General features: G+C 66.1%; 53 protein-coding genes and 4 tRNA genes (2 of these 57 running past the window's edge). 35 read left to right on the top strand and 22 right to left on the bottom strand.

All coding sequences use genetic code 11. The features are described from left to right. From ftsH to pnp, 14 genes are all read left to right on the top strand, one after another. Positions 1–145: the end of an ATP-dependent zinc metalloprotease FtsH gene (gene ftsH / locus BMY12_RS12485; RefSeq protein ID WP_093286644.1), read on the top strand. The gene continues 1,796 nt to the left of window position 1, outside the view; the window shows 145 of its 1,941 coding nt (coding positions 1,797–1,941); the start codon falls outside the window, past its left edge; the stop codon is at positions 143–145. An 85-nt stretch (positions 146–230) separates the two neighbouring features. Next, positions 231–1,076, top strand: coding sequence for a dihydropteroate synthase (gene folP, locus BMY12_RS12480; RefSeq protein ID WP_218140179.1), 846 nt, complete (start codon positions 231–233; stop codon positions 1,074–1,076). A gap of 9 nt (positions 1,077–1,085) precedes the next feature. Further along, positions 1,086–2,426: a phosphoglucosamine mutase gene (gene glmM / locus BMY12_RS12475; RefSeq protein WP_093286642.1), complete on the top strand. Its 1,341-nt coding sequence runs from the start codon at positions 1,086–1,088 to the stop codon at positions 2,424–2,426. A gap of 48 nt (positions 2,427–2,474) precedes the next feature. Beyond that, complete coding sequence (gene tpiA, locus BMY12_RS12470; protein ID WP_093286639.1) at positions 2,475–3,242, top strand: triose-phosphate isomerase; 768 nt, start codon at positions 2,475–2,477, stop codon at positions 3,240–3,242. Between the two features lie 12 nt (positions 3,243–3,254). Beyond that, positions 3,255–3,638 carry a preprotein translocase subunit SecG gene (gene secG, locus BMY12_RS12465; RefSeq protein WP_177188976.1) on the top strand — a complete coding sequence of 128 codons (384 nt, stop codon included), beginning with the start codon at positions 3,255–3,257 and terminating at the stop codon, positions 3,636–3,638. A gap of 61 nt (positions 3,639–3,699) precedes the next feature. Further along, positions 3,700–3,784, top strand: a tRNA-Leu gene (locus BMY12_RS12460). 170 nt (positions 3,785–3,954) lie between these two features. Then, a tRNA-Met gene (locus BMY12_RS12455) sits at positions 3,955–4,031 on the top strand. A gap of 81 nt (positions 4,032–4,112) precedes the next feature. Beyond that, on the top strand, positions 4,113–4,568 hold the full coding sequence (rimP, locus tag BMY12_RS12450; protein WP_093286634.1) for a ribosome maturation factor RimP: 456 nt from the start codon (positions 4,113–4,115) through the stop codon (positions 4,566–4,568). A gap of 6 nt (positions 4,569–4,574) precedes the next feature. Next, positions 4,575–6,065: a transcription termination factor NusA gene (gene nusA / locus BMY12_RS12445; protein WP_093286631.1), complete on the top strand. Its 1,491-nt coding sequence runs from the start codon at positions 4,575–4,577 to the stop codon at positions 6,063–6,065. 43 nt (positions 6,066–6,108) lie between these two features. Then, positions 6,109–8,838: a translation initiation factor IF-2 gene (gene infB / locus BMY12_RS12440; RefSeq protein ID WP_093286630.1), complete on the top strand. Its 2,730-nt coding sequence runs from the start codon at positions 6,109–6,111 to the stop codon at positions 8,836–8,838. A gap of 13 nt (positions 8,839–8,851) precedes the next feature. Then, positions 8,852–9,232, top strand: coding sequence for a 30S ribosome-binding factor RbfA (gene rbfA / locus BMY12_RS12435; RefSeq protein WP_245732481.1), 381 nt, complete (start codon positions 8,852–8,854; stop codon positions 9,230–9,232). 20 nt (positions 9,233–9,252) lie between these two features. Continuing rightward, the gene (gene truB / locus BMY12_RS12430) at positions 9,253–10,179 is read left to right on the top strand and encodes a tRNA pseudouridine(55) synthase TruB (protein ID WP_093286628.1); all 927 of its coding nucleotides are present in this window, start codon (positions 9,253–9,255) and stop codon (positions 10,177–10,179) included. Positions 10,180–10,256: 77 nt separating this feature from the next. Then, positions 10,257–10,526 carry a 30S ribosomal protein S15 gene (gene rpsO / locus BMY12_RS12425; RefSeq protein WP_093286625.1) on the top strand — a complete coding sequence of 90 codons (270 nt, stop codon included), beginning with the start codon at positions 10,257–10,259 and terminating at the stop codon, positions 10,524–10,526. Between the two features lie 45 nt (positions 10,527–10,571). Next, a complete protein-coding gene (gene pnp, locus BMY12_RS12420; RefSeq protein ID WP_177188975.1) occupies positions 10,572–12,677 on the top strand; it encodes a polyribonucleotide nucleotidyltransferase in 2,106 nt (701 codons plus the stop codon). Between the two features lie 447 nt (positions 12,678–13,124). Here the strand turns inward: pnp and phaR are convergent, their stop codons facing one another. Further along, a complete protein-coding gene (gene phaR, locus BMY12_RS12415) occupies positions 13,125–13,652 on the bottom strand; it encodes a polyhydroxyalkanoate synthesis repressor PhaR (RefSeq protein ID WP_093286620.1) in 528 nt (175 codons plus the stop codon). 59 nt (positions 13,653–13,711) lie between these two features. After that, positions 13,712–14,641, bottom strand: coding sequence for a tRNA glutamyl-Q(34) synthetase GluQRS (gene gluQRS / locus BMY12_RS12410; RefSeq protein ID WP_093286617.1), 930 nt, complete (start codon positions 14,639–14,641; stop codon positions 13,712–13,714). A gap of 163 nt (positions 14,642–14,804) precedes the next feature. On the opposite strand from gluQRS, the gene BMY12_RS12405 reads away from it, so the two are divergent. Both BMY12_RS12405 and BMY12_RS12400 read left to right on the top strand, forming a co-directional pair. Beyond that, on the top strand, positions 14,805–15,605 hold the full coding sequence (locus tag BMY12_RS12405) for an HAD-IA family hydrolase (RefSeq protein WP_093286614.1): 801 nt from the start codon (positions 14,805–14,807) through the stop codon (positions 15,603–15,605). Between the two features lie 13 nt (positions 15,606–15,618). Further along, complete coding sequence (locus tag BMY12_RS12400) at positions 15,619–17,262, top strand: FAD-binding oxidoreductase (RefSeq protein ID WP_245732480.1); 1,644 nt, start codon at positions 15,619–15,621, stop codon at positions 17,260–17,262. Positions 17,263–17,290: 28 nt separating this feature from the next. Here the strand turns inward: BMY12_RS12400 and queF are convergent, their stop codons facing one another. Then, positions 17,291–17,716, bottom strand: a complete 426-nt coding sequence (gene queF, locus BMY12_RS12395) for a preQ(1) synthase (protein ID WP_093286612.1) — start codon at positions 17,714–17,716, stop codon at positions 17,291–17,293. A gap of 153 nt (positions 17,717–17,869) precedes the next feature. On the opposite strand from queF, the gene smc reads away from it, so the two are divergent. The 5 genes from smc to BMY12_RS12370 all read left to right on the top strand — a co-directional run bounded on the left by smc (position 17,870) and on the right by BMY12_RS12370 (position 26,388). Further along, the gene (gene smc, locus BMY12_RS12390; protein WP_093286609.1) at positions 17,870–21,379 is read left to right on the top strand and encodes a chromosome segregation protein SMC; all 3,510 of its coding nucleotides are present in this window, start codon (positions 17,870–17,872) and stop codon (positions 21,377–21,379) included. Next, positions 21,376–22,098 carry a cell division protein ZipA C-terminal FtsZ-binding domain-containing protein gene (locus BMY12_RS12385; RefSeq protein WP_093286606.1) on the top strand — a complete coding sequence of 241 codons (723 nt, stop codon included), beginning with the start codon at positions 21,376–21,378 and terminating at the stop codon, positions 22,096–22,098. Before smc ends, BMY12_RS12385 begins: the two co-directional genes overlap by 4 nt. A 6-nt stretch (positions 22,099–22,104) precedes the next feature. Continuing rightward, on the top strand, positions 22,105–24,162 hold the full coding sequence (gene ligA / locus BMY12_RS12380) for an NAD-dependent DNA ligase LigA (protein ID WP_093286604.1): 2,058 nt from the start codon (positions 22,105–22,107) through the stop codon (positions 24,160–24,162). 3 nt (positions 24,163–24,165) lie between these two features. Then, the gene (locus tag BMY12_RS12375; protein WP_093286601.1) at positions 24,166–25,314 is read left to right on the top strand and encodes a mechanosensitive ion channel family protein; all 1,149 of its coding nucleotides are present in this window, start codon (positions 24,166–24,168) and stop codon (positions 25,312–25,314) included. A gap of 162 nt (positions 25,315–25,476) precedes the next feature. Next, positions 25,477–26,388 carry an outer membrane beta-barrel protein gene (locus BMY12_RS12370; RefSeq protein WP_093286598.1) on the top strand — a complete coding sequence of 304 codons (912 nt, stop codon included), beginning with the start codon at positions 25,477–25,479 and terminating at the stop codon, positions 26,386–26,388. Positions 26,389–26,459: 71 nt separating this feature from the next. Here the strand turns inward: BMY12_RS12370 and BMY12_RS12365 are convergent, their stop codons facing one another. Genes BMY12_RS12365 through ispZ form a run of 4 tightly spaced genes read right to left on the bottom strand, consistent with a single transcriptional unit; the run spans position 26,460 to position 28,708 of the window. Next, entirely contained in the window at positions 26,460–27,599 is a 1,140-nt protein-coding gene (locus tag BMY12_RS12365; RefSeq protein ID WP_093286595.1) for a BamA/TamA family outer membrane protein, read from the bottom strand. Then, positions 27,596–27,874 carry a BolA family protein gene (locus BMY12_RS12360; protein WP_093286592.1) on the bottom strand — a complete coding sequence of 93 codons (279 nt, stop codon included), beginning with the start codon at positions 27,872–27,874 and terminating at the stop codon, positions 27,596–27,598. Before BMY12_RS12360 ends, BMY12_RS12365 begins: the two co-directional genes overlap by 4 nt. Further along, positions 27,871–28,173 carry a YciI family protein gene (locus BMY12_RS12355; protein ID WP_093286589.1) on the bottom strand — a complete coding sequence of 101 codons (303 nt, stop codon included), beginning with the start codon at positions 28,171–28,173 and terminating at the stop codon, positions 27,871–27,873. The genes BMY12_RS12360 and BMY12_RS12355 overlap by 4 nt, the downstream gene beginning before the upstream one ends. 4 nt (positions 28,174–28,177) lie before the next feature. Further along, entirely contained in the window at positions 28,178–28,708 is a 531-nt protein-coding gene (gene ispZ, locus BMY12_RS12350; protein ID WP_093286586.1) for a septation protein IspZ, read from the bottom strand. 68 nt (positions 28,709–28,776) lie between these two features. On the opposite strand from ispZ, the gene BMY12_RS12345 reads away from it, so the two are divergent. From BMY12_RS12345 to BMY12_RS12315, 7 genes are all read left to right on the top strand, one after another. Next, a complete protein-coding gene (locus BMY12_RS12345) occupies positions 28,777–29,400 on the top strand; it encodes an L-threonylcarbamoyladenylate synthase (protein WP_093286583.1) in 624 nt (207 codons plus the stop codon). A gap of 42 nt (positions 29,401–29,442) precedes the next feature. After that, positions 29,443–30,126, top strand: a complete 684-nt coding sequence (locus tag BMY12_RS12340; protein ID WP_093286581.1) for a site-2 protease family protein — start codon at positions 29,443–29,445, stop codon at positions 30,124–30,126. A gap of 14 nt (positions 30,127–30,140) precedes the next feature. After that, positions 30,141–31,154, top strand: a complete 1,014-nt coding sequence (trpS, locus tag BMY12_RS12335; protein ID WP_218140178.1) for a tryptophan--tRNA ligase — start codon at positions 30,141–30,143, stop codon at positions 31,152–31,154. 9 nt (positions 31,155–31,163) lie between these two features. Beyond that, entirely contained in the window at positions 31,164–32,045 is an 882-nt protein-coding gene (locus tag BMY12_RS12330; protein ID WP_093286578.1) for a segregation and condensation protein A, read from the top strand. After that, positions 32,042–32,818 (top strand): SMC-Scp complex subunit ScpB, encoded by a 777-nt coding sequence (scpB, locus tag BMY12_RS12325; RefSeq protein ID WP_093286575.1) that lies wholly within the window; start codon positions 32,042–32,044, stop codon positions 32,816–32,818. Before BMY12_RS12330 ends, scpB begins: the two co-directional genes overlap by 4 nt. A 273-nt stretch (positions 32,819–33,091) precedes the next feature. After that, the gene (locus BMY12_RS12320; protein ID WP_093286572.1) at positions 33,092–34,057 is read left to right on the top strand and encodes a pseudouridine synthase; all 966 of its coding nucleotides are present in this window, start codon (positions 33,092–33,094) and stop codon (positions 34,055–34,057) included. A gap of 138 nt (positions 34,058–34,195) precedes the next feature. Beyond that, on the top strand, positions 34,196–34,441 hold the full coding sequence (locus BMY12_RS12315; RefSeq protein WP_093286570.1) for a DUF1272 domain-containing protein: 246 nt from the start codon (positions 34,196–34,198) through the stop codon (positions 34,439–34,441). Positions 34,442–34,446: 5 nt separating this feature from the next. Here BMY12_RS12315 and BMY12_RS12310 read toward each other — a convergent pair whose 3' ends face one another. From BMY12_RS12310 to BMY12_RS12285, 6 genes are all read right to left on the bottom strand, one after another. After that, entirely contained in the window at positions 34,447–34,788 is a 342-nt protein-coding gene (locus BMY12_RS12310; RefSeq protein ID WP_093286567.1) for an ArsR/SmtB family transcription factor, read from the bottom strand. 2 nt (positions 34,789–34,790) lie between these two features. Beyond that, positions 34,791–35,282, bottom strand: a complete 492-nt coding sequence (locus BMY12_RS12305) for an SRPBCC family protein (RefSeq protein ID WP_093286564.1) — start codon at positions 35,280–35,282, stop codon at positions 34,791–34,793. Positions 35,283–35,356: 74 nt separating this feature from the next. Beyond that, positions 35,357–36,103: an SDR family NAD(P)-dependent oxidoreductase gene (locus BMY12_RS12300; protein WP_093286561.1), complete on the bottom strand. Its 747-nt coding sequence runs from the start codon at positions 36,101–36,103 to the stop codon at positions 35,357–35,359. 153 nt (positions 36,104–36,256) lie between these two features. Continuing rightward, complete coding sequence (locus tag BMY12_RS12295) at positions 36,257–36,922, bottom strand: HAD family hydrolase (RefSeq protein ID WP_093286558.1); 666 nt, start codon at positions 36,920–36,922, stop codon at positions 36,257–36,259. Beyond that, on the bottom strand, positions 36,919–37,647 hold the full coding sequence (gene ubiG / locus BMY12_RS12290) for a bifunctional 2-polyprenyl-6-hydroxyphenol methylase/3-demethylubiquinol 3-O-methyltransferase UbiG (protein WP_093286555.1): 729 nt from the start codon (positions 37,645–37,647) through the stop codon (positions 36,919–36,921). The genes BMY12_RS12295 and ubiG overlap by 4 nt, the downstream gene beginning before the upstream one ends. Then, positions 37,644–38,975, bottom strand: a complete 1,332-nt coding sequence (locus BMY12_RS12285) for a TRZ/ATZ family hydrolase (RefSeq protein ID WP_093286552.1) — start codon at positions 38,973–38,975, stop codon at positions 37,644–37,646. The genes ubiG and BMY12_RS12285 overlap by 4 nt, the downstream gene beginning before the upstream one ends. Before the next feature lie 57 nt (positions 38,976–39,032). On the opposite strand from BMY12_RS12285, the gene mtnA reads away from it, so the two are divergent. Together mtnA and bla are read left to right on the top strand one after the other, a co-directional pair. Continuing rightward, positions 39,033–40,040, top strand: a complete 1,008-nt coding sequence (gene mtnA, locus BMY12_RS12280) for an S-methyl-5-thioribose-1-phosphate isomerase (RefSeq protein ID WP_093286549.1) — start codon at positions 39,033–39,035, stop codon at positions 40,038–40,040. Then, positions 40,040–40,891, top strand: a complete 852-nt coding sequence (gene bla, locus BMY12_RS12275) for a class A beta-lactamase (protein WP_093286546.1) — start codon at positions 40,040–40,042, stop codon at positions 40,889–40,891. Before mtnA ends, bla begins: the two co-directional genes overlap by 1 nt. A gap of 138 nt (positions 40,892–41,029) precedes the next feature. Here the strand turns inward: bla and BMY12_RS12270 are convergent, their stop codons facing one another. Next, positions 41,030–42,496, bottom strand: coding sequence for an outer membrane protein assembly factor BamB family protein (locus BMY12_RS12270; protein ID WP_177188974.1), 1,467 nt, complete (start codon positions 42,494–42,496; stop codon positions 41,030–41,032). Between the two features lie 417 nt (positions 42,497–42,913). On the opposite strand from BMY12_RS12270, the gene gyrA reads away from it, so the two are divergent. Next, complete coding sequence (gyrA, locus tag BMY12_RS12265) at positions 42,914–45,601, top strand: DNA gyrase subunit A (protein WP_093286541.1); 2,688 nt, start codon at positions 42,914–42,916, stop codon at positions 45,599–45,601. Positions 45,602–45,659: 58 nt separating this feature from the next. Here the strand turns inward: gyrA and BMY12_RS12260 are convergent, their stop codons facing one another. The 3 genes from BMY12_RS12260 to BMY12_RS12250 all read right to left on the bottom strand — a co-directional run bounded on the left by BMY12_RS12260 (position 45,660) and on the right by BMY12_RS12250 (position 48,361). Beyond that, positions 45,660–46,625: a sterol desaturase family protein gene (locus BMY12_RS12260; RefSeq protein WP_093286538.1), complete on the bottom strand. Its 966-nt coding sequence runs from the start codon at positions 46,623–46,625 to the stop codon at positions 45,660–45,662. A 141-nt stretch (positions 46,626–46,766) separates the two neighbouring features. Next, positions 46,767–47,576 (bottom strand): ABC transporter permease, encoded by an 810-nt coding sequence (locus tag BMY12_RS12255; protein WP_093286535.1) that lies wholly within the window; start codon positions 47,574–47,576, stop codon positions 46,767–46,769. Then, on the bottom strand, positions 47,573–48,361 hold the full coding sequence (locus tag BMY12_RS12250; RefSeq protein ID WP_093286803.1) for an ABC transporter ATP-binding protein: 789 nt from the start codon (positions 48,359–48,361) through the stop codon (positions 47,573–47,575). Before BMY12_RS12250 ends, BMY12_RS12255 begins: the two co-directional genes overlap by 4 nt. Before the next feature lie 85 nt (positions 48,362–48,446). On the opposite strand from BMY12_RS12250, the gene BMY12_RS12245 reads away from it, so the two are divergent. The 4 genes from BMY12_RS12245 (at position 48,447) to BMY12_RS12230 (ending at position 51,949) form a co-directional block, all read left to right on the top strand. Continuing rightward, a tRNA-His gene (locus BMY12_RS12245) sits at positions 48,447–48,523 on the top strand. A gap of 26 nt (positions 48,524–48,549) precedes the next feature. Next, a tRNA-Lys gene (locus BMY12_RS12240) sits at positions 48,550–48,624 on the top strand. Between the two features lie 61 nt (positions 48,625–48,685). Beyond that, positions 48,686–50,614 (top strand): SurA N-terminal domain-containing protein, encoded by a 1,929-nt coding sequence (locus tag BMY12_RS12235; RefSeq protein WP_093286532.1) that lies wholly within the window; start codon positions 48,686–48,688, stop codon positions 50,612–50,614. A gap of 78 nt (positions 50,615–50,692) precedes the next feature. After that, complete coding sequence (locus BMY12_RS12230; protein ID WP_093286530.1) at positions 50,693–51,949, top strand: dicarboxylate/amino acid:cation symporter; 1,257 nt, start codon at positions 50,693–50,695, stop codon at positions 51,947–51,949. 155 nt (positions 51,950–52,104) lie between these two features. Here BMY12_RS12230 and fabV read toward each other — a convergent pair whose 3' ends face one another. The 5 genes from fabV to BMY12_RS12205 all read right to left on the bottom strand — a co-directional run. After that, on the bottom strand, positions 52,105–53,319 hold the full coding sequence (gene fabV / locus BMY12_RS12225; protein WP_093286527.1) for an enoyl-ACP reductase FabV: 1,215 nt from the start codon (positions 53,317–53,319) through the stop codon (positions 52,105–52,107). 111 nt (positions 53,320–53,430) lie between these two features. Further along, positions 53,431–54,396: an AgmX/PglI C-terminal domain-containing protein gene (locus BMY12_RS12220; protein WP_093286524.1), complete on the bottom strand. Its 966-nt coding sequence runs from the start codon at positions 54,394–54,396 to the stop codon at positions 53,431–53,433. Further along, positions 54,393–54,899 (bottom strand): ExbD/TolR family protein, encoded by a 507-nt coding sequence (locus tag BMY12_RS12215; protein ID WP_093286521.1) that lies wholly within the window; start codon positions 54,897–54,899, stop codon positions 54,393–54,395. Before BMY12_RS12215 ends, BMY12_RS12220 begins: the two co-directional genes overlap by 4 nt. Beyond that, positions 54,896–55,417: an ExbD/TolR family protein gene (locus tag BMY12_RS12210; protein WP_245732479.1), complete on the bottom strand. Its 522-nt coding sequence runs from the start codon at positions 55,415–55,417 to the stop codon at positions 54,896–54,898. The genes BMY12_RS12215 and BMY12_RS12210 overlap by 4 nt, the downstream gene beginning before the upstream one ends. A 25-nt stretch (positions 55,418–55,442) precedes the next feature. Next, positions 55,443–55,688: the end of a MotA/TolQ/ExbB proton channel family protein gene (locus tag BMY12_RS12205; protein WP_093286515.1), read on the bottom strand. Its footprint extends 387 nt past the window's final position; only the last 246 of its 633 coding nucleotides appear in the window; its start codon lies beyond the right edge, outside the window; it ends in the stop codon at positions 55,443–55,445.

Raw genomic sequence — 55,688 nt, 5'->3', positions numbered from 1 at the left:
CGGCCAGGATCCGGGGCCGCCGGAAAGCTGGAGCAACAGCAACAGTAACGGCCCGCAGCCCGGTGGCGGTTCGCCGGTGCCCAGCAGCGATACCGGCACGCAGCCTGCGCCGCGTCCGGCGCCGGCCGCCAGTCAGCAAACCTGAGTTCTGCAGTTTTGAGGCATCATCGGGGGCCGGCACGAGCAGTGCCGGCCTTCTTGTTTGTGGCGCTGGAAAGATTGGGCGGACGATGCGGCTGAAACTGCGCGATGGTGTGCTGGCGCTGGATGCGCCGGTGGTGATGGGCATCCTCAATCTCACTCCGGATTCCTTTTCCGATGGCGGGCGTTATCCGGACCTGGGCCTGGCGCTGGCGCGGGCCCGCGAGATGGTGGCGCAGGGCGCCGGCATCATCGACGTGGGCGGCGAGTCGACGCGACCCGGCGCACAGGCGGTGCCGGAGGAAGAGGAGATCCGCCGCGTGGTGCCGCTGATCCGCGCGCTGCGCCAGGAGTGCGCGGTGCCGATTTCCATCGACACCATGAAGCCGGCGGTGATGCGGGCGGCCTGCGAGGCCGGTGCGCAGCTGGTCAATGACGTGATGGCGCTGCGTGCGCCGGGCGCGCTGGCGGTGGTGCGCGAGACCGGCGCGGCGGTGTGCCTGATGCACATGCAGGGCGAGCCGCGCACCATGCAGCAGGCGCCGCAGTATCAGGATGTGCGCCGCGAGGTCTGTGACTTCCTGGCGGCGCGCGTCCAGGCCTGCCGGGATGCCGGCATCGAGGCCGGGCGCATCTGCCTGGATCCGGGCGTCGGTTTCGGTAAGCTGCTGCCGCACAATCTGGCGCTGCTGGCGGACTTGCAGCCGCTGCGCGCACTGGGCCATCCGCTGCTGATTGGCGTGTCGCGCAAGTCGATGTTCGGCGAACTGCTGGGCCGGCCGGCCGAGCAGCGCCTGGCCGGCTCGCTGGCGGCGGCGGCAGTTGCCGTTTGGCAGGGGGCCGCTATAGTGCGCGCCCATGATGTGCGCGAGACCGTCGATACGGTGCGCGTGGTACAGGCGCTGGCACAGGCCAGAGCATCTTTTGAACCCTGAGGAAGCCGCATCTTGAGTCGTCGTTATTTCGGAACCGATGGTGTACGCGGTCGGGTCGGCCGCGCGCCGATGACCCCCGATTTCGCGCTCAAGCTGGGCTGGGCCGCCGGGCGTGTGCTGGCCAATGGCAGCGGCGCCCGCGTGATCATCGGCAAGGACACGCGTCGCTCGGGCTATATGTTCGAATCGGCACTGGAAGCCGGCTTCGCCGCCGCCGGCGTCGAGGTGGATCTGCTCGGGCCCTTGCCGACACCGGGCGTGGCTTATCTCACCCGCGCCCTGCGCGCACGCGCCGGCGTGGTGATTTCCGCCTCGCACAACCCGCATCACGACAACGGTGTGAAGTTCTTCGGTGCCGATGGCGCCAAGCTCAGCGACGAAATCGAGGCGCGCATCGAAGCGCTGCTGGAGGAACCGCTGCAGTGCGTGGAGCCGGCGCAGCTAGGCCGCGCGCGGCGCCTGGAGGATGCGCCGGGCCGCTATATCGAGTTCTGCAAGGGCACTTACGGCGAGCGCAATCTCAATGGTCTGAAGATCGTGGTGGACGCCGCGCATGGCGCCGCCTATCGCGTGGCGCCGGCGGTGTTCGAGGAACTGGGCGCGCAGGTGATTGCCATCGGCGACCGGCCCAACGGCCTGAACATCAATGCCGACTGCGGTTCCACGCATATGGCGGCGGTGCGCGAGGCGGTGCTGCAGACCGGCGCGGACCTCGGTGTGGCACTGGACGGCGATGCCGACCGCTGCCTGCTGGTGGATCGCCTGGGCAATGAGATCGACGGCGACCAGATTCTTTTCATCATCGCCCGCGCGCGGCTGGCCGAGCAGGCTTTGCGGGGACCGGTGGTGGGGACGCTGATGTCCAATCTTGGCCTCGAGCACGCGCTGCGCGATCTGGGGGTGAGCTTCGCGCGCGCCAAGGTCGGTGATCGTTATGTGATGGAGCTGCTGGCCAGCAGCGGCGGTATGCTCGGCGGCGAAGCCTCCGGACACACCATCTGCCTGGACAAGACCACCACCGGCGACGGCCTGGTCAGTGCGCTGCAGGTGCTGACCGCGATGCGCCGGGCGGGCGCCGGGCTGCATGAACTCAGCGCCGGCATGCGGCGCTATCCTCAGCTGCTGATCAATGTCCCGGTGCAAGGTGAGGCGGCAGCGGTGCTCAAGGCGCCGGCCGTTCAGGAGGCCGAGCGCCTGGCCAGCGCCAGTCTCGGCGCGCGCGGCCGGGTGTTGTTGCGCGCCTCCGGCACCGAGCCTTTGATCCGTGTGATGGTGGAATCGGATGATGAGGCGCTGACGCGTACCGAAGCCCAGCGCCTGGCGGCGGCGGTACAGGCGGCGCTGGACTGAGACCAAGCAGATCGCTGTTAAGAAACGTACAGACTAGGGAGTGCGGTGATGGCAAGACGGAAGATGGTGGCCGGCAACTGGAAGATGAATGGTGCACGCGATGCCAACGCGATGCTCCTGCACGACATCGTCTTTGATGCCAAGCGTTATACGGCGGTCGACATGGTGGTCTGTCCGCCGGCCCTGTATCTGGAATCGGTGGGGGCGGCGCTCACCGGCAGCAGCGTGCAGCTCGGTGCGCAGAATCTCTGCGAACAGGAAAAGCCCGGCGCGTTCACCGGCGAGATCCATGGCGGCATGCTCAAGGACGTCGGTTGCGCCTATGTGATCGTCGGTCATTCCGAACGCCGCGCGCTGTACGGCGAGAGTGATGAAGTGGTGGCGCAGAAGTTCCAGACCGCGCTGGCCTGCGGCCTCAAGCCGATTCTCTGCCTGGGGGAGACCCTGGAGGAGCGTGAATCCGAGCAGACCGAGATCGTGCTCGGCCGGCAGCTGGCGGCGGTGCTGGCGCGCGTGGGCGCCAATGGCTTCAAGTCGGCCGTGATTGCCTACGAACCGGTCTGGGCCATCGGCACCGGCCGCACCGCGAGTGCCGAGCAGGCGCAGGCCGCGCATGCCTTCATCCGTGGCGAGCTCGCCAATGCCGATGCTAAAATCGCGGATTCAACCCGTATTCTCTACGGTGGCAGCGTCAAGGCCGACAATGCGCAGGCGCTGTTCTCCTGCCGCGACGTCGATGGTGGCCTGATCGGCGGTGCCTCCTTGAAGGCAACGGAATTCCTGGCGATCTGTGCAGCTGCGCAGACGCTGAGCTGATAGCGAGTGGGCATGTATACGATTCTGGTGATTGTGGAAGTGCTGGTGGCGGTCGGCCTGGTCGGACTGATTCTCCTGCAGCATGGCAAGGGTGCCGATGCCGGCGCCGCTTTTGGCAGCGGCGCCTCGGGCACGGTGTTCGGCGCGCGCGGTTCGGCCAATTTCCTGTCGCGTGCCACTGGCGCGCTGGCCACGGTGTTCTTCATCGTGAGTCTGGCCCTGGCTTATCTGGTGCATGGACAGCGCGATGCCAGTGAAGGCTCGGTGGTGGACCGCCTGCAGCAGGCACCGGCGGCGCAGACTGCGGCTCCCGCACCGGCGGCTGCCACGGCGCCGACGCCGGAGAGCGCACCGGCTGCCGGCGAACAGCCCAAGGCACCGGTCGTTCCCGAGTAGTAGAGACAAAACAGAATCGAGGCGTTAATATTCGCGCCCCGTTTCAAGGCCCCCCGGCATTGCCCACGTGGTGGAATTGGTAGACACACTACCTTGAGGTGGTAGCGGCGAAAGTCATGGGAGTTCGAGTCTCTCCGTGGGCACCAGAAGCGAGGCCGGTTCCAAGCGAACCGGCTTTTTGTTTCCGGGGCAGGGTGGCAATGCGGTGAAGCGCAGCACGGTGTTTTTTCGTTTCGTGTCTGCGCTTTTTGTGTGTGAATGAGGACTTTTGTCTTGCGCTAAGGTCCTTATCTGCCTATACTTATCGTCTGTCTGGTGCGGGGTGGAGCAGTCTGGCAGCTCGTCGGGCTCATAACCCGAAGGTCGTAGGTTCAAATCCTACCCCCGCTACCAATTTGTTGGCTTGGAGAGGGCCCCTTGAGGGCCTTTTTTATTGGCGCGCTGTCGCCATCGGAGCGGATTTTAGTGGCGGTGATGCGGGAGCGACTGGAGCAGATACTGGAGCCGGTGGTGGTCAGCCTCGGCTATGAGTTGGTGTTGCTCGAATACAGTCCGAGCCCGAAGAACGCCATGCTGCGTCTATACATCGACGCCCCGGCCGGGATCACGCTCGAGGATTGCGAGCGCGTCAGCAAAGAAGTCTCCGGCGTGATGGATGTGGAAGATCCCATCCGCAGCGCCTACCGTCTTGAAGTCTCCTCGCCCGGGCTCGACCGTCCCCTGGTCAAGCCGGCGCATTTTGCGCGTTTCACCGGACATCAGGCTCGCATACAGCTGCTGGCGCCCAAGGATGGCCGCCGCCGCTTCGTCGGCTTTATTCGCGGTGCCGACGAGAGCAGGATCAAGCTGGAGACCGCCGAAGGCATGTTCGAACTGCCGCTGAGCGATATCGAGCGTGCGCGCTTGGTACCGGATTACGATCAGGAGTAGCTGCACATGAACAAGAACATCCTGCTGATGGTGGACGTCGTCTCCAACGAGAAGGGCGTCGAGAAGGAACTGATCTTCCAGGCGCTGGAAGCCGCACTGGCTTCGGCTGCCAAAGAGCAGTACGGCGATGAGGCCGAGCTGCGCGTGGCCATCGATCGTGAAACCGGCGAGTACGAAACCTTCCGCCGCTGGACGATTCTGGAAGACGACAGCGAGGAGTTCGAGTTTCCCGAGCGGCAGATCAAGCTCACCTATGCGCAGAAGGAGGATGCCAATGCGCAGGCTGGCGAGGTGATCGAGCACAAGGTGGCTTCGGTGGATTTCGGCCGCATCGGTGCGCAGAAGGCCAAGCAGGTCATCGTGCAGAAGGTGCGCGAAGCCGAGCGTGCGCAGATCGTCGAGGCTTATCGTGATCGCGTCGGCGAGCTGATCTCCGGTCTGGTCAAGCGTCTGGAACGCGGCAGCGTCATCGTCGATCTGGGCGCCAATGCCGAGGCCATCGTGCTGCGCGACCATCTGATTCCGCGCGAGCCGGTGCGCCCCGGTGACCGCATCCGCGGCTATCTCTATGAAGTGAGCCCGCAGGCCCGCGGTCCGCAGCTGTTCCTGTCGCGCACCATGCCGGAATACCTGATGGAGCTGTTCAAGCTCGAGGTGCCGGAAATCGCGCAGGGCCTGATCGAACTCAAGGGTGCGGCGCGTGACCCCGGTCTGCGCGCCAAGATCGCGGTGCAGGCCAAGGACAAGCGTATCGATCCGGTAGGCGCCTGCGTGGGCATGCGTGGTTCGCGCGTGCAGAGCGTCTCCAACGAACTCGCCGGTGAGCGCGTGGATATCGTGCCCTGGGACGACAACGTCGCACAGTTCGTCATCAATGCCATGGCGCCGGCCGAGGTCGAGACCATCATCGTCGATGAAGAGGCGCATGCCATGACCATCGGCGTGGCCGAAGAGAAGCTCGCGCAGGCCATCGGCCGCGGCGGACAGAACGTGCGTCTGGCTTCCGAGCTGACCGGCTGGGTGCTCAATGTCATGACCAGTGCCGAAGCCGAGTCGAAGAAGGAAGAGGAAAACCAGTCGGTGCTGAAGATGTTCATGGAACATCTCGACGTCGACGCCGAAGTGGCGGCGGTGCTGGTGCAGGAAGGCTTCAGCACGCTGGAAGAAATTGCCTACGTGCCGCCGCAGGAACTGATGCAGATCGAAGAGTTCGACGAGCAGATCGTCGACGAGCTGCGCAACCGCGCCCGCGACGTGCTGTTGACCAAGGCCATCGCCAAGGCCGAGCAGCGCGCACACGCGCAGCCCGGTGCCGATCTGCTGGCGGTGGAAGGCATGGACGAGGATACGGCCTATCAGCTCGCCGAGGCGGGTGTTGCCAGCTGCGAGGCGCTGGCTGATCTGGCCACCGATGAGCTGCTGGAAATCCTGCCGGATTTCGCGGCGGACAAGGCCTCGCAATTGATCATGGCGGCACGCGCCAAGGCCTACGCCTGAAGTGGGGCAGGTTCAGCGAGGTCAGAGCTCGGAGAGTTCAAGGATGTCTACGGTAACGGTTCAAGATTTCGCCAAAGAGCTGTCCCGCCCGGTCGAGGAGCTGTTGACGCAGTTTCACGAGGCCGGCGTGCCGGTGAAGGATGCACAGACGGCGATTTCCGCCGAAGACAAGGTTGCGCTGCTCAATTACCTCAAGCAGAAGACCGGACTGGCCAGCAATGAGCCGCGTCGCATCACGCTCAAGCGCAAGGAAACCTCCGAGCTCAAGCTCGGCGGCGGACGCGGCCTGCCGTCCAAGACCATCAGCATCGAGGTGCGCAAGAAGCGCACGCTGATCAAGGAAGAGGAACTGCCGGAAGAGGCTGCCAAGGCAGCGGCGCCGGCGCCAGTGCCGGCACCGGCGGTGGTGGCTGAACCCAGCGAGGCCGATCTGGAGGCGCAGCGCGCTGCCGAGGCTGCCGAAGCCCTGGAAGCGGAGCACCGCGAGGCGCAGGCCCGCGCTGCTGCCGAGGCCGAGGCCAGGCGCCATCAGGAAGAGCTGGAGCAGAAGCTGCAGGCCGAGGAAGAGGCGCGCAAGAAGGCCGATGCCGAAGCCGCCGAGCGTGCGCGCCGCGAGGAACACGAGCGCAAGCTCAAGGAAGATCCGCTGTATCGCGCGCGCTGGGAAGTGGAGCAGTCGCGCAGCCGCGCGGCGGAAAACGTGCGCCGTGCCGCCGAGGCCGCGCGCCAGACGGCCGCTCTGCAGAAGGCGCAGCCTGCGACGCCCGCTGCGCGTCCCGAGTCCCGCACGCCGGCAGCAGCAGCCACGCCGGCGCAGCCGGCGGCGCCTGCGGCCGACCGTGGCCGTGGTGGCCGCGACGACCGCGTGCACCGTCAGGAGCTGCATCTTTCGGAAGGCAAGGGCGGCAAGCGCGACAAGAAGCAGCGCAAGACCGGCGGTGGCCGGATCAAGATCGACAACGTCCACGGTTTTGAAAAGCCGGTGGCGCCGATCGTGCGCGAAGTGGAAGTGCCGGAGGCGATCACCGTCGGCGAGCTGGCCAACCGCATGGCGGTGAAGGCCACCGAGCTGATCAAGGTCATGATGAAGAACGGCGTCATGGCCACGATCAACCAGACGCTGGACCAGGACACGGCTGCGCTGATGGTCGAGGAAATGGGCCACAAGGTCCGCACCACCAAGGCCAGCGATTTCGAAGAGAGCCTGGAACAGGCGGTGACCGGCGAGCAGTCGCACCTCGAGCGCAGCACGCGTCCGCCGGTGGTGACCATCATGGGTCACGTCGACCACGGCAAGACCTCACTGCTCGACTACATCCGCCATACCCGCGTGGCGGCCGGCGAAGCCGGCGGCATCACGCAGCATATCGGCGCGTACCACGTGCGCACCGGCAAGGGCATCATCACCTTCCTCGACACGCCGGGCCACGCAGCCTTCACGCGCATGCGTGCGCGCGGTGCGCAGGTCACGGATATCGTGGTGCTGGTGGTGGCGGGCGACGACGGCGTGATGCCGCAGACCCGCGAAGCCATTCAGCACGCGCGCGCCGCCAAGGCGCCGCTGATCGTCGCCATCACCAAGATGGACAAGCCCGAGGCCAATATGGACCGGGTGAAGAACGAGTTGTTGAAGGAAGAAGTGGTTGCCGAAGACTACGGCGGCGAGACGCAATTCGTGGGCGTGTCGGCGCATTCCGGCCTGGGCATCGATGCCTTGCTCGATGCGATCCTGCTGCAGTCGGAAGTGCTGGAACTCACCGCGCCGGTGGACGCGCCGGCACGCGGCAACATTCTCGAATCCTCGATCGAAAAGGGTCGCGGCCCGGTGGCCACCGTGCTGGTGCGCGCCGGCACGCTGCATCAGGGCGACGTGATTCTCACCGGTCCGCATTTCGGCCGTGTGCGCGCCATGTTCGACGAAGCCGGCAAGCCGGTGAAGGAAGCGGGCCCCTCGATTCCGGTGCAGGTGCTGGGTCTGTCCGGTGCGCCGGATGCCGGCGATGACGTGGTGGTGGTGGCCGACGAGCGCAAGGCGCGCGAACTGGCGCTGCTGCGCGAACAGAAGCTGCGCGAGCAGAAGCTGGCGCAGAACCAAGCCGTGCGCATGGATCAGGTGTTCGCCAACATGGGCCAGGGCGAGCAGAAGTCGCTCAACATCATGGTCAAGGCCGATGTGCAGGGCTCCGCCGAAGCCATCACCGAGGCGCTGCGCAAGATCCCGGCCGAAGAGGTCAAGGTCAATGTGCTGTCCACCGCCGTGGGCGGTATCAACGAGTCCGATGTCGATCTGGCGATGGCGTCCAAGGCCATCATCGTCGGCTTCAACGTGCGTGCCGACGGCACCGCGCGCAAGCGGATCCAGGACACCGGCGTGGACGTGCGTTACTACTCGGTCATCTACGACATCATCGACGATGTCAGCGACGCGGTCTCGGGCCTGCTGGGCACCGAAACCCGCGAGCAGATCGTCGGCATCGCGCAGGTGCGCGATGTGTTCCGCAGCTCCAAGCTCGGCAACATCGCCGGCTGCCTGGTCATCGAAGGCTCGGTGCAGCGCAATCTGCCGATCCGCGTGCTGCGCAACAACACGGTCGTCTACGAAGGCGTGCTGGAGTCGCTGCGTCGCTTCAAGGACGACGTGCAGAAGGTCGAGGCCGGCACCGAGTGCGGCATCGGCGTGAAGGACTACAACGACGTCAAGGTCGGCGACCAGATCGAATGCTTCCAGCGCGTGGAAGTGCGGCGCACGGTGCAGGCGGCGGCGACCGCCTGAAGCTGAAGACGCAGTGTCCACCAAGGAATATCCACGCAAGGTCCGCGTTGCCGCGCAGTTGCAGGCCGAGCTGGCCATGCTGATCCGCAACGAGCTGTCCGATCCGCGCGTGGCGGGCGTGACCGTCACCGAGGTCAACGTCTCGCCCGATCTGCACAACGCGCGGGTTTCGGTCAGCCTGCTGGGCAGTGATGCCCAGCTCAAGGATGCGGTCAAGGGCCTCGCCCACGCCGCCGGCAAGCTGCGCCACGATCTGGGTTCGCGCCTGCGCATGCGCTACGTGCCGCAACTGTACTTCGTGGCCGATCACGCGCTGCGCGAAGGCGACCGCATCGCCGCGATGATCCGCGCCGCCGTGGACAGCGACGCGCAGCATCACGAGCCCAAGTCCTGATCCGCGACGCGGCAGCCGCGATGCAGAGCAAAACCCGCAGGCCGCGCCGCCGGCTCGACGGCATTCTGCTGCTCGACAAACCCCTGGGGCTCAGCTCCAACGAGGCCCTGCAGCGCGTCAAGCGCCTCTATCGCGCAGAGAAGGCGGGACACACCGGCAGTCTCGATCCCCTGGCCACCGGCGTGCTGCCGATCTGCCTGGGTGAGGCCACCAAGCTCAGCGGTGTGCTGCTGGAATCCGACAAACGCTATGTGGCGCGGCTGCGCTTCGGTGAACAGACCCGTACCGGCGATGCCGAGGGTGAGGTGATTGCACGCTCCGATCCCAGCAGGCTGAAGCCGGAAAGTGTGCAGGAGGCCTGTGCGGCGCTGACCGGCGTGCAGCAGCAGGTGCCGCCCATGTACTCGGCGCTCAAGCATCAAGGCCGGCCCTTGTACGAGATCGCCCGCGAGGGCGGTGAGGTGGAGCGGACCGCGCGCAGCATCGAGATCTACGAGCTCAAGCTGCTGGCCTTCGATGGACGGGAAGCGGATGTGGAGGTGCACTGCTCCAAGGGCACCTATATCCGTACCCTGGCCGAGGACCTGGCGGCACGGCTGCAGCAGTACGCGCATCTGAGGGCCCTGCGCCGCACCGAGGTGACGCCGTTCGTCGGCTCGATCCTGCACACCTTGCCGGAGCTGGAGGCGCTGGCCGGGCAGGATGAGGCGACGCTGGATCGGCTGCTGCTCAGTCCCGCCCAGGGCCTGCGACACTGGCCCTCGCAGACGGTCGATGCGCTGCGGGCACAGGCATTTGCGCAGGGCCGGGCGCAGCGGCTGCCGGGAGTGCCGCGTGAAGCGCAGCTGGCGATTCTGGACGAGGCCGGGCGGCTGCTGGGCCTGGCCCGGAGTGACGAAGAGGGATGGGTGCGGCCGCTGCGCTGGCTGCTGCCCGGCGGCTTGTGAGCGGGTGCGCAAAGAAGTTAATATATTGGACTTTGTAAACGACAGACAAATAGGCAGTTTTTCCGGAGTTGAAGGCAATGACGTTGACGGTTGAACGCAAGGGCGATGTGGTGAAAAAGTTTGCCCGCGCGACGAATGACACGGGCTCTCCCGAGGTTCAGGTGGCGCTGCTGACGGAGCGCATCAATGCGCTGGGTCCGCACTTCGAGCAGCACAAGAAGGACAATCACTCGCGCCGTGGCCTGCTGAAGATGGTGAACCAGCGCCGCCAGATGCTGGATTACCTCAAGCAGAAGGACGAGGCTCGCTACAACAAGCTCATCGCTGAGCTGGGTCTGCGCCGCTAAAAAGCGGCGCAGTCGTTTTGACCGTTCGAAAAACAGGATAAAGCCATGGCAGTTCCTGCCACTCCCGCCGTGCCCGTCAAAAAGACGTTCCGCTACGGCAAGCACAATGTCACGTTTGAAACCGCTGCCGTGGCCCGTCAGGCCTCCGCGGCGGTTCTGGTTCATGTCGACGAAACCGTGGTGCTGGTTTCAGTGGTCGGCCGCAAGGAAGCCAAGCCGGATCAGGACTTCTTCCCGCTGACCGTCGATTACATGGAGCGCTTCTACGCCGGCGGCCGCATCCCCGGCGGCTTCTTCAAGCGTGAAGGCCGTCCGACCGAGAAGGAAACCCTGACCTCGCGTCTGATCGACCGTCCGCTGCGTCCGCTGTTCCCGGAAGGCTTCTACAACGAAGTCCAGATCGTGGCCATGGTGGTCTCGCTCAATCCGGAAGTCGATGGCGACCTCCCGGCCATGCTCGGCGCTTCCGCCGCGCTGGCGCTGTCCGGCATTCCCTTCCTGGGCCCCATCGGTGCGGCCAAGGTTGGTTACAAGGACGGTCATTACCTGCTCAACCCCACCGCCACGGAGCTGAAGAGCTCGGATCTGGAGCTGGTGGTTGCCGGTACCAAGGACGCGGTGCTGATGGTGGAGTCCGAGGCCAAGATGCTGTCCGAGCCGGTCATGCTCGGCGCCGTGCTGTTCGGCCACGAGCAGATGCAGGCCGCGATCCAGGCCATCAATGAATTCGCTGCCGAGGCGGGCAAGGCCAAGTGGGATTGGCAGCCGGCCGACCGTACCGCCGTGAAGGCCTTCGTTGCCCAGTTTGAAGACGAAGTCGCCGCCGCTTACGGCATTACCGAGAAGCAGGCCCGCTACGCCAAGCTCGATGAAGTGGCCAAGAAGGCCAAGGCTGCGCGCGCTGCCGATGCGCCGTTCACCGAGAACCAGCTCAAGGCCGAGCTCGAAGAGCTGAAGGCCAAGATCGTGCGCAACCGCATCCTCGATGGCGCACCCCGCATCGACGGCCGCGACCGTTTCACGGTGCGTCCGCTGGCGATGTCGGCCGGCGTGCTGCCGCGTACCCACGGCTCGGCGCTGTTCACGCGCGGCGAGACGCAGGTGATGGCGGTGACCACGCTGGGCACCGGCAAGGATTACCAGATCATCGACGCCATCGAAGGCGAGTGGCATGAGCACTTCATGTTCCACTACAACTTCCCGCCGTACTGCGTCGGCGAAACCGGCCGTCTGAACGCGCCCAAGCGCCGCGAGATCGGCCACGGCCGTCTGGCCAAGCGCGGTGTCGCCGCCGTGATGCCGGATCTGAGCAAGGAATTCCCATACGTGGTGCGCGTGGTCTCGGAAGTCACCGAGTCCAACGGTTCCAGCTCCATGGCTTCGGTCTGCGGCGCCTGCCTGTCGCTGATGGATGCCGGCGTGCCGATCAAGGCGCCGGTGGCCGGCGTGGCCATGGGCCTGATTCTGGAAGAAGGCCGCTGGGCGGTGCTCACCGACATCCTCGGTGACGAAGACCACCTCGGCGACATGGACTTCAAGGTTGCCGGCACCAAGGACGGCGTGACCGCCCTGCAGATGGACATCAAGATCACCGGCATCACCGGCGAGATCATGGCCCAGGCCCTGCAGCAGGCGCAGACTGCGCGTCTGCAGATTCTCGAGCAGATGGTGCAGGTGCTGCCCACGCCGCGCTCGCAGCTGTCGCCGCACGCGCCGCGCATCACCACCATCAAGATCAACCCGGACAAGATCCGCGACGTGATCGGCAAGGGTGGCGCGACCATCCAGTCCATCACCAAGGAAACCGGCACCACCATCGACATCGACGACGACGGCACGATCAAGATCGCCGCGGTCGACGGCAAGGCGGCTGAAGCGGCGATCACGCGCATCAACGCGCTGACCCGCGATGTCGAAGTCGGCACGATCTACGAGGGCAAGGTTGCCAAGATCATGGACTTCGGCGCCTTCGTCACCATCGCCCCCGGCAAGGATGGCCTGGTGCACATCTCCCAGCTCGCCGACAAGCGCGTCGAGAAGGTGGACGATGTGGTCAAGGAAGGTCAGCTGGTGCGCGTCAAGGTGCTGGAGGTCAGCCGTGACGGCAAGATTCGTCTGTCGATGAAGGCCGCTGACGTCGGTACCGCCTGAAAAAAGTACTTGCAAAAAATGGCATAAGCTTTTACAAATGCCGCATTCAGAAATTGTTCAGTCAACGGCGCAGTGAGCGCCGTTGACGGTTCTGGAGGGGAGAGAGTGGTACAGATCGCGATAGCGACTTGAGGCGAATAAAAAGCAGACGCGCAAAGAAAAACCCCTCGTGAGAGACAAGGGGTCAATGCGAGAAAGGCGCAGAGCCTTTCTGGAGGAGAACGGTTCGGACCCGTCAACATCACCCGGTGATGGCGGGTTTTTTTGTTAACGAATCATGTTGCGGTGCAGTATAAATAGGACTGATCAAAGCGTCAATAATTTTCTTCAGCGAAGAAGACGTTCACAGTCCAGGCTGTTGGATGACCGGCCGGAGGATGATTGAGTTCCGCGCCGAGCGGGCGCCGAAGCCGCAGGCTTTCGAAGCGTGATCTGCCCGGTTGCCGCTCAGGGCATGGGATCAGAGGGCGATTTACTACGCTCTTCGTCTTCGATGCCGGCGCGACGCTTGATGGCGCGTGCGCGCTCCTGGATGTTGTGCAGGAATTCCTTGCGTACCGAGCGCCAGATCGGCACCTGGCGGTCGGCCAGTTCCTTGAGTACCGACAACGGCTGCTGCGCCTGGCCGAGCATCTGGCGCAATTGCTCGGTGAAATGCCCCTGTTGCTGCTGGAACAGGCGTGCCGACAGCTCCAGATAGCGACCGATGCTGCTCTGCATCGGATCGCCGTAGTAGCGGATGATGAATTCGAGCAGTTCGGTGGTGAAAATGGGATTGCCGCCTTCCTCCTGCTCGGCAATCACCTGCAGCAAAATGCTGCGCGTGATGTCTTCGTGCGTGCGCTTGTCTTCGACGCGGAACTTGATGTCCTTGATCACCAGCTGGCGAATTTCCTCGACCGTGATGTAGCGGCTGATGTGGGTGTCATACAGCCGGCGGTTGGGGTACTTCTTGATGATCCGGACGTCGCTCATAAGAATCTGATTTTTCAGCTCATGCTGCAATGCGGAAATTAAGCGGCATGATGCCAGAACTAGGCCGGGGTCTCTAGCGTCAGCGCCTGTCTTGCGGTAATCCGCGACAGGCGCCAGTGGGCAACGGCCCAGTTCAGCAATGGGGCAGGTGCGGCACCCCGCAGATCTTCGGGTGGGTTTTGCTGCAGCAGCTGCAGGCAGCGCCAGAGATTGTCGGCAGCCTGCAGGGCCTGGATGGCCGGTGCATGATTCTGCTTGGAGAGCTTGGCCTGCCGCGCATCCTGCAGCACCGGCAGATGCGCGTAGGACGGCGGCCTGATGCCCAAGGTCTGCATCAGCAGCAACTGGCAGAAGCTGGAGCCCAGCAGGTCCGCGCCGCGCACCACGTGGCTGATGCCTTGTTCGGCTTCGTCCACGGCGCAGGCCAGGTGATAGCCGATGATGCCGTCGCGGCGGCGCAGCACGAAGTCGCCAATGTCCGCGCCGATCTCACGTGTCACCCGGCCCTGGATCGCATCCTCGAAGCTCAGCGAGCCCTCCGGTGTGCGCAGACGCAGCGCATGCTGCGCTTCGCGCAGTCCGCGCTCGCGGCATCGGCCGTCGTACACCGGACCATCCAGAGCGATACGCAGGCGACTGGCCTGATCCGAGCGGCTGCAGTCGCAGGCATATACCTCTGCGTTTTCGCGAAGCTGCTTCAGCCTTGCTTCATAGAGCTCGCGGTAACGTGACTGGTATCGAGGCGCCTCGTCCCATTCCAGACCATGTTGCTCCAGCTGCCGCAAGATCGAATCCGCCATCCCCGGCTGACAGCGCTGCACATCGAGATCGTCGATGCGCAGCAGCCAGCGGCCACCGGCGCAGCGTGCGTCCAGATAGCTGGCCAGTGCCGTGTACAGCGAACCCAGATGCAAGAGGCCGCTGGGCGTCGGCGCAAAGCGCCCGCGATAGGGTCTCGGCGCGGGCGTCGTCTCAGCGGTAGCGATCATGGGTGTCGAAGGTCATGCGGCGGGTGCCAGAGCGGTCGCCGGCACAGGGCCTGCGTGCTACATTAATTCGCAAGGATAAGCTCTTGAAAACGATGCAGCGTCAATGGTCAGCGTATGTGGAGGTACAGCGGTCGTGGCGACAAGCCCGGCCGTCTTGGATGTCATGAGTCTGCGCGCGGTTCTCTTCGACGTCGATGGTACTTTGGCCGATACCGAAGCGCTCGGGCATCGGCCTTCCTACAACCGGGCCTTCCGCAGTCTGGGGCTGGCTTTCCGCTGGGGCCCCAAGCTCTATCGCCGCCTGCTGAAGTTGCCGGGCGGACGCGAGCGCCTCAAGTACTTCGTGCAGCACTATCAGCCTGATCTCGGTCCTGAAGCCGAAGAGGCGCAGCGTGACCTCGATGCCTGGGTTGCCAAGGTGCACACGCTCAAATCCCAGTTCTTCAAGCGCTCCATGCGCCGTGGCCGCGTTCCGCTGCGCCCCGGTATCGCGCGCCTGATGCGCGAGGCACGCCAGAAAGGCGTGCGCCTGGCCATCGTCACCAATGCCAGTCTCAAGACGCTCAAGCCGGTGCTGCGCTACAGCATGGGCCCGGAGCTGGCCGCCGAGGTGGAAGTCATCGCCAGCGGCGAAGAAGTGGCCAACAAGAAGCCGGCGCCGGACCTGTATCGTCTGGCCATGCGCCGCCTGAATCTGCAGCCGCACGAATGCGTGGCGCTGGAGGACTCGGAAATGGGTCTTGAAGCCGCCGCCGCCGCTGGTCTCGCTGCTGTCGTCACCGTCAACAGCGATACCCTGGAACAGGATTTCTCCGAGGCCGCGCTGGTGGTGAGCTGCCTGGGTGAGCCCGGGGCGCCCACGCGCGTGCTCAAGGGCCGCCTGGGCGGCCTGCCCTGGGTGACGCTGGAAACGCTGCAGCAGCTGAGCGCCCAGGAACACTTCGCTCAGGCGCGCGCCGCCTGAAGCGCGGCGGGCCGTGGCCACCTTCGCGGTGGCCGTCACCGCTTCGTCTTATGTGCCTGCCTATACTCGCGCGCTTTCGCGCGAGGTGGCGATGCGGCGCTGGAACGGCTGGGGTGATGAGGAAGACCGCGAAGAACTCGGGGCCGAGCTTCTGGCCTTTCTGCGCGAGCACATCGGCCCGGGCCGGCCGCGCGAAGATCTGAGCCTGGCACAGGCGCTTGCCGCCGTACCGCCGCCGCGATTGCCCACCTCCACGCGATTTTCCCAGGATTCCGAACTGCGCCTGCGCCACGCGCGCGGCCAGAGCTTTGCCGACTACCTGGCGCTGCGCAGCGGCGATCCAGGCCCGCTGGCGGAGGCGGTGGCGCTGCCCGGCACGCACGAAGAGACCGCGGAAGCGCTGGCGGAAGCCGGGCGGCTGGGCGCCATCGTGATTGCCTACGGCGGCGGCACCAGTGTCGCCGGCCAGCTGCAGGTGCCGCGTGGCGAACGCCCGGTGCTGAATATTTCCCTGGCGCGCATGAACCGTCTGCTGGGCATCGATGAACGCGCGCAGCTCGCGCGTTTCGGCGCCGGCACGCCGGGGCCGCAGATCGAAGCGCAGCTGCGCGGCTATCGCGCGCTGCTGGGACATTTCCCGCAGTCGTATCGCCATTCCACGCTGGGCGGCTGGGTGATGACGCGCGCCTCGGGGCAGCAGTCGCTCCGCTACGGGTCGATCGGGCAGCTGTTCGAAGGCGGGCGGCTGATCACGCCCGGCGGCGAGCTGAGCTTCGGTGGCACACCGGCCGCTGGCAGCGGACCGGATCTGCGCGAGCTGCTGCTGGGCTCGCAAGGGCGGCTGGGTCTGCTGACGGAAGTCAGCGTGCGCATCCGCGGGCTGCCCGAGCATGAAGACTTTCACGCGGTGTTCTTTCCGGACTGGGAGAACGCCCTGGAGGCGGCGCGCAGCATCGCGCAGGCCGAGCTGCCCTTGTCGATGCTGCGCCTGTCCAATGAACTGGAAACCGAAACCCGGATGCGCCGCTCCGGCCATGCGCAAAGCATCAAATGGCTGCAGCGCTATCTGGGCATGCGCGGCGTCGGCGGCGGGCAGTGCATGATGCTGTTCGGCGCCAGCGGCTCGCTGGCCGGCGTGCGCCGCATGCGCCGTGAAGCCCTGGCCCTGGCCAAGCGCTGGCAGGGCGTGCATGTGGGCAAGCTGATCGGCCAGTCCTGGCGCAAGAACCGCTTCCGCAGCCCGCTGCTGCGCAACGCGCTCTGGGAGCAGGGCTACGCCGCCGACTGTGTGGCAAGCACCGTCAACTGGCCTGCCGCCACCGGTCTGATGCGCGCCGTGGAGCGTGCGGCGCGGGAGGCGCTGGCTGCGATGGGCGAGCGCGTCCATGTCTGCACCCATCTGTCGCAGGTCGGCCGTCAGGGCTGCAGTCTCTGCACCAGCCTGGTCTGGCCGCTGCAGGCCGAGCGCGAGGCGGACCTCGCGTTATGGCAGCGACTCAGGCTCGCCACGGCCGAGGCGACTCATGCCCATGGTGGCAGCCTTTCCCATCAGCAGGCGCCAGCGCCCGGCGGCGACGAATTCGGCCTGCGCCTGCTCCGCGCCGCCGCAGCGGCGCTGGATCCCGGGCAGATGATGAATCCGGGCAAGCTGTTCTGATCCGGCGCCCGGGCGTCGGTCGACGCGGTCAGTGCCCCTGGAAGCCTTCCCAGCGCGCCGGCGGCAGCACCACGGGCGGATCGAACTTCGGCTGCCAGCCCGGCGCGCGGTGCTCGCTGACCACATGGGTGTAGATGCCGCCGCGCACATACCAGTCGGCGGTCAGGCGCATGAAGCGCGGGCTGATCAGGCCGGCCAGATCGCCCAGGATGCGGTTGGTCACCGCCTCGTGGAAGGCGCCTTCGTTGCGGAAGCTCCACAGGTACAGCTTCAGGGACTTGAGCTCCACGCACAGTGCTTCCGGCACGTACTCCAGGTAGAGCGTGGCGAAGTCCGGCTGGCCGGTCTTCGGGCACAGGCAGGTGAACTCCGGCATGCGCATGCGGATCACGTAATCGCGGTCCGGGTTCGGATTGGGGAAGGTTTCCAGGTTCTTGCTGGGCTGCGTGGACATGAGGCGTTCCTAGGGTTTTGCCTATTTTGCCATGCCGTGGGCGTCGCCCGGTCCGGCCATGCCGCGCGCCGGCTGCAATCCAGTACACTTCGCGCTTCACAAATTTGAACAAGCCGGCCTTAGCTCAGCGCCGGAGAGCCACGCACACCGTCCATGCGCCTGTCCGGAATCAAACTCGCCGGCTTCAAGTCCTTTGTGGACCCCAGTCATCTGCCGCTGCCGACCAATCTCACCGGCATCGTCGGCCCCAATGGCTGCGGCAAGTCCAACATCATCGACGCGGTACGCTGGGTGCTGGGCGAAACCAGCATGAAGAACCTGCGTTCGGCCGATATGGAGGACGTGATCTTCAACGGCTCCAAGACCCGCAAGCCGGTGGGTCGCGCTTCCGTGGAGCTGCTGTTCGACAACTCCGACGGCCAGATCACCGGCCCGTTTGCCGCGTACGCGGAAATCTCGGTGCGCCGCGAGCTGACCCGCGACGGCAACTCGCAGTACTACCTCAACAGCCGCAAGTGCCTGAAGCGCGATGTCACGGACTTGTTCCTCGGCACCGGCCTGGGCGGCAAGAACCAGTACGCGATCATCGAGCAGGGCATGGTCTCGCGCATGATCGAGGCCAAGCCCGAGGAGCTGCGCCAGTGGCTGGAAGAGGCCGCCGGCATTTCCAAGTACAAGGACCGTCGCCGCGAGACCGAGTCGCGCATCAAGCAGACCCGCGAGAACCTGTCGCGCCTGAACGATCTGCGTTCGGAGATCCAGCAGCGTCTGGAAGTGCTGGCCAAGCAGGCCGCCAATGCCGAGAAGTACAAGGACTTCAAGGGCCAGGAGCGCCAGCTGCGCGCGGAGATCCTGGCGCTGAAGGTGCGCCAGTTCGAAACCCAGAGCCGCAGCCACGAAAGCAGCATCGTCGAGCTGGAAGCCGAGCTGGAAACGGCGCGGCGCGCGGTGAGCGAAACCGGCAATGCCCGCGTCGCCGCCGAGATCGAGCAGCGCGTGCAGGCGCAGAAGCTCAATGAGGAGCAGGGCAAGGTCTACGAGACCGAGGCCGTGCTGGCGCGTCAGGAGCAAGGCCTGCAGCACGCCCGCGAACTCCGGCAGCTGAAAGTCCGCGAGCTGGATCAGATCGCGCGCCAGCTCGCCGAGCTGCAGGCGCGCGAGCAGCGCGAGCAGCAGCGCCTGATCGAGGCCACACGCCAGCTCGCCGAGCTGGAACAGCAGGTGCAGACCGCCAGCGAGCAGGAAGAAGCCGCGCAGTCGGCGCTGATCGAGGCCGAGGATGATGCCCAGGCCGAGCAGCGGCGCTGGGACGGCTTCGTGCAGGACGCCGAAACGCCGCTGACCCAGACCGAGGCCGAGCGCGTGCGCGTGCAGCAGCTGGAACGCGCGCGCTTCCAGGCCGAGGAGCGCCTCAAGCGTCTGGAAGGCGAGTATGCGGCGCTCAATCTCGCGCCGATCCAGGCCAGCCTGCAGGAAGCCGATCTGGAGCTGGAAGGCCTGACGCTGGAACTGGCCAGCGCCGAAGAGCGCCTGCAGGCCATGGATCAGGAACTCACGCAGCTGCGCGATCAGCGCACCGCCGCCGACACCGCGCTGCACGAGACGCGGCAGTCGCTGCAGTCCGCGCGCGGCCGCATGGCCTCGCTGGAAACCCTGCAGCAGGCGGCGCTGCGTCAGGACGACGCCGAACTCAATCAATGGCTGCGCGAGCAGCAGCTGGCCGAGGCGCCGCGTCTGGCTTCGGCGCTGCAGGTGGAAAGCGGCTGGGAAGCGGCCGTGGAGCAGGTGCTGGAAGGTCTGCTGCAGGCACCGCTGGTCAGCGCCCTGGACGAGCGCGCGGCGCGCATCGGCAACATCCCCAAGGCCGGCATCGCGCTGCTGGACGAGCAGCAGGCGCAGGGCGGCCGCGGCCTGGCCGCCAAGCTCAGCGGTCCGCGCGCGGTGCTGGACTGGCTTTCGGGCATCCACACCGCTGCCGATACCGCCGAGGCCGATCGTCTGGCGGCGAGCCTGAACGAAGGCGAGTCGGTGATCACCGCACAGGGCTACTGGCGCGGCAGGCACTGGCTGCGTTATCCGCGCCAGGGCAGCGATCAGGGCGGCGTGATTGCACGTGGCCAGCTGCTCAAGCAGCTCAAGCTGCAGGTCGAGCAGCAGCAGGCCGAGGTGCTGGAGCGCGAGCGCGTGCTCGGCGAGCTGCGCGGCCGTACCCAGGCCATGGAGCAGGAACGCCGCGAGCTGTCCTCCAAGTTCGATCAGCTGCGCCATCGTCAGGCGCAGAAGCTGGCCTTCCGTCAGGCCCAGGCCGTGCGCCTGGAGCAGACCCAGTCCCGCGCCAACAATCTTGCCCAGGACATCGAATCCCTGCGCATCGCCCGCGAGCAGCAGGCGCAAGAGCTGGAAGAATCGCGCACGCGCCTGCTGTCACTGGAGCAGATCGCCGCCGAGCTGCGTCAGCGCCGCGCCGATATGCAGCAGAGCCTGCAGCGCAAGCGCGATCTGGTCGGCCGCGCACGCCTGGGCCTGCAGCAGGCGCAGCAGGCGCGCAGTCAGCTGCAGGTCAATCACGCCAGCCGCCGCAGCGCGCAGGCGGCCCTGGAGCAGTCGCTGCAGGATCTGGCGGTGAACCGCGAGAACCTGCTGGAACGCCAGAACGCCGAGCAGGAAAAGGCCGCCGAGCTGGACGCGCCGCTGGTGGATCAGGCGCAGAAGGTGGAGGAAGCCCGCGCGCAGGTGACGCTGGCGCGCGAAGGTCTGCGCGCGCTGCGCGAGGCCAGCGAAGCCGTCGAACAGGCGCTGCGGGCCACCATCGATGCCGCGCACGCCGCCGAGCAGCGCAAGGACGCGGCCCTGGAGAAACTGCAGCAGGCGCGTCTGGAATTCGAAAGCCTGCGCGCGCATCGCGAAAGCCTGGACGAGCAGATCGCCGAAACCGGCTTCGAGCGCGAGGCCTTGTTCGCCAATCTCGCCGAGGACGCGGTGCTGGCGGACTGGGAGGAAAAGCTGGCTTCGATCCTGCGCCGCATCGAGCGCCTGGGTGCCATCAATCTGGCTGCCATCCAGGAACTGGAAGAAGCGCAGGTTCGCGAGAAGTACCTGGGCGATCAGCACGCCGACCTGCACGGCGCGCTGGAGACCCTGGAAGAGGCGATCCGCAAGATCGACGCCGAAACCAAGGAGCTGTTCCGCCAGACCTTCGACAAGGTGGACGCGGTGTTCCGCGACCGCTTCCCCAAGCTGTTCGGCGGCGGCGAGGCCTATCTGGAACTCACCGACGAAAACCTGCTGGAGACCGGCGTGCGGGTGATGGCGCGTCCGCCCGGCAAGCGCAATTCCACCATCCACCTGCTCTCGGGCGGTGAGAAGGCGATGACCGCGGCGGCACTGCTGCTGGCCCTGTTCCAGCTCAATCCCGCGCCCTTCTGCCTGATGGACGAGGTGGACGCGCCGCTGGACGATGCCAACGTCGGGCGCTTCTGCGAGGTGGTGCGCGAGATGTCGCAGAACGTACAGTTCATTATCATCACGCACAACAAAATCACCATGGAACTGGCCAGCCAGCTGCACGGCGTGACCATGCAGGAACCGGGCGTGTCGCGGATGGTCAGTGTGGATATTGCACAGGCCGTGGAAATGACGACTCAGGGCGAGAACAAGACATGAGCGCGTTGCAATGGGCGCTGCTGGTGTTGGGCGCGGCGGCGGTGGTGGCCATCTATCTCACCAGCCGCAGCGGTAACCGTCTGCCCAAGGACTGGGCGCCGCCGGGCGCTTCGGGCGGCCGGCCTGCGGTGAAACTGCCGGCCCAGGATCAGGCCGACCTGTTCGAGAGCAAGAGCAAGAGCGAGTTCGATGAGTTCGGCGTCGGCCGTCCGCGCAAGCGCACCGCGCCCGAACTCGGCCAGAGCGAGGCCGCGCAGGCCCCGCAGCGCAGCGAGCCCACGCTTGATGCGCCCAAGAAAGTCATCGAAGAGAAAATTCTCACCCTGCTGATCGCCGAGCGCAGCGGCGCGCCGATTCCCGGCGTGCAGCTGCATGCGGCGCTGGTCGCGCAGGGCCTGCAGTACGGCGAGCGCAAGATCTATCACCGTCTCGATGGCGAGCAGGTGGTGTTCTCGGTGGCCAGCCTGATCAAGCCCGGCACCCTGGACCCGGCCGAGCAGGCCGGTTTCTCCACGCGGGGCCTCTCGGTGTTCGCGCTGCTGCCGACCAGCGTCGCGCCGCGCAAGGTGCTGCAGGACATGGCCGACACCGCGCGCGCGCTGGCGCAGGCGCTCAATGCCGAAGTCTTCGATGCCGGCAAGCAGGTCTTCACCGCCGACGCGCAGCGCGTGCTGGCCGCCGAAGTCGAGGCCTGGGCCAAGCGCAACGGCCTGGGCTGATCGCGCATGAGCGGCGCCACGCCCGGGCAGCGCGAGCGCGCCGCCGAGCTGCGCCGGCAGCTGCAAGAACACAATCATCGTTATTACGTGCTCGATGCGCCGAGCATCAGCGACGCCGAGTACGACGCGCTGCTGCGCGAACTGCAGGCGCTGGAAGCCGCGCATCCCGAGCTGCTGACGGCCGACTCGCCGACGCAGCGTGTCGGCGCGCCGCCGCTGAAGGAATTCGCGCCGCTCAAGCACCGTCTGCCCATGCAGTCGCTGAACAATGCCTTCAGCGAGGACGAGCTGCGCGACTTCGATCGCCGCGCCCGCGAAGCCCTGGGCCGTGATGAGCTGACTTATGTCGCCGAGCCCAAGCTCGATGGCCTGGCGGTGTCGCTGATCTACGAGCACGGCGTGTTCAAGCAGGGCGCCACGCGTGGCGACGGCGAAACCGGCGAGGATATCAGCGACAACCTGCGTACCATCGGCGGCATTCCTCTGCGCCTGCGTGGCAGCGCGCCGCCGCTGATCGAACTGCGTGGCGAGGTGTATCTGCCGCACGCCGGTTTCGCGCGCATGAACGAGCAGGCCGCCGCGCGCGGCGAAAAGCTCTACGTCAACCCGCGCAATGCCGCCGCCGGCAGCCTGCGCCAGCTGGATTCGCGCATCACCGCGCAGCGACCGCTGGCCTTCTATGCCTACGCGGTGGGCTATAGCGAACACTGGCGCGCGCCGGCCACGCACACGAAAGTGCTGGCGCAGCTGCGCGACTGGGGTTTGCCGGTTTCCGATCTGATCGAAACCGTGCGCGGCGTCGAAGGCTGCTGGCAGTACTACCAGGGCATGCAGGCACGCCGCGCGCAGCTGCCCTTCGATATCGACGGTGTGGTCTACAAGCTCGACGATCTCGCCGGTCGCGAAGAGCTGGGCTCGGTGGCGCGCGCGCCGCGCTGGGCCATCGCGCACAAGTTTCCCGCCGAGGAAGCGCAGACCGTGCTGGAAGCGGTGGACTTCCAGGTCGGCCGCACCGGCGCGCTGACGCCCACCGCGCGCCTGCGCACGGTGTTCGTGGGCGGCGCGCATGTCTCCAATGCCACGCTGCACAACATCGACGAGATCGAGCGCAAGGACATCCGCATCGGCGACACCGTGATCGTGCGTCGCGCCGGCGATGTGATTCCCGAGGTCAAGGAAGTGGTGCTGGCGCAGCGGCCTGCGCAGGCGCAGAAAATCGTGCTGCCCGAAAGCTGCCCGGTCTGCGGCGGCCAGGTGCAGCGCGAGGAAGGCGAGGTGGTGGCTCGCTGCAGCAACGGCCTGTCCTGCCGCGCGCAGCTGCATGGCGCGCTGCTGCACTTCGTCTCGCGTCGCGCCATGGACATCGAAGGCCTGGGCGAGAAGCTGCTGGCGCAGCTGATCGATCTGGAGCAGATCAAGAACGTGGCCGATATCTATCGCCTGGAGGAAGCGCGGCTCGCGGCGCTGGAGCGCATGGGCGAGAAGTCGGCGCGCAATGTGGTCGAAGCCATCGAACGCAGCAAGCGCAGCACGCTGGAGCGTTTTCTCTATGCGTTGGGCATCCCCGATGTCGGCGAGGCCACGGCGCGGGATCTGGCCCGGCACTTCGGCAGCCTGGAGGCGCTGATCGCCGCCTGCGAACAGGATGCGCCGACCGCGCATGCCGAGAAGGACAAGGAGCGCTGCCCGCGCCTGCGCGAGGTGCCGGACGTGGGCGCGGTGGTGGCGGCGCATGTCGCGCACTTCTTCACCGAGCCGCGTAACCTGGAGGTGGTGAGCGCGCTGCGCGAGGCCGGTGTGCACTGGCCGCAGATCGAGCGCCGGGAAGCCAGCGGACCCTTGCTGGGCAAGACCTTCGTCATCACCGGTACGCTGCCGGTGAGCCGCGATGCGGCCAGTGCCGAGATCGAAGCCGGCGGCGGCAAGGTTTCCGGCTCGGTGTCGAAGAAAACCGATTATCTGCTCGCCGGCAGCGAGGCCGGCTCCAAGCTCGCCAAGGCCGAAAAGCTGGGCGTGGCCATCATCGATTACACGCAGCTGCAGCAGCTGCTCAAAGGCGGATAAGACATGTTGCGTGCCGACAGTCCGGTGCTGGTCTATCTGGGGCAGCAGCCGCTGCTATGGACGGCGGCCACGGTGGTGCTCACCGCGCTGGCGACCTGGGCGCTGCAGATCCTGCGCCGCACACTCAATGATGGCCGCTACGCCTGGCAGCAGCGCCTGCGTGCTGCCCTGGGCGTGGCTGCCGGCAAGCGCCTGAGCGAGCTGCTGTGGCTGCTGGTGGCTTTCAATTTCCTGCTATGGACCGCCGCGGTTTATCTGGTGCTGCATATCTGGGGTCTGCACGACGAGGGCGAGCGCCTGGGCCGCGCGCTGTTCTCCACCGGCGTGCCGATCGGCGGCGTGCGGCTGGTGCTGGGCAAGCTCCTGATCGGCGTCACCCTGTTCGCCGTGCTGTTCACGCTCACGCGCTGGCTGACGCGGCGCCTGGAACGCGACTGGCTGGTGCGCGCCGGCATCGAGGCCAGCACCCGCGATGCGGTGGCCACGCTGTTCGGTTACGTCACCTTCGTGATGGCGGTGGTGGTGGGCTTGTCCACGGCGGGTGTGGACCTGAGCAAGCTGGCCATCGTCGCCGGCGCGCTGTCGGTGGGCATTGGTTTCGGCCTGCAGAACATCGTCAGCAATTTCGTCTCGGGCCTGATTCTTCTGTTCGAGCGGCCGATCCGCAGCGGCGACACGATTCAGGTGGGCGCGACGCAGGGCGTGGTGCGCAAGATCCGCATCCGCGCCACCGAGATCGAGACCGGCGAGTTCGAAACCGTGATCGTGCCCAATTCCGATCTGCTCTCCAATCACGTGCGCAACCGCGATCTGCGCAGCCGGCTGGGCAAGCTCAGCTTCACGCTCACCGTCGCGCACGGCAACGATGCCCGCAAGGTGCAGGCGCTGCTGCTGGACGTGCTGCGTGGGCACGAGGCGGTGATCGGCGACAAGCGCGTGCCCGGCGTCTCCGGCCCTGCGGTGCAGCTGATCGACATCAATGCCACGGGTCTGCAATTCGAGCTCGGCGCCGTGCTGTTCGACGGCGGCATCAAGGGCGCGGTGGCCAGCGAGCTGCGTTTCGCCATCGAGGAAGTCCTGCGCCGCGAGGGCGTGACGCTGCCGGCGCCCAGGCGCGATGCGGCAGTGGCAGGCGAGGCGGGCAAATCCTGAAGTTTTCGCATCGGCAGTGAACTGCATCGCAGAGCCGGCAGTGGTTCCTGCCGGACTCGTCTGCGGCGCGCGATATCTGCGCTAGCATGCTGACTGTGGTGGCCCAGGGGGCGGTTGAGGGCGCGCCACAACAGCAAGTTCAAATCCAAAAATGGGGATCCGATGAGAATCAGAACGGCGATTGCCGCGGCAGTGCTTGGCTGCTGTCCGGCCTGGGCCTGGGCTGCAGGGGCTTATGTGGGCGCAGCGGGCGCTTATGTGGAGCGCCCCCAGTACAGCGATGTGGATGGCACCTTCGGCGGCAAGGTGTTCGCGGGTTATCGCTTCTCGCCCGCGCCGATTTTTGTCGAGGCCAGCTATCTGGATGCCGGCAAGGCAGACATCCAGGGGCTTGATCAGGTGCGAATGGGCTTCAAGGGCTACACCGTAGGCGCCGGCTATTTCGCGGAATTGAGTCCGCTGGGTTCCGGGGTCTGGCTCAGGGCTTCCTTCTTCAGCGGCAAAGCCAGGATCGAGGACAAGTTCGCGCAAACCATTTACGGGGGAGATGCCGAAGAAACCTCCAATGGTGCGTCGGTGGGTATCGGCCTGCAGTGGAAGCCTGCCGAATGGTTTGGTCTGCGCGCGGAGTATGAAAGCTTGATTGGTGGTAAGGATCTGGTCGGGGACAAGTCCATCGGCCTGCTCAGCCTGGGCGTGGTCTTTGAATTCGGCCAGGAGCCGGGTGCGCGCCGTGCGGCCACGGCTTACAGCCCCCCGCCGCCTGCCGGCAGCGGTGCAATTGCCGCGCCGCCGGTGCAAGCCCCTCCGGCTGCACCGTCTCCGGTCCCCGCGGCGGCGCCGTCGGTGCCGAGTGCGCCCATCGCAGCGCCCAGCGCCGCCGGGCAGTCTCTTGCCGCCGACACGCCGCTCAAGGTGCAGCCGCGCGCGGCCAGCCAGACGCAGCTGGTCCTGCCCGCCGGCAGCGCGGTGCAGGCCAGTCGCCCGCTGAGCAATAACGAGGGCAGCTGGTATTACGTGGTGGACGGCGCCGGTCACAGCGGCTGGGTGCCGGCGCAGGCGCTGTCCCGCTGAATCATCTAAGACTCAAGCGATGAGGCGCGCGCGGCCCGGTGGCGATCACACCGGGCCGCGCATGGAAAAATTCAGAACGCTTCGCCCACCTGGAAGTAAAAACCGCTGCTGTCGCGGCCGATGCCGTAATCCAGGCGCACGTTCATGCGCGGCTTGAATTCGAAGCGATAACCGGCGCCGGCGCTGGGCAGCCAATGCTGGCCGAGTTGATCCGGCTCCGGTGCCAGGGTGCCGGCGCCGGCCCACAGCGTCATGCCGTGCCGCCAGACCAGCTCATGTCGCCATTCCAGCTGGGTGCTGAGAGCGTCGTGATCGCGATAGCGGCCGGCGTAGTAGCCGCGCATGCGCTGGGTGTCGCCCAGCGAGGGCAGCTGGCTCCAGGGCACCTCGCCGCCGCTGAGTTCACCGTGCACTTCGAAGGCGAGGATGTCGCGCTCGTCCAGGCGCTGGTAGTGACCGTAGTGCAGGCGCAGATCGCGATAGTGCGTGTCGCTGCCCAGCAGGGGCGCGTACTCGCTCAGGTCCAGGCTCCAGACCTGGCCGCGCGCGGGATTGGGAATGAAGTCGCGCGTGTCGTGCAGCAGATGCAGGCTGGCCCCGGAGGAGAACACGTTCGGTCCCTCGCGGGTGTCGAGGATCGGGTTGGCAGCGCCGTGCTGCAGGCGGCTGGCGTGCATCTGGGCCAGCTCCCAGCCCAGGCCCGCCCAGCTGGCATTGGCGACGCGTCGCAGCAGCTGCGGATGCAGCTCGATGGCCTGCGCGGTGTAGCCAAAGGAACGGTCAGCCTCGCCGGCCTTGTAGCCGATGCCCCAGTATTCGGTCGGCAGATTCTGTCCTTCGCCGTTCACGAACAGACGCCAGCGGTCGCCGGCGAAGAAGCTGTAGTTGTCGAGCGTGAAGCCGAAGGCGCCGCTGACGCTGGCGAAGCCGGTGAGCGAAAGCGAGGACAAGGGCGCGCTGCTGTCCTGCGCATCGGGGCGGTAAAGCCCCACCAGCACCATGCCCAGACCGGCATTGGTCTCCGGCGTGTAGAACGGTCCCGGCAACAGGCCCCAGTCCACGCCATGCTGGGTCTGCGCTTCGTCATCGTTGCCGCCGAGCTTGGCCAGCCAGCCATCGATCTGCGTGCGATCCGGCAGCCCGAAAGCCGGCAGTGACGTGCTGGCCAGCAGCAGCCAGGCTGCAGTGAAGCGGGAAACGTGTCGCTTCAAGAGCTGCGGGCGGCTTCGTCGGGCGTGAGCGCGCGGATCGACAAGGCATGAATCTCGGCCGGCATCATCGCGGCGAGCGCCGCGTATACCGCGCGATGTCGCGCCAGCAGCGCCAGCTTTTCAAACCGGGTCGAGACGATCAGCAGGCGGTAATGTCCGGCACCGCCGCGCGCGCCGGCATGCCCGGCGTGCAGATGGCTGTCGTCCTCGATCTCGAGGCTTTCCGGCGCCAGCGCCGCGCCGAGCAGCTCACGCATGCGTGCGATGCGGCTCATGCCGGCAGCGTCTTCACGAAGGGATAGACGTCCACGCTGGTGTAAACGCCGGCGTGCACGTAAGGATCATCCTGCGCCCAGGCGCGGGCGCTGGCCAGATCGGGGAACTCCGCCACCACCAGGCTGCCGCTGAAGCCGGCTTCGCCGGGATCGGCTGCGTCGATGGCCGGGCGCGGACCGGCGAGCAGCAGGCGGCCCTGTTCCTGCAGCAGCGTCAGGCGCGCGACATGCGCCGGGCGGGTCGCGCGTCGCTGCGCGAGGCTGCCGGGCGCATCGTGACCGAGAATGGCGTAGAGCATGGTTTTATTCCTGCGGCAGGTAGCGCTTCAGAAACGGTGCATGCGCCAGCAGGAAGACGAACATCAGCACCGTGAAGCCGAACACCTTGAACTTCACCCACACCGCTTCGGAGAAGTTGAAGGCCACATAAAGATTGAGCACGGCGCAGCCGATGAAGAACAGCGCCCAGGCGAAATTGACCTTGCGCCACACCGCGTCAGGCAGGCTGATGGCGTTCTGCGGCAGGCGTGCCAGCAGCACCTTGTCGCCGATGAAATGGCTGCCGAGCAGGGCGAGGGCAAACACCGCGTAGACCACGGTGGGCTTGAGCTTGATGAAGCTGGCGTCGTGCACGTAGATGGTCAGGCCGCCCAGCACCAGCGCCACCAGCGCGGTGATGAAGTGCGCCTTGTGCAGACGCTTTTCGGAGAACCAGTACCAGGCCACCAGCGCGAACATGGCGATGATCAGGGCCGCCGTCGCGGCATAAATCCCGTAGGCGGCGTAGACGCCCAGAAACAACACGGCAGGTGCAAGGTCGAGAATCTTATTCATCGCCCTATTGTAAGGCCCCTGGCGTAGAATCCGCGCCTTCACATTTTCCTGCGCAAGCGAGGCCGGCCGTGGCCGAGTGGATCAGTCTGCATCCCGTCAATCCGCAGAAGCGCCTGCTGGGCCAGGTGGCGCAGCGGCTGCGCGAGGGCGCGGTGATCGCCTATCCCACCGATTCCTGCTACGCCCTGGGTTGCCATCTGGACGACCGCGACGCGGCCGACCGCATCCGCCGTATCCGTGACTTCGATCGCCACCATCAGTTCACGCTGGTCTGCCGCGATCTGTCCGAGATCGCCAGCTACGCGCGCGTGGACAACCGCCAGTTCCGCCTGCTCAAGCAGCTCACGCCCGGTGCCTACACCTTCATCCTGGCCGCGACCAAGGAACTGCCGCGGCGCGTGGCCCACGAAAAGCGCAAGACCATCGGCATCCGCATCCCCGAGCATGTGGTGGCGCAGGCCCTGCTGGAGACCCTGGGCGAGCCGCTGATCTCCTGCACCCTGCAGTTCCCCGACGAAGCGGAGCCGGTCAACGAGCCGGAGGAACACCGCCAGCGCCTGGATCGCGAGGTGGACATCGTGCTCGACTGCGGGCCCTGCGGCACCACGCCCACCACCGTGCTGGATCTGAGCGAGGACGGTGTGCGGGTGCTGCGCGAGGGCAAGGGTGATCTGAGCGCGCTGGGCCTGTAGCGCGCGGGTCGGTCGCCGCCGCCGGCCGGGTATAATCGGCGGATGCCTATCGAAATGACCCTGGTCCAGAAAATCGCCGTCTGGGCCCTGCCCGTAATCTTCGCCATCACCGTGCACGAGGCCGCGCATGGCTATGCGGCGCGCGCCCTGGGCGATCGCACCGCGCAGATGATGGGCCGCCTGAGCCTCAATCCGCTGCGCCACATCGATCTCGTCGGCACGGTGGTGGTGCCGCTGGTGCTGCTGATTCTGGGCGGCTTCCTGTTCGGCTGGGCCAAGCCGGTGCCCGTGGACTACCGCAATCTCAAGCATCCGCGTCGCGACATGGCCCTCGTCGCCGCCGCCGGCCCGGCGTCCAATGCGCTGATGGCCATCGCCTGGGGCATCCTGCTGCGCGTGTCGCTGGAGCAGGGCGCCGACGAAGGACTGTGGATGGGGCTGCGCTACATGGCGGTGTCCGGCATCCTGATCAATCTGGTGCTGATGGTGCTGAACCTGATTCCGCTGCCGCCGCTGGACGGCGGTCGCGTGCTCACGGGCCTGTTGCCGGCGCGCCTGGCTTATCGGTTTTCGCGCATCGAGCCCTATGGCATGGTGATTCTGGTGGTGCTGATGGCCACCGGCCTGCTCGGCAAGCTCATGTTCTGGCCGCTGTCGATTGCCGAATACTCGCTGTTTTCCGCGCTCGGCATTGCCTCGGGCGGCATGCTTCTCTCCGGTTCCTGAAAGAGTCTTTATCCGTGTCTGTCAGCAAGCCTGTGGTTCTCTCCGGTATCCAGCCTTCCGGCCGTCTCACGCTCGGCAATTACCTGGGCGCGCTGAAGAACTGGGTGCCCTTGTCGGCGCAGTACGAGTGCTACTACATGCTGGTGGACCTGCACGCGATCACCGCGCGCCAGGACCCGGCCACGCTGCGCGAGCGCAGCTATGAATTCCTGGCGCTGTACATCGCCTGCGGCCTGGACCCGGCGCAGAACACCCTGTTCGTGCAGAGCCATGTGCCGGCGCATCCGCGTCTGTCCTGGGTGCTCAACTGCTACACGATGATGGGCGAGCTGGAGCGCATGACCCAGTTCAAGGACAAGAGCGCCAAGAACACCGACAACATCAACGCCGGCCTGTTCGACTATCCGGTGCTGATGGCCGCCGACATCCTGCTCTACCAGGCCAGGCAGGTGCCGGTGGGCGATGACCAGAAGCAGCATCTGGAACTCACCCGCGATGTCGCGCAGCGCTTCAACCATCTCTACGGCACGCCGGAAAATCCGGTGTTCACGGTGCCCGAGCCGATGATTCCGCCGGTGGGCGCGCGCATCATGGGCCTGCAGGAACCGACCAAGAAGATGAGCAAGTCGGACGATGCGCCGACCAATGCCGTGTACCTGCTCGATCCGCCCGAGGTCATCGCCCGCAAGCTCAAGCGTGCGGTCACCGACATGGGCAACGAGGTGCGCTTCGACATCGCGGAGAAGCCGGGCGTGTCGAACCTGATGTCGATTCTCGCGGCCTGCACCGGCGAGTCTTTCGACAGCATCGCCGCGCAGTACAACGGCCAGGGCTACGGCAAGTTCAAGCAGGCCTGCGCCGATGCCGTGATCGCCTGCCTGGAGCCGGTGCAGAAGCGCTACCACGAGATCCGTGAGGACACCGAGGGCCTGCGCCGTGTGCTGCGCGAAGGCGCCGCGCGCGCCTCGGCCAAGGCCGATGCCACGCTCCAGCAGGTGCATGAAGCCCTGGGCTTCATTCCCGAATAAGGCCGCCCGATGAGCGAAGAGACGCAGGCAGTGAGCGAGGAGGGCGCAGCGCCGGCCGAGGCCGCGCTGCGCCTGCCCAAGGTGCACGGCCAGCGTCTGGACAAGCTGCCGGAAGACCTCTACATCCCGCCGGATGCGATGGAGGTGTTTCTCGAAGCCTTCGAAGGTCCGCTGGACCTGCTGCTGTATCTGATCCGCAAGCAGAACATCGACATCGTCGATATTCCGGTGCTGAAGATCACCCAGCAGTACATCCAGTACATCGAGCTGATGCAGGACATGAAGCTCGAACTGGCGGCCGAATATCTGGTGATGGCGGCGCTGCTGGCCGAGATCAAGTCGCGCATCCTGCTGCCGCGTCCGCCGCCGGAAGACGCGGCCGAGCAGGGCGATCCGCGCATGGAACTGGTGCGGCGTCTGCAGGAATACGAGCGCTTCAAGACCGCCGGCGAGAACATCGAGAAGCTGCCGCGCGTGGGCCGCGAGGTGTTCGTCGCGCAGGCGCGGCCGGAAGTGGTGCCCACGGTGGGCGCGCTGCCCATGCCCAAGCTGCGCGAGCTGGTGCTGGCGTTTCGCGATGTGATGGAGCGCGCCTCGCTGTTCCGCCATCACGAGGTCTCGCGCGAGCCCTTGAGCGTGCGCGAGCGCATGTCGCACATCCTCTCGCGCGTGCAGGCCGGACCGGCGCGGCTGCTGGACCTGGTCGATCCCCAGGAAGGCCGCCTGGGTGTGGTGGTGTGCTTCCTGGCGATTCTGGAACTGGCGCGCTCGGCGCTGCTGCGCATCGAGCAGCCCGAACCGTTTGCCGCCATCACCGTGGCTGCGGCCAAGCCCGGCGAGATCGTGTCGGCGGACGATCTGGTGGTGGACAGCGTGGATGACGAGACATGAACGACAACGAAGAGCAGAGCCCCGGGCAGAGCCCGGAACAGCCGCCGCTGCTGGAAGTGCAGAGCGGCAGCGACGAGCGCACCGCGCAGCTGGAACGCATCCTCGAAGCCCTGCTGCTGGCCTCCGAGCAGCCGCTGCCCCTGGAGCAGCTGCACCGCATGCTCGGCAATGAGCTGGGCGTGACCAAGAAGGATATCCGTGAGGCGCTGGAGCGCCTGGCCCAGGACCTCGCGCCGCGCGCGGCGGAGCTCAAGGAAGTGGCCAGCGGCTGGCGCATCCAGGTCAAGACCGAATACGCCGAGTGGATCGCGCGTCTGTACCAGGAGAAGCCGCCGCGCCTGTCACGCGCCCTGCTCGAAACCCTGGCCCTGATCTGCTATCGCCAGCCGATCACCCGCGGCGAGATCGAGGAAGTGCGCGGCGTGGCCATGTCGCCCAACATCATCCGCACCCTGCTGGATCGCGGCTGGATCCGCGAAGTGGGCGTCAAGGAAGTGCCGGGCCGCCCCTCGCTGTTCGGCACCACGCAGCAGCTGCTGGATGATCTCTCGCTGCGCACCCTGGACGATCTGCCCAGCCTCCCGGAGATCAAGGACCCGCAGCAGCTGGAGGCAGCGCTCGCGCGTCTGGGTGAGCAGCTGCATGAGACCAGCGCGCTGTCGGCGCCGCCGGAAGCCGCGGAAGCCGATGCGCAGACCGATGCACCGGCCGATGGCGAGCCTGCGAATGAAGGCGAAGGCGGCGAGACGCCGGAGGCGCCGACGCTGCACTGAAGTTTTTTGGGGATGTGTGTTCGGCGGGCGCCGAACCTCTCACCCCGGCCCTCTCCCCTCTGAGGAGGGGCGAGGGGACGGGTTTCAAGGCGCGATGTCCGAGGTCTGGCGGCTCGCCAGGAAGCGCGGCTTTTTGTTCCCTCTCTTCCACGCACGTGGGCGAGAGGATCGGGGTGAGGGAGCGCTTGCCAGTGCTCGCAAACTCTCCAGGATTTCCTCGTGCGGTTGTCGCCGAGGAAAGCGCATAGCGTGGGAACGTCGGGAGGACGTGCCATGAGTGAAAGAATTCAAAAAATGCTGGCCACCGCAGGCGTGGCCTCGCGTCGCGAGATCGAACGTCTGATTGCCGAGGGCCGGGTGATGGTCAACGGCCGGCCGGCGGAGCTGGGCCAGAAGATCGATCACGAGGACCACGTCCGCGTCGATGGCAAGAGCATCACCCTGCAGCGCAAGACCGCGCCGCTGCGCGTGCTGGTCTACAAGAAGCGCGTCGGCGAACTGGTCACGCGCGACGACCCCGAAGGTCGCCGCACCGTGTTCCGCAAGCTGCCGGAACTCGACACCGGCCGCTGGATCGCGGTGGGTCGTCTGGACATCAACACCTCGGGCCTGCTGCTGTTCACCAATCATGGCGAGCTGGCGCGTCGTCTCACGCATCCTTCCTTCGAAGTGCCGCGCCTGTACGCCGCACGCATTCTCGGCACGGTCGATGAGGAGGTGATCGCGCGCTGGCGACAAGGCGTGCAGCTGGACGATGGCCTGGCGCGTTTCGAGCGCGTCGAGCCCAGCGAGAGCGAGGACGGCGAGGGCGCCAATCAGTGGTATCACGTCAGCGTGCGCGAGGGCCGCAACCGCCTGGTGCGGCGCCTGATCGAATCGCAGGACCTGCAGGTGAGCCGCCTGATCCGCCTGCGCTACGGTCCCATCGAACTGGGGCGCGGCATGAAGTCCGGCACTGCGCGCGAAGCCACGGCGCAGGAAATCGCAGCGCTGCTGGTGGCGGTGAAGCTCAGTGAGGAAGAAGTCGGCCTTGCCGAGAAGAAGGAGCGTCGCGGCAAGCCGCCGGCGCGCGGTGAACAGGCCGGGCCGCGCCGTCCGCGCCCTGCCGACGAGCGTGCCGAGCCCGCAGAGCGGCGCAAGGCGCGGGCGAAGTGGCAGGATCAGCCTTCCAACCAGGCGCGCCAGACGGGCGCGCGTGGCAAGCCCAAGCCAAAACCCAGGCGCGGGGCGCCGCGCTAGCTTCAGGAAAGCATCACGCAAGACCTGAGAGCTGAGGCGGCGCGCGCAGCGCGGCTTCACAAAGCGGCTTCAAGGGCCGGCGCCGCGTCTCAGCCTGATCCTTGCTTGCTGCGGTGCCTGGCCCTACGGAGAAAACTCATGCTCGAACTGCGTCCCAGCTGTGAGTGCTGCGACACCGATCTGCCGCCGGATTCCACGCAGGCGCGGATCTGTTCCTTCGAATGCACCTTCTGCGCGGACTGTGCCGAGACGCGCCTGCAGAACCGCTGCCCGAACTGCGGCGGTGAACTCGTGGTGCGGCCGCGCAGACCGGCAGAGAAGCTGCAGCGCCATCCGGCATCGACCACGCGCGTGCACAAGCCGGCGGGCTGCGCGACGAGCTGAGCCTCTCAGCGCTCCACGAAATCGCGCAGACGCGACAGGGCCTGATCCCATTGCTCGGAGATCTGGTCCAGGTACAGACGTGCCTGCGTGAGCCTTTGTGCCTGCAAGGCCCAGATGCGCTCACGACCAACCCGCTCGCTGCGCAGCAGGCCCGCCTGCTCCAGGGCACACAGATGCTTGGCCACCGCCTGGCGGGAGACTTCGTGATCGTCCTGCAGCTGCACCATGGCCAGGGGCCCCTCGCGACACAGGCGCGTGACGATGCGCAGTCGCGTGGCATCGCCCAGCGCCGCAAAGACTGGCGCGGCATCGGCGGGGGGGGCCTTGCGAGGCTTGGCGGTCGGCACGCTCAGGACTGCGGCAAGGCCAGATATTTTTCGATCATGCGCAGCTGCTCGCGCCAGCCGCCATCGTTGGCGGTGAAGGCCTGTGCGCGCCGCGCCAGCGGAATCTGCTCGAATCCCGATTCGGTGATGGTGAGTAGTACGCCGTCGGCCTGCGGCGCCAGCTCGAAGCGCACCAGTGTGGTCGGCTCCCGGGAGTAATCCTGCTGCGGATTCACTGCATGCGGATGCCAGCGGAAGGCGAACAGGCGCATGGGTTCCACGCTGACGATCTGCAGGCTGAAGGCGAGGCCGGCATGCGGGCGCTGCAGTTCTGCCACGTGCGCGTCCACCGTGGTGGGCTGGATGCGGCCGACAACGGTCGTGCCGGCCACGAACTCGCCTTCCACCGCCATGCCGAACCAGCTGCCGAACTGGCTGGCTTCGCTGATGGCGCGCCAGACACGTTCCAGCGGGGCGTCAAGCAGGATTCTTTTTTCGATGCGATCGGCGTTCATAGGCAGTCTCCTGGCTGCCTGTTTATGCCAGCATCGAGTCCAATATGCAACCTTGAGGTTGCATATTGACGATCTCAGTACGCTCCGCCGCTGTGGCCCTGGCTGTCCGGACCCAGCAACCAGAGCAGGGGTGATACCGCCTGTTCCGGCGGCGGCACCTGCTCCGGCAGCTCGCCGGAATAGCCCTTGAGGCGGATCGCGGTGCGCATCGGCGGCGGCGTGTAGCGATTGACGCGCAGCCTGGGATGCGTGGCCAGTTCCTGCGCCCAGATCGCGGCCATGTGTTCGACGCCGGCCTTGCTGATCGCATAGATGCCGCCGAAGGCGCGCGGTTCATGGCCCTGGCGATCACTCACGAACACGATGGACGCATCGGCGGACTGCGTGAGCAGCGGCAGGCAGTGTCGCGTGAGTGAAAAGGCCGCGGTGAGATTCACTTGCAGACCTTCGATCCAGTCCTTGGGCTCGATGTCGTAGAGCGGCGAAAAATTCTTGAAGTGTGCGGCGCAGTGCAGCAGGCCATCGAGGCCGCCGAGTTCACGCTCCAGGGTGGAAGCGAGTTCGAAGTAATCGGTCCAGCTGGCGCCGCCGAGATGCAGCGGATAGATCGCGGGCGCGGGGCCGCCGATCTTCTCGATTTCGTCGTACACCGCTTCCAGCTTCTTCACGGTGCGGCCGAGCAGCACCACGGTGGCGCCGTGCTGTGCGCAGGCGATGGCGGTGGCGCGGCCCAGACCGTCGCCGGCCCCGGTGATGAGAATGCGACGGCCGCGCAGCAGATCCGGCGCAGGCGTGTAAGGCTGGGGGATGTCGGTGTTCATGATCTCAGTGACGATGCTCTTGAGGACGCTTCAGTCTTGCCTGTCCTTGCCGCGCCAGCGGGAATCCAGGGGCTCGCGCGGCGTCGAGGCTTGCGGCCGGATTCCCGCCTGCGCGGGAAGTAGAAGAATCTTTGACGAGCTGCGCCGGCCTGCCTAGGGCAGCCAGGACGCAAGCTCCTGTGGCGTACGCGCGATGCGGTCGGCCTGCCAGCTGTCGATGGGGCCGGCCTCGCCCAGATAGCCCCAGTCGGCGGCGATGCTGTGCATGCCGGCGGCGCGCGCGGCGTCGATGTCGCGCTTGTCATCACCCACATACCAGCAGTCCTTTGCGTCGAGCTTGAGCAGCGCGGCGGCGTGCAGCAGGGCATCGGGCGCGGGCTTGGGGCGGGCGACGTGATCGGGGCTGATCGCGCAGGCGCTGCGCTGGGTCAGCTGCAAATCCTGCATCAGCGGCTCGGTGAGCCAGGCGGGCTTGTTGGTGACCACGCCCCAGGCGATGCCGCGTGTTTCCATCCGCTGCAGCAGTTCTTCCATGCCCTCGAACAGGCGCGACTGATAACTCAGATGCGCGCGGTACAGGGCCAGGAAGCGCTCGCGATGCTGCGTGTAATCGGCATGCTCCGGTGTGATGCCGAGGGCCTTGCCGAGCAGGCCGCGTGCGCCGGCCGAGGCCACCGGGCGGTAATCCCGCAGCGGCAGCGGCGGCAGGCCCAGGCCTTCGCGCACCAGATTGGCGGCGTGGCCCAGATCGGGCGCGGTGTCCACCAGCGTGCCGTCGAGGTCGAACAGCACGGCGCGCGGCGCGGAAGGCTTGCTCATGCAGGTTTGCGGCAGTGCAGGAAGTAGTTCACGTCGATGTCATCGCACAGACGCGCGGACTTTAGCAGCGGGTTGTAGCGCAGCCCCTTGATGCCGATCACGTCCAGGCCCGCAGCGCGCGCCCAGGCATCCAGCTCGGAGGGGCGGATGAATTTTTCGTAATCGTGCGTGCCGCGCGGCACCAGGTTCAGCACGTATTCGGCGCCGACCACGGCCAGGGCAAAGGACTTGGCATTGCGGTTGATGGTGGAGAACACCAGATTGGCGCCGGGCCTGGCCAGCTGCGCGCAGGCCGCAATCACCGCCTGCGGCTCGGGCACGTGTTCCAGCATTTCCAGGCAGCAGACCAGATCGAAACTCGCCGGCTGCTCGGCGGCGAGTTCCTCGGCGCGAATCTGCCGGTACGCCACTGCGCGCGCGTTCTGTTCGGCGTGATGACGGGCCACGGCAATCAGTTCGGCGGCCATGTCGATGCCCAGCACCTGCGCGCCTTCACCGGCCAGGGCCTCGCTGAGCAGACCGCCGCCGCAGCCCACGTCCAGCGCGCGCCTGCCGCGCAAGCCGGTGAGGCGGCCGTTGTTGGCGCACTGCACGATGTAGCGCAGACGCGGCGGATTGATCTGATGCAGGGTGCGCATCTGCCCCTGCGGGTCCCACCATTGCGCGGCCAGGCGATCGAAGTTGGCGATCTCCTGGGCGTCGACGTTGTCGCTGTGCGTGCTCATGCGTAGGGTTTGATCTTCTCGCGCCACTCGCCGGCCTTGGCGAGTACGCGGGTTTCATCCAGGGTGGTGAACTGGCCGCCGCGCAGCAGGGCGCGACCGGCAACGAAGACATCGCTGACCTGATCCCGCCCGGCGGCGTAGACCAGCTGCGATTGCAGGTGATACAGCGGCTGCGTGGCGATGCGGCTCAAGTCCACGGCGATGAAGTCGGCGGACTTGCCGACGCTGAGCGAACCGATTTCCGCGTCCAGACCCAGCGCGCGCGCGCCGCCCAGCGTGGCCATGTGCAGGGCCTGCGCAGCCGAGACCGCCTGCGGATCGCCGGCCACGGCCTTGGCCACGAGTGCGGCGGTGCGCATCTCGCCGAACAGATCCAGATCATTGTTGCTGGCGGCGCCGTCGGTGCCGATGCCGATGTTCACGCCGGCGGCCTGCAGCCTGGCCAGCGGACAGAAACCGCTGGCGAGCTTGAGATTGGATTCCGGACAGTGCGCGATGTGCACGCCCAGCTGCGCGGCCTCGGCGATTTCCTCGTCGCTGAGCTGCGTCATGTGCACGGCAATGAAGTCCGGGCCCAGCAGCTCCAGCTCCTTCAGGCGTTGCCAGGGACGCTTGCCGGTGGCCTGCAGCGCGCTGCCCACCTCGTGCGCAGTTTCGTGCACATGCATGTGGATGCCGATGCCCAGCTCGTCGGCGTAACGGCGGATCTTGCGCAGCGGCGCATCCGACACCGTGTACGGCGCATGCGGCGCGAAGATCGTGCGCAGCAGCGGCTTGTCCTTCAGCGCATCGTGCAGTTCCAGGCCCTTGTGGATGCAGTCATCGGCATCGGCCGCCCAGGCGGTGGCGAAATCGGTGGTGATCAGGCCCACCGTCGCGCGCAGTCCCAGCTCGCCGGCCACGCGCGCGGTGGCGTCCGGGAAGAAGTACATATCGTTCACGCAGGTGGTGCCGCTGCGGATCATCTCGGCGAAGGCCAGACGCGCACCGTCTTCGCAGAACGCCGGGTTGGCGTGCTTGCCCTCGGCCGGCCAGATGTGCTCCTGCAGCCACTGCATCAGCGGCAGGTCATCGGCGATGCCGCGCAGCAGGCTCATCGCCGCGTGCGTGTGCAGATTGACCAGGCCCGGCAGCACCGCGTGCTGGGGCAGATCGATGATCTGGCGCGGCAGATAGCGCTGCCGGGCTTCGGCCAGGGGCAGCAGATCGCGGATGCGGCCGGCATCCACGATCAGCGCGTGCTGCTCCAGCACCAGGCCTTGCGGCTCGATGGGCAGCAACCAGCGTGGGGCGACCAGCAGATCGACGGTGGGTGGCGTCGGAGTCATCGGCTTGCAGTGGCGCTTGGGTAAAATGCGAGGCTTGCCAGTTTACCCGAGACCGCCATGTCCGCTCCCGCCGCCGTCAATCCCATCCTCTGGAACGGCGAATTCCTGCGCCTGCTCGACCAGCGCCTGCTGCCGGCGCAGCTGCAGTACCTGGATTGCCGCAGCGCCGGCGATGTCGCGCACGCGATTCACGAGATGGCGGTGCGCGGTGCGCCGGCGATCGGCATCGCGGCGGCTTATGGTCTGGTGATGGCCCTGCGTGAAGCCCCGGATGCCCTGGACCGCGCCAGCCAGGTGCTGGCGGATTCGCGGCCCACGGCGGTGAACCTGCGCTGGGCGCTGGAGCGCATGCGCGGGCATTATCTGCAGCACCGCGATCTGGCCGCGCTGGAGCGCGAGGCCATCGCCATCCACGACGAGGATCTGGCGCAGAACCATCGCATCGGCGAACTGGGCGCGGCCCTGCTGCCGGCCGGCGCGCAAGTGCTCACGCACTGCAATACCGGCGCCCTGGCCACCGGCGGCCACGGCACGGCCCTGGGCGTGATCCGCAGCGCCTGGAGCGCGGGCCAGCTCAAGCGCGTGTACAACACCGAAACCCGGCCCTGGCTGCAGGGCGCGCGGCTCACGGCCTTCGAGCTGCAGCAGGAAGGCATTCCCGCCGCGCTGATTGCCGACGGCGCCGCCGCGCATCTGATGAGCCGCGAGAAGATCGACTGGGTGATCGTCGGCGCCGATCGCATCGCCGCCAATGGCGACACCGCCAACAAGATCGGCACCTATGCGCTGGCGGTGGCGGCGCGCTATCACGGTGTGAAGTTCATGGTCGCCGCGCCCTCGGGCACCTTCGATCTGCGCTGCGAAAGCGGCGCCGAGATTCCCATCGAGGAGCGCGCCGCGAGCGAGCTCACCGAATTCCGCGGCCAGGCCATCGCCCCGGCCGGCTATGCGGCCTTCAATCCGGTGTTCGATGTCACGCCGGCGAGCCTGATCGACGCCATCGTCTGCGAGCGCGGCGTGATCGAGAACCCTACGCGTGAGCGCGTGCTGGCGCTGCTGGGCTGATGCTCAGCCGTCGCGCGTTTCTCGCGGCCGGCCTGCTGATGGCCGGTGAACTGCGGGCCGGTGACGACGCGTTGCTGACGCAGCTTGGCCAGATCGAGCAGTCCGTGAACGGCCGCCTGGGCGTGGCCATCGAGGACAGCCACAGCGGCCGGCGCTGGCAGTATCGCGGCGATGAACGCTTCCCGATGTGCAGCACCTTCAAGCTGCTGGCCTGCGCCGCGTTGCTGGCGCGCGTCGATGCCGGGCTGGCGCAGCTGCAGCAGCTGCAGGCTTACGGCGAGGACGAGCTGGTGCGCTATTCGCCGGTGACCCAGGACTACGCCGGCAAGGGCTTGAGCTGGGCGCAGCTCTGCGAAGCAGCGCTGACCCGCAGCGACAACACCGCCGGCAATCTGATCCTGCGCGCCATCGGCGGTCCGGCCGGGCTCACCGCGTTTGCGCGCAGCCTGGGCGATGCCCTCACGCGCCTGGATCGCTGGGAGACGGAACTCAACGAGGCGCGGCCCGGTGATCCGCGAGACAGCACCACGCCGCTGGCCATGAACGCCAATCTGCGCACGCTGCTGCTGGGTGAGCGGCTCAAGCCCGCCTCTCGCGAACAGCTGATCGCCTGGCTGCTCGCCAATCAGACCGGGGATGCCCGTCTGCGCGCGGGCCTGCCGCGCGACTGGCGCGTGGGCGACAAGACCGGCGCCGGCGAGCAGGGCACGAACAACGATATCGCCATCGCCTGGCCACCGCAGCGCGCTCCGCTGCTGATCAGCGTCTATCTCACCCAGAGCCCGGCCAGTTTCGAGGCGCGCAACCAGGCCCTTGCGGCGGTGGCGCAGGCGCTGGTTCGGCATCTATGACTGCCTGGGGATTGAGTGGGCGTGCGGCTTTTGCGCTGCAGCCCGAGGCGCAGCGGGCGATTGCGGAAGAGCAAAAAAACACGCCGCGCTCAGGCAGCTTGTGAATCCTGAGCGCGGCGTCCTGGTGCAGCTTGCGGCTTAGCGCATCAGCATCGGCAGCTGTGCATAGTTGTTGATCGCGACCGGATCGGGCTGGCTGCTGCTGGTCTTGGCGCCAATCACGTAAAGGCCGGCTCGCGAAGGCAACAAGGTGAAGCTCGCCGTGAGGCTTTTACCGGACGAGAGGCTGCCGTAAGTGCAGCTGATCTGCTGCTGAGCGTACCGGCAACCTGCGCCCAGAGTCTTGACGGCCAGAGGCAGCGGAATCTTGACGGTGATGGTGACGTTCGCGGCGGACGCAGGACCTTTGTTACTGACAGTTGCATTGAATGCATAAGGCTGGGCTGCGCCAGTGCCGCTGCGCTTGCCGGTCAGTGACAACTTCAGGTTTGCGCTGCTGGGTGTGGAGCTTCCACCGACGGTAATCGCCGTCAGCGTGCCATCCTGGCTGGCGATGTACAGCTGACCATCCGCCAGGGAAAGCCGGCCCGCCGATGCGGTGCTCCATGCCGATTGATGGCTGGCCAGATCAATGGCATAGGTGGTGCTGCTGCCCGAGACGAAGACATGACTGTCGGTGACCACGACAGTGCCTGCCAGGGTGTCGTTCGACGGCGCCCACATCCACAGCTGCTGGCCGTCGGTCTCGCTCAAGGCCGAGAGATAGCCGTTGCGCACGGTGTAGATCACGCCTTTGGCGACGGACGGCTGGGAGTTGAAACCGTCGGTCTGCGTCCACCGGACTACGCGACTACCGAGGTCGAAGCTAACCAGACGTCCACCATTGGTGACCAGTACATCGTTCTGCCCGCCGAGCACCGGAGCTTGTCCGGTGGTCCAGCCATACCAGTCGGAGCTGTTATCCGGGATGCTGAAAGCGATCGTGCCTGTGTCGCGATCCAGCACATAAAGCCTGCTGCCCATGAAGGCATAGGCATGACTATCGTCGACTGCCGGCGTCCAACCATCGTACTGCGGAAGATTGGTAAACCAGTTCTGCGTGCCGGAGGTGCCGTTGAAGGAATACATTCCACCGTAGGTCCCGCCATCGACGTATACCGTCTGATTCACGATGGTGGGCGCGAGATAATTTTCCCACTGCGCACCCTGCGCGGCTTGGAAGATCGGGCCTCCGGTGCTGGCGTCATATGCGCGCAGCCAGCTGTCGCCGCCATTGTTGACGGTCTGGATGTAAACCCGGCCACTGTCGTATGCGGGAGGGTTGACGGAAAACACATTGGAAAACGGCACCGTCCAGAGGGTGCTGCCATCTGCTGCGCTGACCGCGTACAAGGCTTGGCTGCCAAAGTACCCAGAACGGCTGAAATATACGGTGCCATCCGCAGCCGCTGCTTGGGTCAGCTCGGAGCTGTAAGAGCCGGCGAAGCCCTTGCGCCATGCCAGCTGAAAGGTGCTGACATCCAGGGTTGTGGGCACATATCCGGTATGTGCCGCGTCGTTCTGGTATCCCGGCCAGGAGGCTGCGGTAGCCTGGCTTACCGTCATGGCGGCCCATAAGAGGCCCGCGCGGGCCCCCAATTGCTTACAGTTCATAGATTCCCCTTTTGATGTTGGTTCAAGTGATGCACGCGATCTGGCCGCCTGATCACTGCGGCGACTCTACGCCAAGCAGCGGGCTTGCTCGGTGTCGGACGCGACCACCTTGGCGGCAGAACTTGCGCTGCATCACACCGGCTCGAGGAAGGTCTTCCCAGGGCGCTGGCGGGGACGCTTCGGCCGGCGCCGGAAGCCTGCTCCAAGCAGCTGCGAAACCCCTGTCTGTGTTACAATTTTTCGACAAATAGAGCCCTTCCCAAAGGCCACCGACGCGCCCTCGTTTCCAGCGGGAAACTGACGGCCTGCGCAGAGCGCGGGCCAGCGCGATTTTTGACCGTTCGCCACAGGCATTGATACGAAGAATTCATGAGCGAGTTCGCCAAGGAAGTGCTCAGCGTCAATCTCGAAGACGAGATGCGCCGTTCCTATCTGGATTACGCGATGAGCGTGATCGTCGGCCGCGCCCTGCCGGATGCGCGCGATGGTTTGAAGCCCGTGCATCGTCGCGTGCTGTACGCGATGAAGGAGCTGGGCAATGACTACAACAAGCCCTACAAGAAATCGGCGCGTATCGTCGGCGACGTGATCGGTAAGTACCACCCGCATGGCGACAGCGCGGTGTACGACACCATGGTGCGTATGGCGCAGGACTTCTCCATGCGCTATCTGCTGATCGACGGCCAGGGCAATTTCGGCTCGGTGGACGGTGACGCGCCGGCGGCCATGCGTTACACCGAGGTGCGCATGTCGCGCCTGGCGCATGAGCTGCTCGCCGACATCGACAAGGAAACCGTCGATTTCCAGCCCAATTACGATGGCTCGGAGTCCGAGCCCACGGTGCTGCCCACGCGCGTGCCGCAGCTGCTGATCAATGGCAGCTCGGGCATCGCGGTGGGCATGGCCACCAATATCCCGCCGCACAATCTCTGCGAGGTGATCGACGGCTGCGTGGCCATGATCGACAAGCCCGAGATCGAGCTGCGCGAGCTGATGCAGCACATCCCGGCACCGGATTTCCCCACGGCCGGCCTGCTGCTCGATGCCGCCGGCCTGGTGGATGCCTACGCCACCGGCCGTGGCCGCATCGTGATCCGTGCGCGCACGCACTTCGAGGAAGTCTCGGCCGACAAGCAGGCGATCATCGTCACCGAGCTGCCGTATCAGGTGAACAAGGCGCGGCTGCTGGAGAAGATCGCCGAGCTGATCAAGGACAAGAAGATCGAAGGCATCACCGAGCTGCGCGACGAGTCCGACAAGGACGGCATGCGCGTGGTGATCGAGCTGCGGCGCGGCGAGAACGCCGAGGTGGCGCTGAACAATCTGTTCCAGCTCACGCAGCTGCAGGACAGCTTCAACTTCAACATGGTGGCGCTCGACGGCGGCCAGCCGCGTCTGCTCTCGCTCAAGCAGCTGCTGGAAATCTTCATCCGCCACCGCCGCGAGGTGGTGACGCGGCGCACGCGCTATCTGCTGCGCGAGGCACGCAAGCGTGCCCACGTCCTGGAAGGTCTGTCGGTGGCCCTGGCCAATATCGACGAGATCATCGAGCTGATCCGCCGCTCGCCCAATCCCGCCGAAGCCAAGGCCGGGCTGATGGGGCGCGTCTGGAATCCGGGTCCGGTGACGGCGATGCTGGAGCGCGCCGGTGCGGATGCCTCGCGGCCTTCCGATCTGGCCCGCGAGTTCGGCATCGTCGATGGCGGTTATCGCCTGTCCGAAGCGCAGGCCCAGGCGATTCTCGATCTGCGTCTGCACCGCCTGACCGGTCTGGAGCAGGACAAGATCCACGAGGAATACCAGAAGCTGCTCACCGACATCCTCGACTATCTCGACATCCTCGGCTCGGAAGCGCGCCTGCTGTCGGTGATCCGTGGCGAGCTGCTGGAGATCAAGGAGCAGTACGGCGATGCGCGGCGCACGGAAATCACCGATGCCGCGCTCAACATCGCGCGCGAAGACCTGATCGCACCGCAGGACATGGTGGTCACGCTCTCGCACGAGGGCTATGTGAAGGCCGTGGCCCTGGATGAGTACCAGGCGCAGAAGCGCGGCGGTCGCGGCAAGATCGCCGCCACCACCAAGGAGGCCGACTTCGTCGACCGGCTCTGGGTGGCGCATTCGCATGACACCCTGCTGTGCTTCAGCAGCCAGGGCAAGTGCTACAAGCTGCGCGTGTTCGAACTGCCCTCGGGCTCGCGCGGTTCGCGCGGCCGGCCGTTCAACAATCTGCTGCCCCTGGAAGCCGGCGAGAAGATCAATGCCGTGCTGCCGATCAAGAGCTTCGAGGACGCACCGCCCGACGCCACCGAGGCCACGCAGAAGGCTTTCATCTTCATGGTCACGCGGCGTGGCACGGTGAAGAAGACCGAGCTGTCCGCGTTCCAGAACGTGCGCGCCAACGGCATCATCGCCGTGGACCTGCGCGTGGACGACGAGCTGGTGGGCGTGGCGCTCACCGGCGGCAATCACGACATCATCCTGATCTCCGACGCCGGCCGCGCCATCCGCTTCAACGAAGCGGAAGTGCGCAGCATGGGTCGCGGCGCCACCGGCGTGCGCGGCATGCGTCTGCTCAAGACCTTCGCCGGCAGCGAGGACGAGGGCGAGGAGGCGGTGGTGCTGGCCGATGACAGCGGCGAGGACAGCGTCGATGCCGCAGTCGAAGGCAATGGTGACGGCGCGCGGGTGATTGCGCTGATCGTGGCCGCCGCCGGCGACATTCTCACCGTCTCGGAACTGGGCTACGGCAAGCGCACGCCGGTGGAGCAGTTCCCGCGTCGCGGTCGCGGCGGTCAGGGTGTGATTGCCCAGGCGCTGTCGGACAAGACCGGCCGCCTGATCGGCGCCGCCGTGGTCGATGACAGCCACGAGGTGATGCTGATTTCCGAGGCTGGCAATCTGATCCGCTTCAAGACCACCGATGTGCGCAGCATGGGGCGCAACACCCAGGGCGTGCGCCTGATGCGGCCGCAGGAAGGTGACCGCCTCGTCGGTATCGATCGTATCGAAGGTGAGGACGAGGGCGAGGCCGGCGAGACACCGCTCGCCGAGTAAGCCTCGCGGCTCAGGTTCAGGCGCGGGAAGCGGACATGCTTCCCGCGCCTTTTTGTTTTCAGGCCTTGACGGGTTCGCCGGCCGGCAGCTTGCGCTCCACCGTCCAGGTGTGGATCGGCGTGTGGCCAGGCCGCTGCCAGTCCGGTGGCATCCACAGATGCTTCAGGCGCTGCCAGAGCGGGCCCGGTGCCGCCACGTCGCGCAGCATGTCCACGAACTCGTGGCAGTTGAGCACAAGGAAGTTGTAGCTCTTGATCTGGCGGGGCGTGCCGTATTCCACCTTCTCGACTTCCGGCTCGTAAGTGCCGAACAGGTGATCGAAGATCATCAGCACGCCGCCGTAGTTCTTGTCGATGTACTGCGCATTGCGGCCGTGATGCACGCGATGGTTGGAGGGCGTGTCCAGCAGCCATTCCAGGAAAGGATGGAACTTGCCGACGACTTCCGTGTGAATGAAGAACTGGTAGGTGAGATTCACGCCCAGCATCAGCGCGATCAGGCCCGGGTGCACGCCGAGGAAGATCGGCGGCAGGAAGAACAGCCAGACGCCGATGCCGCCATTGAGAATGCTCTGTCTGGAGGCGGTGCTCATGTTCATGATCTCGCCGCTGTGATGCGAGACATGCTGGCTCCAGAACCAGCGCACGCGATGCGCGGCGCGGTGATACCAGTAGTAGCAGAACTCCTCGATCACGAACACCAGCGGCACGGTCCAGACCGTGATCGGCAGGGTCCACAGACGGTGTTCGTAGACCGTGGCGAAGATCGCGCCGACCAGCAGCAGATGCATGATCGCCTCGGCGGCGTAGTAGCCATAACCCAGGCTGACATTGGCCAGCACTTCCTTCCAGTAGAAGCGCTCACCCGGCGCAGTCTGCCAGCTGCCGCTGCGCAGGCGGAACACGCTCCACTCGGTGAGAAAGGCCAGCAGGAACACCGGCGTCATGGACAGCAGCAGCACCTGCTTCCAGTCCACCACCGGGCCGAACAGGCTGTGCAGCCAGCCAAGCATCTGTTCCGACATGGATTGCGCTCCTCGCTCGTTCAAATCATGGCCGGATTGTGCGGCGGCCCGCCAGGCCCGGCTTGACCGCAGGCGCCAAAGCTGGGGGTGCGAGGCCTGAGACAAGGCCGGGCCTGAGGAGTCTCACATCTCGCTTTTCCTTCAGCTCACGCTCTCCGCGCTGTAGCGCGCAATCAGGCCGCTGCGCAGGGCGCCGGTGTGCACGCGCGCGAAGAACCAGCAGGCGAGCAGGATCTGCAGCAGCGCCAGCGTGGCGCCGAGAATCAGCTGCTGCGGTGCGAAGCTCTGCTGCAGCACCAGAGCGCGCATGCCTTCGAACACATAAGACGGCGGCAGGCAGTGGCCGATGGCCTGCATCCAGGCGGGCAGGGTGGACAGCGGATAGAACACGCCGACGAAGGGCGAGAGCAGGGCGGGGATGGGCCAGACCAGCCATTCCGAGGCCGGGCCGAAGCGCAGCACCACGGCGCTGGCGGCAATCCCCAGGGCAATGCCGAAGCAGAACAGCACCAGCAGAAACGGCAGAAGCAGCAGGCCGTAGTCGAAGAAGGAAAAACCGAACATGCCGCTGGCCAGAAGCAGCATCACCGCCAGCCCCACGAGACTGCCCAGCACGCTGGTCAGCACCAGACCGCCGAGGTATTCGCCGATGCGCAGCGGCGTGGCGAACAGGTTCAGGAAATTGCGCGACCACACATCTTCCAGGAACGCGGTGGTCACGCCCTGCATGACGCGGCTGAAGAAGTCCCACATCAGCACCGCGCCCAGCAGCGCGGGCACGAAATCAAAGCCGGCCTTTGAGACCTGATTCAGATAACGGGTGATGAAACCCCAGAGCAGCACATCCACTGCCACCCAGGCGAACATCGGCAGCAGGCGGGTAGGGCTGCCGCGCATGAGATAGAACTGGCGCAGGGCGATGGCCAGGGTGCGGCGCAGGCTGCTTTTCATGGCCTCGCCTCCTGCAGACCTTCGCCGGCCAGGCCGATGAACAGGGCGTCCAGGTTTTCGTAGCCATGCGCCCGCGGCAGCTGTCGCGGATCGCCTTCGAGCAGGATGCGGCCGCGCGAGAGAAACAGCACGCGATCACAGACGGCTTCGACTTCCTGCATGTTGTGCGAGGTCCAGAGTATGCCGGTGTCGTGCTCCGTGGCGATCCCGCGGATCAGCTGACGCAGCTCATGGGCCTTGGCCGGGTCCAGCGAGGCGGTGGGTTCATCGAGCAGCAGCAGGCGGGGCTGGTTGAGCATGGCCTTGGCCAGGCTCACGCGGGTCTGCTCGCCGGAGGACAGCAGGCCGCACTTGGTCTCGGCCAGGGTCTGCAGTTCGAACTGCTCCAGCAGTTCGCCGATGCGCGTCTCCAAAGCCGGCACGTCGTAGAGCATGCCGAACAGGCGCAGGTTCTGGCGCACCGAGAGATTGCCGGGCAGGGGTGCGTAGATCGCCGCGAAATTGGTGCGGCCCAGGGCCTGGCTGCGCTGGCGTTTCAGGTCCAGACCGTCGATCCGGATCTCGCCGCCGTCGCCGGCCAGCACGCCCAGCAGCATGTTGATGGTGGTGGTCTTGCCGGCGCCATTGGGGCCGAGCAGGCCGACGATTTCATGGCGGTGCACAGAGAAGGAAATGCCGGCCACGGCTTCGCGCCGGCCATAGCGTTTGGCCAGCTGCCGGACCTCCAATACCCGGGGCTGAGCGTGGGGGATGGGGCTGTTGGGCGAGGCGTGAAAAAAATCCATGATCGGGCTGTTGACGCGCAAAACGTTCTGTTATGATGCGCGCCCCTGCGGGTTCCCCCAATGGGTCGACGCTCCAAATGCTGTGGTGGACGTAGCTCAGTTGGTTAGAGTCCCAGATTGTGATTCTGGTTGTCGGGGGTTCGAGTCCCCTCGTCCACCCCAATTTAGCGTGAGTGTCGGAATAAAGCGGGCTGTTAGCTCAATGGTAGAGCAGCTGACTCTTAATCAGTAGGTTCGGGGTTCGAGTCCCTGACAGCCCACCAAACAAAAAACCAAGCCCGGCTCGACCGGGCTTTTTCATAGGTCCCAAGCGAGGCGCCAGGCATGCTGCAGAGTATCCGTGACCGTACCTCGGGCATCGTTGCCGGCTTTGTCGTTGCCCTGATCGTGGTGCCCTTTGCCTTCTGGGGCGTGGAGTCCTTCTTCAGCGGCGGCGGTGATCCGGTGGTGGCCAAGGTCGGCGACCAGAAGATTCATCAGTCGCAGTTCCGCCGCGCCTATGAGCAGCGCTACCAGCAGTACGTGCAGCTGATGGGCAGCAACTTCCGCGCCGATCAGTTCAATCAGGCGCAGTTCCAGCAGAGCGTGCTGGACGACATGACGCAGGAATATCAGATGCGTCAGTTCGCCCAGGACGCCGGCTTCCGCGTCGGCGATGGCGTGCTGCTCTATGCGCTGTCCGACATCCCGGCCTTCCAGAAGGATGGCAAGTTCGACGTCGAAACCTACAAGTCCATGCTGCAGCGCCAGGGGCTGAACTCGCAGCGTTTCGAGGCGCAGATGCGCGACTCGCTGCAGATCGACCAGATGCGCGATGCGGTGGTGGGCAGCGCCTTCGGCCTGCCGGTGGAGGCCAAGGCCATCGTCAGTCTGGCCGGCCAGCAGCGCGATCTGAGCTACGCGCTGTTTTCCCTGGCGCACTATCGCCAGACGCTGAGCATCAGCGATGCCGAGGTGCAGAAGTATTATCAGGATCACCAGTCCGAATATCAGGCGCCCGAGCGCATCCGCCTGAGCTATGTGGAGCTGTCCAGCGACACGCTGCCGGCCGTGGCCGAGCCTTCGGCCGAGACGCTCAAGGCCCTGTACGAAAGCGAAAAGACCGGCCGTTTCTCAGCGCCGGAGGAGCGCAAGCTCAGCGATCTGATGATCAATTTCGGCAACGACAAGGCGGCGGCGCTGAAGAAGGCGCAGGATCTGGCGGCCAGGCTCAAGGCCGGCGCCGACTTTGCACAGCTGGCCGCCGCCGAATCCGACGATCCGATCTCCAAGAAGGTCGGTGGCGCGCTGGGCTGGTTCAAGCGTGGCCAGATGCCCGAGGCCAATATCGAGAAGGCGCTGTGGGCGCTGCAGCCGGGACAGAGCAGCGAGCCGGTGGAAACCGCCAAGGCCTGGCATCTGCTGCACGTCGATGAGGTGAAGGCGGCTGCGGTCAAGCCTTTCGAGGACGCCGAGGTGCAGAGCGAACTCAAGGAACTGCACAAGAACCGCGAGCAGCAGAAGCAGTTCCAGACGCTGTCCGAAAAGCTGGAGCAGCTGGCCTTTGAAAATCCCTCTTCGCTGGAACCGGTCGCCAAGGCCCTGAACCTCACGGTGCAGACCAGCGAATGGTTCACACGCACCGGCGGCACCGGCATCGCCGCGCAGGAAGCGGTGAAGCAGGCGGCGTTTTCACCCGAGGTGTTCAAGGACGGCGAGAACAGCAAGCCCCTGACTCTGGGCGACAGCCAGATCGTGGTGGTGCGCAAGGCCGATTACGAGGCGCCGCGCCAGAAGAAGTTCGAGGAAGTGGCCGAGGCCGTGCGCGGGCTCGTGCGTGAGAACGGCGCCAAGGCCCGTGCCCAGGCCGATGCCCAGGCGCTGCTCGATGGCCTGAACAAGAACGCCGGCAGCCTGCAGGATCTGGCGGCGCAGCGGGGCGCCGAGTTCAAGAATCTGGGTCCCGTGCGTCGCGACAACGGCAGCGAGGATCGGGCTGTGGTCGATGCCCTGTTCAAGCTGCCGCACCCCAAGGAAGGCACCGCCAGCTATGGCCTGGCCACGCTGGGCAATGGTGATGTCGCGGTGCTGGCCATGGATCGCGTCGCGGCGGGCGATGTGCCGGACAGCGTCCCCGGCGCGCAGATGCGCCAGCTGCAGCAGCTGATGGCGAACATGGAGTTCGAAGGCTATCGCAAGCGCATCGGCGAGGAGATCAAGGTCAAGATCGTCAATCCGCCGCAGGCCGATACCACCAGCAATCCGGATCTGTAAAAGACTTCCGGCAGCCTCACCCGGGCCGTTCATGGTTCAATGCCATGAACGGCCTTTTTCTTTGCACGCGGGGATGACATGAAACTGCACTGGCAAATCCTGCTGGCGCTGCTGGCGGCGGTGGCGGTCGGCAAGCTGGCCGGACCGCAGCCCGGGCTGATCCAGATCTGCGAGTTTCTCGGCACGCTGTTTCTCAACGCCCTGAAGATGATCATCGTGCCGCTGATCATCGCCTCCATCATCAGCGGCGTGTCCTCGCTCAGCGGCCAGGCCCTGGGCCGCATCGGCCTGGGCACGCTGATCTATTACCTGGGCACCGGCCTGATTGCGATCTGCACCGGCCTGCTGCTGGTGAACCTGATCGTGCCCGGTGTGGTGAACGGTGTGCCGGCCGGCCAGCTGATGGGCTTGTCCGACGATGCCCGCGCGGTGGCCGCCAACATCGAGAGCAGGAGCGGCGCCGGCGAACTCTTGAAAGTGTTTTATCTGATGTTCCCGCCCAACATCTTCGCCGCGATTTCCGAAGGGCAGATGCTGGGCATCGTCTGCTTCGCCATGCTCTACGGCTTCTTCGTCGCGCGCCTGCCGCAGCTGGCCGGCGATACCCAGCGCGCGTTCTGGAGCGGCGCCTACCAGACCATGGCCGACATCACCGGCCTGATCATGCGCTTTGCGCCGATTGGCGTGTTCGGTCTGGTGACCAAGGTGGTGGCGCAGACTGGCTTTGAAGCCGTGCGACCGCTGATGCTGTTCTTCTTCACGGTGATCGCGGGCCTGGCAGTGCACGCCCTGATCACGCTGCCCATCGTGCTGCGGCTGATTGCGGGGGTGTCGCCGCTGCGGCATTTCCAGGCCATGGCGCCGGCCCTGCTCACGGCGTTTTCCACCAGTTCATCCGGCGCGACCCTGCCGGTCACCGTGGAATGCATGGAGAAGCGCGCGAAAGTGCCCAACCGCATCACCGGCTTCGTGCTGCCGGTGGGCGCCAACGTCAACACCGACGGCAGCGCGCTGTATGAGTGCGTGGCGGCGATGTTCATCGCCCAGGCCTATGGCGTGCACCTGGGCGTGGCGGCGCAGTTCTCGGTGGTGCTGATCGCTTTGCTCAGCTCCATCGGCGTCGCCGGCATTCCCTCGGCGAGCCTGGTGGCGATCGTGCTGATCCTCAATGCCGTCGGCGTGCCGCTGGAAGGCCTGGGCCTGATTCTGGCCGTGGACCGCGTGCTCGACATGTGCCGCACCACGGTCAATGTGCTGGGCGATTCGGTCTGCACCGTGACCGTGGCCAGGCTCAATGGCGAGCACGGCGTGCTGGCGGAACCGGTGCGGGCGTAAGCGGGGTTTTCAGGACTCACGCGCAGGCGCAAGGAACGCCAAGGCGCTCTTGGAGCGGCAAGCAGGGAATGAGATGAAAGCGCCCTCTCCCCCGCGAAACCGGGGGAGAGGGGCTGGCCGCCGCAGGCGCGCGGCAGCTGCGCGGGCTGTTGCGCTTACTCCGCGCTCAGCGCGATGCAGTCGAAGCTCACATCCGGATTCACGTCGGCGTTGTAGTCCACATCGCTGCGAGTGAAGCCGAACAGCTTGAGGAACTCCTGCTTGTAGCTCGCATAGTCGGTGAGCTGGAACAGGTTCTCGGTGGTGACCTGCGGCCACAGTGTCTTGCAGGCGCTCTGCACGTCTTCGCGCAGTTCCCAGTCGTCCAGACGCACACGGTTTTCCTCGTCGCTGGCGGCCGGCTGGCCGTCGGGGCGATAGAGGAAATCGCGGAACAGGCGGTTGAGCTGTTCGATGGTGCCTTCGTGCAGGCCCTTCTGCTTCATGATCTTGTAGACCATGGAGATGTACAGCGGCATCACCGGAATCGCGGCGCTGGCCTGGGTGACCACGGACTTGAGCACCGCCACCTGCGCGCCGCCGCCGCTGGCCTTGAGCCTGGCGTCGAGGCGCTGCGCGGTGGCGTCGAGGTCGGCCTTGGCCTTGCCCAGCGCGCCATGCCAGTAGATCGGCCAGGTGATGTCGGTGCCGATGTAGCTGAAGGCCAGGGTGCGGGCCTTGGGCGCCAGCACGCCGGCAGCCGACAGCGCATCGATCCACAGCTGCCAGTCCTGGCCGCCCATCACCGTCACGGTGTCGGCGATTTCCTGTTCGGTGGCGGGCTCCACTGAAGCCTGGATGATGCTGTCCTTGTTGGTGTCGATGGCGGTGGCGGTGTAGACCTGTCCGATGGGCTTGAGCGCGGAACGCTTCAGCTCGCCGGTGTCCGGCAGCTTGCGCACCGGCGAGGCCAGCGAGTAGATCACCAGATCGACCTGGCCGCCCATCTCGGTCTTGATCAGCTCGATGACCTTGGCGCGCGCTTCGTTGGAGAAGGCATCGCCGTTGATCGAGCGGCTGTACAGGCCCTTGGCCTTGGCGAACTTGTCGAAGGCCGCCGAGTTGTACCAGCCGGCGGTGCCGGGCTTCTTGTCGCTGCCGGGCTTCTCGAAGAACACGCCCAGCGTGTCGGCGCCGAAACCAAAGGCGGCGGTGATGCGCGCCGCCAGGCCATAGCCGCTGGAGGCGCCGATCACCAGCACCTTCTTCGGGCCGTCAGTGCGGACACCGCGTGCGACGGTGGCCTGGATCTGCTCCTGCACATTGTGCTCGCAGCCCAGCGGGTGAGTGGTGGTGCAGATGAAACCACGGACCTTGGGTTGAATGATCATGGGCTTGTATTCCTCTTGTTCTGTCTTGCGTGCCCAGGCGCCCGCCCGGCGCTGGCCCGCCAGTGAAAAAAGGCGCCGGTGTGGGCCGGCGCCTTGTCGAATCCGCTTCTGCTACGACGGCAGGAAGTTGATCGGATAGTTGGGATAGGTGTACGGCGGCACGTCCTTGGGGCCGAAGTTCAGCAGCAGCACGCGCTGAATCACCTTGCGCTCCAGTTCCGCGTCGTTGAAGGTGCTGGATACCAGATGGCAGTCGGTCACCGAGCCATTGGGCGCGATGGTCAGACTGACCACGATCTTGCCGGCGCTGATGTTCGGATTCTCACGCATCGCACGGTTGAAGATCGCGTAGAACGCGCCCTTGTTGCGGTCGAAGGTGAGCTGAATCTCCTCCAGCGTGCGGCCCGGCAGCAGCTTGTCGCCGGCCTGACCCGGCAGCGTCTTGTCGGGGCCCGCGCCCTTGGGCGCTTCCACCACCGAGGTGCGACGCTGGCCGATGCCGGAGCCCGACTGCAGACGGCGCTCGTCGCCGGTGCCGGTGGCGCCGATGCCGCCGGAGGCACGCGAGGCACTGGCGGCGAAGGCGGCGGTCGAACCACCGGTGGCGCCGGTGCCGGCCTGCGCGGTGATGCGGTTGGCGCTCTGCGGCGTGTCCAGACCGCTCAGGGTCTGATCGCGCAGCGCGGCCAGCTGATCGGCCATCGCCAGCACGCCGGACTGCTGCGCCACGGTGCGCGCCTGCTGCTGCAGCTCGGCCTGCGTGGGCTGCGGCTTGACCTGCGGCTCGGGCGTGGGCTTGGGCGAAGGCTTGGGCTCCACCGGCTTCTTGCTGTCTTCCTTTTCCGGCTTGGGCTCTTCGACCTGTTCGGCCTTGGGCGCCTCGGGAATGATGTTGACGTAGCGTTCCTGCACGGTATCGCCGCCGCCGCGCTGCACGCCGGCGAGCTGCAGCTTGGTGATGATCACTGCCAGCACCACGAACAGCAGCAGGACGATGCGGGAGGTGCGGCGGAAGCGGCGGTCGGCCTGTTCGCTGAAATCCCAGCCGTCGAGCGGGGTGACGAAGGTGGCGCTCACGAGGCACCTCCCTTCTTCTCGACGACCGTCAGCGCGATCTTGGCGTAGCGCGCATCGGTGCAGGTGGCCATGACCTTCTTCAGCACGGCGTAGGGGATGGCCTTGTCGGCCATGATGTTGATGTCGCCGCGCGTGATCACGTCCGGCTGCGCCTCGTTACGCTGCAGCGGCGCGCGCAACAGCTCGCCCTTGAGCGCATCGAGCACATTGCCCGGCGCGGCCTGCGCCTCATCGGTGCCCATGATGCGTACGTTGTCGACCAGGATGTCGGCCTTGGTGATCATGACCACGGACGTCTGCTTGGGCTGCTCCTTGACCACCGACTTGGGCAGCTGCAGGGCATTGGGGCTGGGCAGGACTTCGACGGTCAGGGCGCTGACCAGCAGGTAGAAGACCAGGATCGCGAAGATGTCGATCAGCGAGACGACGTTCATCTCCACTTCGTGGCCGGCGATGCGCACCTTGCGCTGCGCACGCTTGGCGGAACGGTTGTTCGGCCTCATGGCTTGGCTCCGGCGGCGTCGCCCAGGGAGATGTTGGGGAACATCTCGGTGCGCGCGGCCACGCTACCGGCATCCAGCGGCGCATAGCGCGCGGCGTCCATCACGTGGATCAGATCGTCGTAGGGAATGTCGGGCTCGAGCAGCAGCGTCACGGTGTTTTCGCCCGGCGCGCTGGCCTTGATCTGCGCCAGCAGCTTGCCCAGGGCGTCGAGGTCATAGCCTTCGGCGGTGTTGGGCAGCTGGCGCAGTCCGCCGTTGCGGTCCGACACTTCCAGGCCCTTGTGGCGCAGCGTGATCGAGAGCTGCAGCGGTGGCTTGTCCGGCACGATCTTCTGATCGGGCGAGGGCAGGTTGAGCTTGACCACGTTGAGCTTGGCGGCGGTGATCGAGGAGCTGACCAGCAGGAAGAACACCAGCACGGCGAACACGTCGATCATCGACACGATGTTCAGCGACACCGCACGCGCGCGCATGCGCAGATGGCGCTCCAGCCGGCGTGTTTTGCGGGAAACTTTCATCCGGGAACCCCGGTGGTCCGGGCGCTTACTTGCGCGCGGCGGCCGCGCTGACCAGCTTGGCGCAGGCGGCTTCGAGGCTGTCGATCAGTTCCGTGGTCTTGGCCTGCAGCCAGGCGTGCACCAGCAGCGTCGGGATCGCCACCAGCAGACCGAAGGCCGTGCAGTTCATGGCCTCGGAAATGCCGCGCGAGAGCAGATCGGCCTTTTCCGTGGGGTCGGCATTGCCCAGCGCCGCGAAGGCGCCGATCAGGCCCATGACCGTGCCCAGCAG

Origin of the sequence: Solimonas aquatica (genome assembly GCF_900111015.1) — a bacterium.
Classification (GTDB): domain Bacteria; phylum Pseudomonadota; class Gammaproteobacteria; order Nevskiales; family Nevskiaceae; genus Solimonas; species Solimonas aquatica.
The sequence above is the reverse complement of the archived record's forward strand: the minus strand, read 5'-3'. Positions and strand labels throughout refer to the sequence as shown.

Bases quoted from the DNA above. Each gene is read 5' to 3' on its own strand.
- BMY12_RS12270 (WP_177188974.1), bottom strand. From the start codon at position 42,496: ATGACGGTAAGCCAGGCTACCGCAGCCTCCTGGCCGGGATACCAGAAC.
- folP (WP_218140179.1), top strand. From the start codon at position 231: ATGCGGCTGAAACTGCGCGATGGTGTGCTGGCGCTGGATGCGCCGGTG.
- phaR (WP_093286620.1), bottom strand. From the start codon at position 13,652: ATGAGCGACGTCCGGATCATCAAGAAGTACCCCAACCGCCGGCTGTAT.
- smc (WP_093286609.1), top strand. From the start codon at position 17,870: ATGCGCCTGTCCGGAATCAAACTCGCCGGCTTCAAGTCCTTTGTGGAC.
- BMY12_RS12300 (WP_093286561.1), bottom strand. From the start codon at position 36,103: ATGAACACCGACATCCCCCAGCCTTACACGCCTGCGCCGGATCTGCTG.
- mtnA (WP_093286549.1), top strand. From the start codon at position 39,033: ATGTCCGCTCCCGCCGCCGTCAATCCCATCCTCTGGAACGGCGAATTC.
- BMY12_RS12330 (WP_093286578.1), top strand. From the start codon at position 31,164: ATGAGCGAAGAGACGCAGGCAGTGAGCGAGGAGGGCGCAGCGCCGGCC.
- BMY12_RS12385 (WP_093286606.1), top strand. From the start codon at position 21,376: ATGAGCGCGTTGCAATGGGCGCTGCTGGTGTTGGGCGCGGCGGCGGTG.
- secG (WP_177188976.1), top strand. From the start codon at position 3,255: ATGTATACGATTCTGGTGATTGTGGAAGTGCTGGTGGCGGTCGGCCTG.
- BMY12_RS12230 (WP_093286530.1), top strand. From the start codon at position 50,693: ATGAAACTGCACTGGCAAATCCTGCTGGCGCTGCTGGCGGCGGTGGCG.
- BMY12_RS12340 (WP_093286581.1), top strand. From the start codon at position 29,443: ATGCCTATCGAAATGACCCTGGTCCAGAAAATCGCCGTCTGGGCCCTG.
- BMY12_RS12375 (WP_093286601.1), top strand. From the start codon at position 24,166: ATGTTGCGTGCCGACAGTCCGGTGCTGGTCTATCTGGGGCAGCAGCCG.
- BMY12_RS12320 (WP_093286572.1), top strand. From the start codon at position 33,092: ATGAGTGAAAGAATTCAAAAAATGCTGGCCACCGCAGGCGTGGCCTCG.
- ubiG (WP_093286555.1), bottom strand. From the start codon at position 37,647: ATGAGCACGCACAGCGACAACGTCGACGCCCAGGAGATCGCCAACTTC.
- BMY12_RS12305 (WP_093286564.1), bottom strand. From the start codon at position 35,282: ATGAACGCCGATCGCATCGAAAAAAGAATCCTGCTTGACGCCCCGCTG.
- gluQRS (WP_093286617.1), bottom strand. From the start codon at position 14,641: ATGATCGCTACCGCTGAGACGACGCCCGCGCCGAGACCCTATCGCGGG.
- tpiA (WP_093286639.1), top strand. From the start codon at position 2,475: ATGGCAAGACGGAAGATGGTGGCCGGCAACTGGAAGATGAATGGTGCA.
- BMY12_RS12315 (WP_093286570.1), top strand. From the start codon at position 34,196: ATGCTCGAACTGCGTCCCAGCTGTGAGTGCTGCGACACCGATCTGCCG.
- BMY12_RS12370 (WP_093286598.1), top strand. From the start codon at position 25,477: ATGAGAATCAGAACGGCGATTGCCGCGGCAGTGCTTGGCTGCTGTCCG.
- BMY12_RS12260 (WP_093286538.1), bottom strand. From the start codon at position 46,625: ATGTCGGAACAGATGCTTGGCTGGCTGCACAGCCTGTTCGGCCCGGTG.
- scpB (WP_093286575.1), top strand. From the start codon at position 32,042: ATGAACGACAACGAAGAGCAGAGCCCCGGGCAGAGCCCGGAACAGCCG.
- BMY12_RS12405 (WP_093286614.1), top strand. From the start codon at position 14,805: ATGAGTCTGCGCGCGGTTCTCTTCGACGTCGATGGTACTTTGGCCGAT.
- truB (WP_093286628.1), top strand. From the start codon at position 9,253: ATGCAGAGCAAAACCCGCAGGCCGCGCCGCCGGCTCGACGGCATTCTG.
- BMY12_RS12355 (WP_093286589.1), bottom strand. From the start codon at position 28,173: ATGCTCTACGCCATTCTCGGTCACGATGCGCCCGGCAGCCTCGCGCAG.
- pnp (WP_177188975.1), top strand. From the start codon at position 10,572: ATGGCAGTTCCTGCCACTCCCGCCGTGCCCGTCAAAAAGACGTTCCGC.
- BMY12_RS12295 (WP_093286558.1), bottom strand. From the start codon at position 36,922: ATGAGCAAGCCTTCCGCGCCGCGCGCCGTGCTGTTCGACCTCGACGGC.
- ligA (WP_093286604.1), top strand. From the start codon at position 22,105: ATGAGCGGCGCCACGCCCGGGCAGCGCGAGCGCGCCGCCGAGCTGCGC.
- infB (WP_093286630.1), top strand. From the start codon at position 6,109: ATGTCTACGGTAACGGTTCAAGATTTCGCCAAAGAGCTGTCCCGCCCG.
- ispZ (WP_093286586.1), bottom strand. From the start codon at position 28,708: ATGAATAAGATTCTCGACCTTGCACCTGCCGTGTTGTTTCTGGGCGTC.
- BMY12_RS12235 (WP_093286532.1), top strand. From the start codon at position 48,686: ATGCTGCAGAGTATCCGTGACCGTACCTCGGGCATCGTTGCCGGCTTT.
- BMY12_RS12285 (WP_093286552.1), bottom strand. From the start codon at position 38,975: ATGACTCCGACGCCACCCACCGTCGATCTGCTGGTCGCCCCACGCTGG.
- queF (WP_093286612.1), bottom strand. From the start codon at position 17,716: ATGTCCACGCAGCCCAGCAAGAACCTGGAAACCTTCCCCAATCCGAAC.
- fabV (WP_093286527.1), bottom strand. From the start codon at position 53,319: ATGATCATTCAACCCAAGGTCCGTGGTTTCATCTGCACCACCACTCAC.
- rimP (WP_093286634.1), top strand. From the start codon at position 4,113: ATGCGGGAGCGACTGGAGCAGATACTGGAGCCGGTGGTGGTCAGCCTC.
- bla (WP_093286546.1), top strand. From the start codon at position 40,040: ATGCTCAGCCGTCGCGCGTTTCTCGCGGCCGGCCTGCTGATGGCCGGT.
- gyrA (WP_093286541.1), top strand. From the start codon at position 42,914: ATGAGCGAGTTCGCCAAGGAAGTGCTCAGCGTCAATCTCGAAGACGAG.
- rpsO (WP_093286625.1), top strand. From the start codon at position 10,257: ATGACGTTGACGGTTGAACGCAAGGGCGATGTGGTGAAAAAGTTTGCC.
- BMY12_RS12255 (WP_093286535.1), bottom strand. From the start codon at position 47,576: ATGAAAAGCAGCCTGCGCCGCACCCTGGCCATCGCCCTGCGCCAGTTC.
- BMY12_RS12360 (WP_093286592.1), bottom strand. From the start codon at position 27,874: ATGAGCCGCATCGCACGCATGCGTGAGCTGCTCGGCGCGGCGCTGGCG.
- BMY12_RS12210 (WP_245732479.1), bottom strand. From the start codon at position 55,417: ATGAAAGTTTCCCGCAAAACACGCCGGCTGGAGCGCCATCTGCGCATG.
- nusA (WP_093286631.1), top strand. From the start codon at position 4,575: ATGAACAAGAACATCCTGCTGATGGTGGACGTCGTCTCCAACGAGAAG.
- BMY12_RS12250 (WP_093286803.1), bottom strand. From the start codon at position 48,361: ATGGATTTTTTTCACGCCTCGCCCAACAGCCCCATCCCCCACGCTCAG.
- BMY12_RS12215 (WP_093286521.1), bottom strand. From the start codon at position 54,899: ATGAGGCCGAACAACCGTTCCGCCAAGCGTGCGCAGCGCAAGGTGCGC.